Here is a 57,671-nt window from a genome sequence, read left to right as displayed (position 1 = left end):
CTCACGGCCGCTCACCGTGAGGCCGTACCCCTCCAGGCCGGCCCGCTTGGCCGGGTTGTTGGTCAGCAGCCGCATCGAGCGGACGCCGAGGTCGTAGAGGATCTGCGCGCCGGTGCCGTAGTCGCGGGCGTCGGCGGGCAGGCCCAGGTCGAGGTTCGCGTCCACGGTGTCCCGGCCCTGGTCCTGGAGCTGGTACGCCTGGAGCTTGTGCAGCAGGCCGATGCCGCGCCCCTCGTGCCCGCGCACGTAGAGCACCACGCCCCGCCCCTCCTGGCCGACCCGGGCCAGGGCGGCCTGCAGCTGCGGGCCGCAGTCGCAGCGCAGCGAGCCGAACACGTCCCCGGTGAGGCACTCGGAGTGCACCCGCACCAGCACGTCCCGCCCGTCGCCGAGGTCGCCCATGACCAGCGCCACGTGCTCGGCGGAGTCGAAGTCGCTGCGGTAGCCCAGCGCCCGGAACACCCCGTACGGGGTGGGCATCCGGGCGTCGGCGACCTGCTCCACCTGCTTTTCGGTGCGCCGCCGGTGGGCGATCAGGTCGGCGATGGTGACCAGGGTCAGCCCGTGCTCGGCGCAGAACTTCTCCAGGTCCGGCAGGCGCATCATGGTGCCGTCGTCGTTGACCAGCTCGCAGAGCACCCCGGCGGGGCGCAGCCCGGCCAGCCGGGTCAGGTCCACGGCCGCCTCGGTGTGCCCGGGCCGGCGCAGCACCCCGCCCTCGCGGGCGCGCAGCGGCACCACGTGCCCCGGGCGGGCCAGGTCGGTCGGATCGGTGCCGGCGTCGGCGAGCAGCCGGATGGTGTGCGAGCGGTCGGCCGCCGAGATGCCGGTGCTGATCCCCTCCCGGGCGTCCACGGTCACCGTGTAGGCGGTGCCGCGCCGGTCCTGGTTGGTGTGGTGCATGGGCGGCAGGTCCAGCCGATCGCACTCGCTCTCGGTGAGCGGCACGCAGATGTAGCCCGAGGTGTACCGGACCATGAACGCGACCAGCTCCGGGGTGGCCAGCTCGGCCGCGAAGATCAGGTCGCCCTCGTTCTCCCGGTCCTCGTCGTCCACCACGACGACGGGCCGGCCGGCGGCGATGTCCGCCACCGCCTGCTCGATGGAGCCAAAGGTGCTCATGCCACGGCCTCCGAGTACGTCGGCGGGATCGGGGTGCGGGTGGGCGGGGTGGCCCGGGAGGTGCGCCACCAGGCGGCGAGGCCGGCCAGGCAGAGCCCGCCGTAGACCAGGTACATGGCGGCCGACGGGTAGAACCCGCCCCGCAGCAGCAGCGGCACGCCGACCGCGTCCACGGCGATCCAGATCAGCCAGAACTCCACCCAGCCGCGGGCCATGCCGTAGGTGGCGAGCAGGCTGCCGACCAGGATCCAGGCGTCCGGCAGCGGCCCCCAGGAGCCGAGCGCGGCCAGCACCGGGTACGCGGCGGCGGTGCCGGCCGCCGCGGCGGCGAGCAGGCCGAGCCGTTCCGGCCAGGTGGCCCAGCGCGGGGTGACCGCCGGCTGCTCCCCGCCACCGGCCCGGCGGTTGCGCGACCAGCGCCACCAGCCGTACACGCTGACCGCGAAGAAGAAGACCTGCCGGCCGGCCTGGCCGTAGAGGTCGTGCGCCTGCGGGGTGGCGAACACCCCGCCGAGGAAGACGGTGAACAGCAGCGCGTTGCCGATCATGCCGACCGGCCAGGCCCAGACCAGCCGGCGCAGCCCGAGCAGCGCGGAGGCGAGGCCGAAGACGTTGCCGACGATCTCCCGGACCAGCACCGGCGAGCCGGCGACGTGGACCTGGGCGTCGAGCAGCCAGCCGAGCGGCCCCGTCACCGGGCACCTCCCCCGAGCCGGTCGCCGAGCAGCCGCTCGACGTACTTGGCCAGCACGTCCACCTCGAGGTTGACCGGGTCGCCGGCGCTCCGGGCGCCGAGGGTGGTGAGCTTGAGGGTGGTGGGGATCAGCCCGACGGCGAACCAGTCGTCGCCGACCTCGGCGACGGTCAGCGAGACGCCGTCGACGGTGATCGAGCCCTTCTCCACCACGTACCGGGCCAGCCCGGCGGGCAGCCGGAAGCGGACCGTCTCCCACTGCGCGGCGGGCTCCCGGGAGATGACCTCGCCGACCCCGTCCACGTGGCCTTGGACGAGGTGCCCGCCGAGCCGGCTGTTCAGCGCGGCGGCGCGTTCCAGGTTGACCGGGTCACCCGGGCGCAGCGCGCCGAGCGCGGTGCGGCGCAGGGTCTCCCCCATCACGTCGGCGGTGAAGACGCCGCCGTCGACGTCGACCACGGTCAGGCAGACCCCGTTGACCGCGATGGAGTCGCCGTGCCGGGCGTCCGAGGTGACCAGCGGGCCGCGGATGGCGACCAGCGCGGAGTCGCCTCCGGTCTCGGTGGTCCGGACGACCTCGCCCAGCTCCTCGACGATGCCGGTGAACATGTCAGGCCTCCCTCTTTCGGGGCAGCGCGGTGATCCGCAGGTCGGGGCCGACCTGCGTAACGTCGGTGATCTCGAGGTCGATGGCGTCGGCGATGGTCGTCACGCCCGCGTCGAGCAGGGCGGTGGGGCCGGCGCCGAGCAGCTTCGGCGCGACGTACCCGACGACCTTGTCGACCAGGCCAGCGGCGAGGAACGCGCCGGCCAGCCGGGGGCCGCCCTCCAGCAGGGCGGCCCGGACGCCGCGGTGGTGCAGCTCGGCGAGCAGCGCCGGCAGGTCGACCCGGCCGTCCGGGCCGGCGCCGACCTCCGAAGCGGTGGCGACCCAGGTCCGGGCGGCACCGTCGCGGACCCGGGCGTCAGCCGGGGTACGCCCCGAGCTGTCCACCACCACGCGCAGCGGCTGCCGGATGGCCAGGGTGCCGTCGCGCAAATTGCGGGCGGTGAGCCGGGGGTCGTCGGCGAGCACGGTGCCCACCCCGGCGATCACCGCGTCGACGGTGCCGCGCAGGGCGTGCACGTCGATCCGGGCCGCCTCCGAGGTGATCCACATGCTGGTGCCGTCGGCGGCGGCGGAGCGCCCGTCGAGGGTGGCCGCGTACTTCCAGATGACGTACGGCCAGCCGCGGCGCATCGAGGTGAGCCAGGCGATGTTGCCGGCCTCGGCCTCCTCGGCGCGTACCCCCATCTCGACCTCGATCCCGGCGGCGCGCAGGGTGGCCGCGCCGCCGGAGGCGACCGGGTTGGGGTCCGGGACGGCGACCACGACGCGGGCGACGCCGGCGGCGATGAGCGCGTGGCTGCACGGGCCGGTGCGGCCGATGTGGTCGCAGGGTTCCAGGGTGACCACGGCGGTGCCGCCGCGGGCGCGCTTGCCGGCCTGGGCGAGCGCGACGATCTCGGCGTGCGGTCCGCCCGCGTACGCGTGGAAGCCCTCCCCGACGACCTCGCCGTCCGGATCGAGCAGCACGCAGCCGACGACCGGGTTGGGGCTGGTGGTGCCGAGGCCGCGGGCGGCCAGCGCGATCGCACGACGCATCGCCTCGTCGACGGAGACGCTCGCCATCGCCTGCCCCTGCCCTCTCGCTCGCCGGTCGCGCGCGGGCGGGGCGGGAAATGACGGCACGGGTGCCGCGGACAGGCGGCGGCGGAGATCCCGGGGACGGCACAGCCGACCCCGGGGAGCCCGGACGGCGGCCGACAACGCGGCGGCCGGCAGAGGCCTCCCCGTCCCGCGCGCTGTCTCCCATCCGGACTGTCTGGAGGGCGGACGAACCGCTCCCCAACCGTCGGCCCCGGATTCTCACCAGGTCCACCGTCCGGCCGAAGCCGTCCGGGTCGCGGGCTTACCACGGTCGGACCGTGGATCACCGCCGGTTCGGAATTTCACCGAGCCCCGCCAGCGCGTGGTGGGTACACGGGAAGTCTTACACGTCCGGGTGGGGGTGGCGCCACAGAGGCGAGGTACCTCACAGGAAGAACAGGGGTGTCACGGTACGCCCCTACGCCGGTCGACCGCGACGTACGACCCGGGTTGGCTCTTGGCGACCGTTTTCATCTCCGACGCCACCGCGATCGCCTCCAGGGGGTCGGTGAACCGCTTGTCGGCGTCGGAGAGGGAGACCCCGATGGAGAGGGTGACCAGGGCGGCCCGCCGGATGTTGCCGCGCCGGTCCTTCAGCTCGACGAAGCCGCGCTCCCGGTCCGTCGGGTCGTAGAGGGCGTCGGCGGCCTTCTCGAAGTCGACCACGGCCCGGCTGGTCAGCGGCCGGATCTGGGCAGGCGTGCAGACGATGACGAAGTCGTCGCCGCCGACGTGACCGAGGAAGGCCGGCGGCAGCCCGATCGAGACCACCGCCCGGTGCAGGCTGCGGGCCAGGGCGGAGATGAACTCGTCGCCGCGGACGAAGCCGTACCGGTCGTTGACGCTCTTGAACCGGTCGATGTCGATGTACCCGACCGCGTAGTCGACGCCGCTGCGGACCCGATCGCTGATCTCCCGCCGGATCCGGCTGTTGCCGGGCAGCCCGGTCAGCGGGGAGACCTCCCGGAACTCCTTGTTGCGCCGCAGCGTGGAGCTGACCCGGGCGACCAGTTCGGCGGTGTCGAAGGGCTTGACCAGGTAGTCGTCGGCGCCGGCGGCGAGGCCGTTGACCTTGTCGACGGTCATCCCCTTGGCAGTCAGCATGATCACCGGAAGGGCCGAGGTCATCGGGTCGGCGCGCAGCCGGCGGGTCAGCTCCAGGCCGTCGATCCGGGGCATCATCAGGTCCACCACGGCCAGGTCCGGCCGTTGCCGCTCGATGACCTCCAGGGCCTCCTGGCCGTCGCTGGCGTGCAGCACCTCGAAGCCGTGCAGCCGCAGGTTGAACTCGACGAACCGGGCGATGTCCGCGTCGTCGTCGACGACCAGGATGACGTCGGGTCGGTCGCCGGCCGGGTCCACGTCAGGCCCCGGTCATCGCGCGTTCCGCCAGGCCCCGCAGCCGGCGTACCGCCTCGGCCGGGTCGTCGGCGCCGTAGACCGCGGTGCCGGCCACGAAGGCGTCGGCGCCCGCGGCGGCGGCCTGTTCGATGGTGTCGGCGGCGATCCCGCCGTCGACCTCGATCCGCAGCTCCAGGTGGCCGGCGGCGACGTGCCGCCGGGCGGCGCGCACCTTGTCCAGCAGTTGCGGGATGAACCGCTGGCCGCCGAAGCCGGCCTTGATCGTCATGATCAGCAGCGTGTCGAAGCTGGGCAGCAGCTCCAGGTACGGCTCGATCCGGGTGTCCCGGTCGATCGCCAGCCCCGCCTTGGCGCCGGCCGAGCGCAGATCCTTGGCCAGCGCCACCGGGTCGTCGCAGGCCTCGGCGTGGAACGTGACGTTGTACGCCCCGGCGTCGGCGTAGCCGGGGGCCCAGCGGCGCGGGTCCTCGATCATCAGGTGCACGTCGAAGGGGAGCTCGGTGGCCGCGCGCAGGCTCTGCACCACCGGCAGCCCGATGGTCAGGTTCGGCACGAAGTGGTTGTCCATGACATCCACGTGCAACCAGTCGGCGGCGTGCTCGACGGCACGGACCTCGTCGGCGAGGCGGGCGAAGTCGGCGGCCAGGATGCTGGGGGCGATGATCGGCGGCGGTACGGTCACGGGGCCAGTGTACGAACGTGGTCATCCGCCGCCCGCAGCGCGGCACCGCCGGAGACTCGCGGTGAGCCAGACGTGACCCTCGGTGCAGAATGCGTCCGTCCGGAGAAGAATTCGGAACGAGAAGCGAGCGCGACTGGCCGATCGTCGGAAAGACGGAGAAACTCCAACAGGGACGGTCACATATGCTGCACGCCCGGTGGCGGAGGACGCCGCACGGGCTGCGGCGACCGGCTGTCATCTCCCGGAAAGGGCGGACGATGCGACGGTGGCTCCTGGCGCTGGCGCTGGCCGGCACGGCGACGGTGGTCCTGGGTGGCTGCGTCCAGACGCACCGGGCCGACGGCGACCTGACCGACGACTGGCCCGCGATGCCGGCGCCCCGGTCGTTCGTCCCGGCCACCGATGCCTGCCTCCCCCGGATCACGGCTGTGGTGCAGGCCGGCACGTACGAGACGGTGGACTGCGGCCGCAGCCACCTCGCCGAGGTGGTGCACGTCGGCACCTTCGTCGGGGCCGCCGCGACCGGCGCCCGTCCCGAGCCCGGCTCCACCGCGTTGCGGGTCGCCCGGGCCGAGTGCGACCAGCGGGCCCGGCAGGTCATCGGCGGGGACTGGCACGCCGCCCGGCTCACCATGAACATCGCGCTGCCCTCGGTGACCGGCTGGTTGTCCGGGGCCCGCTGGTACCGCTGCGACCTGGCCGAGACCGACAGCATCGACAACACCCGGCCGGTGAACCGGGTGGGCAGCCTGCGCGGCGCCATGGTCGGCGACAACCCGCTCGTGCACCGCTGCTTCGACCCGAAGCTGATCGGCGACAACCTCAACTACATGGCCCCGGTGCTGTGCACCGAGCCGCACCGGGCCGAGTTCGTCGGCATCTACGAGGAACGGGACATGAGCTGGGACCGGTTCACCCGGTCCGCGGCGCAGGTGCACCGCCGCTGCATGGCGCTCATCGCGGTCTTCGCCAACGTGCCGAACAACAGCGAGCTGCCGTACCGGGCCGGTTCGATCTTCTACCCGCCGTCGCAGCGCGAGTGGGCGGAGGGCGACCGCGGGGTGCGCTGTTTCCTGTGGAGCGACGACCGGAAGCTGGCCCGCTCGATGCGTGGGGTGGGTCCGGAGGGACTACCCGTGATCTGAGCCCCGGTGCCGTATGCTGCTGCGCCGTGGCCTACGCGCCGGTCGGCGCGAGCACGACGACGGGGAGGTCGGTGCGATGCGGCGTTGGTGGACGGCGGCCGCCGTGGGCATGACGGCGGTGCTGGCGCTCGCCGGGTGCGGGGCGCCGGGCGGGGTGGACCGGGACCTGGCCGACGACTGGCCGGCGCTGCCGGCCGCCAAGGCGTTCGTGCCGGAGGCCGGGGCCTGCCACGCCATCCTCCAGGACGTCGGCTATCTCAGCGGCTACAACCCGGTCGACTGCGCCACCGCGCACCGGGCCGAGACCCTGCACGTGGGCACCCTGACCGGCCCGGACGCCGACCGGTCCACGCCGCCGCGCGCCGGGTCGGACGGGGTGCGCACCGCCCGTGCGGAGTGCGACCAGCAGGTCAACAAGGCGGTCGGGGCGGACTGGCGCGGCGGCCGACTGCTGCTCTCCGTGGTCTTCCCCTCGGCGCAGGCCTGGACCGGCGGGGCCCGCTGGTTCCGCTGCGACGTCTCCGAGGTGGCCAGCCTCGACGACGGCAGCGTCACCCTGCACAGCGGCAGCCTGCGGGGCGCGCTGAAGCCGGGCTCCCCGCTGACCTTCGGCTGTTTCAACCCCAAGCTGGTCAAGGACGACATCGAGGAGATGCGGCCGGTCGCCTGCACGGCGAAGCACCACGCCGAGTTCGTCGGGGTCTACCAGTTCCCGGAGGTCTCCTACGCGCAGTTCCAGCGTTCCTCGGTGCGGACGCACAAGGCCTGCCGGAGCCTGATCGCGAAGTACGCGAAGGTGCCGGACAACAGCGACATGCAGTACCGCGCCGGCACGATCATCTACCACCCCCTGGAAGACGAGTGGAAGAGCGGCAACCGGGGCGTGCAGTGCTTCCTGTGGCTGTCGGACCGGACGCTGACCCGCTCGGTCAAGGGCGGGGGCAGCAAGACGCTGCCGCTCCGGTGAACAGGGCGGGACGGACCCACCGGCCCGACCCGCCCCGGGGAACCGACTAGCCGACCTGCAGCGTCACGTCGTCGATGACGAAGCTGGTCTGCAGGGACGCGTCCTCCACGCCGGTCCACTTCAGCGTGACCGTCTGGCCGGCGTACCCGGCCAGGTTGAAGGTGCGCTGGGTGTAGCCGCTCGCCGCGTTGAGGTTCGAGTACGTCGCCAGCGTGGCGCTGCCGACCTGCACGGTCAGCTTGTCGTACGCCGTCGAACCGGTGGTCTCGGCCGTGTCGATGTGCAGCCAGAAGGCCAGGGTGTAGCTGCTGCACCCGGCCGGGAGGGTCACCGACTGGGACAGGGTGTCGGTGTGCGAGCTGCCGTACCCGTCCAGCCACGCCTTGTACGACCCGGTCCGGGCCGCCTGGCTCGAGTCGTTGGTGATCACGCCGGAGGTGGCGGTCCACGGTGCGGTGCCCGACTCGAAGCTGCTGTTGCCGATGAGCTGGCCGCCCGTGCACCCGCCGCCCGTGCCGGTCACGGTGAGGCTGTAGCTGGCGGTGTGGGTGACCGAGCCGGTGCCGGTGATCGTGATGGTGTACGTGCCGGTGGCGGCCGTGGACGCGGCGCTGACCGTCATGGTGGCCGAGCCGCCGGAGGTCACCGAGGACGGGCTGAAGCTCACCGTCACCCCGCTCGGCGCGCCCGCGGCGGACAGGTTCACCGTCTGGGCGCTGCCGCTGGTGGTGGCCGTGCTGACCGTCGCGGTGGTGGCGCCGCCCTGGGCGACGCTGCCCGAGGTCGGGCTCACCGCGACGGAGAAGTCGTTGGTCGGGGTGCCGGTGCCGACGGCGAGCTGCCAGATCGTGTACGCCACCCCGTCGGCGCTGCGGTTGAGGATGGTCGCGTTGATGTTGCCGGTGGTGTCGCAGGACTTGTGGTAGCAGGAGTCGTACGCCGCTCCGGCGGTGCCGCCCCACTTGCTGGCCTGGGCGGACGTCTTGGTGTAGCTGGCGCCGGCGGCGTACCCGGAGGTCTGGATGCCGGCGTTGGCGAACGAGTAGTCATCGGAGCGGCCCGCGCCCTCGGTGTTCTCCTCCGGCTGGAGGTTGAACGAGTCCCAGTACGCCTTCAGCGGCGCCGCCGTGGTCGAGGTGATCCGGTTGATGAAGTAGCCGCCGTTGGGCGAGGCCACCATGTCGAAGTTGTAGTACGCCTTGAGGTAGCTCTTCTGCGTCGAGCTGAGCTGGCTGACGTAGTACTTCGAGCCCTGCAGGCCCTGCTCCTCGCCGTTCCACCAGGCGAACCGGACCCGCTTGGTCATGGACGGGTTCTGCTGCGCCAGCACCAGGGCGTTCTCCAGCAGCGTGGCCGAGCCGGAGCCGTTGTCGTTGATGCCCGGGCCGGCGGAGACGCTGTCCAGGTGGGCGCCGAACATGATCACCTGATCCGCGGGGCCCTGCGGCCACTCGGCGATCAGGTTGCTCGCCGGGTAGGTGCAGGTGGTGCAGTTCTGCTCGGTGACGGTGTAGCCGGCCGCCTGGAGCTTCTGCTTCACGTACGCCACCGAGGCGGTGTAGCCGGCCGAGCCGGCCCGCCGGGTGCCGCCGTTGTTGCTGGCGATGGTGTTGAGCTGGGTCAGGTGGGCCTGGACGTTGGTCACCGAGATATCCGGCGCCGCGGCGGCGACCAGTTGCGGCGCGGCGGCCACCGGGGCGGCGGAGGGTCCGGCCAGGATCGCCGTCATGGCGGCGAAGAGGGCGAGCGCGAGGCCGGCGCTCGGGGTGCGACGTCTCATGGAGACTCCTCGTGGGGGTCGGCGGGGAAGGACGGCCGGGGTGGGCGCGACCCGTGGGCTCCGGTGGGAGCCTCGGCATCGACGGACCGGTGATCGGAACAGTTACATGCGTCGATGTATTAGTCAACGGGGGTGTCACATGGTGCGCAGGACGGGACGCCCGGGCGTGACGCGGGGTGCTGGCGGGAGGTCGGCCTACTGCGGGCTTCGCCGATCGCTCGCCACGTTCACGCCCGGGCCATGAGACGTTCACATCCGCCGCATCCCCGGTCAACGAGGACGTGGCGATCCCGCACCGGCCGTCACAATCCGGCACATCGGCCCGGCCGACATCACCGCCAGTGATCAGTAGACCGCCGCGCGCAGCCGCTCGTCCAGCTCCCGCACCTCCGCCAGGTCGCCCCACCCGCGCCCCAGCCGCGCCCACAGCCCGCGCAGCTCCCGGGCGATGATGGCCCGGCCGGTGACCGCGGCCTCCTCGGCGACCGGCGTCACCACCGCGACCGCGGCGTCCGGTTCGCCCGCGCAGGCGTACGCGTCCGCCAACCGGACGGTGAGCAGCAGGTACGAGGGCCGCATCCGGGCCGGCAGGTGGGCCAGCGAGCGGCCGGTGGCGTGCACCGCCCGCCGGGCCATCGCCCGGTCACCGGTGGTCGCGGCGAGGTCGCGCAGCGCGCCGCCGATGAAGGACTCGGTGCGGACCACGCCCGCCTCCCCGGTGAGCCACGGCGCCTCCGCCAGGTCCCGGGCGTCCAGCAGGTCCAGCCGGCGGCGGGCCAGCAGCACCTGCCGCCGGCACTCGCCGGTGTCCCCGGCCAGGCCGTACGCGCGGGCCTGGTAGGAGTGCGACAGGGTGGCCATCCAGCCCCGCCGAGGGTCGACCGCGCCGAGCGCCTGCGCGTACGCCAGTGACGAGGCGGCGTCCCGGTCCAGCCGGGTCAGCAGGCAGAAGTCGCTGAGCAGGGTGGCCCGGGCGACGGCGTCCGCCCCGGCGCCCGCCCAGCGCAACCCGTGGGACACCCAGGCCATCCCGACCACGCTCTGCCCCCGCTGCATGCGCAGCCGGGCGGCGAGTTGCGCGTACTGGGCGGCGAGGCGGAACAGCGCCAGCGGCGACCGGCCGGCCCGATCCACCACCTCGGCCCAGCCCACCAGCAGGTGCAACACGCGCTCGATCGAGCTCACCACGTCGGTCGACACCTGCTCGACCGCGGCCCGGGTGTAGCCGGGCAGCAGCGCCGTCAGGCCGTGGACCAGGTCCGGCACCGCCCGTTCGGGCAGCGCCGCCGGGCCGCCCCGGAGCAGCCGGGCGAGCGCGGGCAGCACGTCGTGCGGGCCGGGGACCGGGCAGCCGGCATCGCCGTGCAGCGGGCAGGCGAAGCCGGCGTACGGCAGGACGGTCGGCCAGACCGGCCCAGCGGGCGCGGCCAGCGTCTCGGTGCCGTCCACGGCGGGCAGCACCGGGAAGAGCGTCGGGTCGGACGGTCCGCCGGGCACCCGCCGCCGGCTGGCCGGCTCGGCGAGTGCGGTCAGCGCCCCGTCCGAGCCGAGCAGCACGTCCAACCGTGCGGGCAGCCCCATCGGCGGCTCACGCAGCCCGCTCTCCAGCTTGCTGATCACGCTGTAGTGGTAGCCGACGCGCAGGCCGAGCTGCCCCTGGGTCAGTCCCGCCCGCCGGCGCCACACCCGCAGCTCGTGGCCGAACTCGCGCCACGGCCGCGCTCCGTCCCCGGCATCCATCCGCCCCTCCCACCAGACCCGGCCCCCGGTCGTGCGCCGGGTCGGGTGGTGCAGGCATACCCCAGCCGTCCGAACTGGTCAATCGGCTACGTCGGCAGTGGTCAGCCCTTGCGCAGCACAGCCAGGAACATCGCGTCGGTGCCGTGCCGCTGCGGCCAGAGCTGCACCGTCGGCCCGTCCCCGAGCCCCGGCATGCCGGCCGGCAGCAGCGGCCGGGCATCCACGAAGTCCACCGGGAACCCGCAGCGGCGGGACGCCTCGGTCACCGTCACGTGGGTCTCCACCGTGTGCGGCGAGCAGGTCACGTACGCGACCAGGCCACCCGGCCGCGCCGCGCGCAGCGCGGCGGTGAGCAGTTCCCGCTGCAACCGGGTCAGCGGCGGCAGGTCGGCCGGTTGGCGGCGCCAGCGGGACTCCGGCCGGCGGCGCAGCGAGCCCAGCCCGGTGCACGGCGCGTCGACCAGCACCCGGTCGAAGTGCCCCTCCGGCAGCTTCGGGTCGGCGCCGACGGTGCGCCCGTCGGTGTTCAGCACGTTCACCGGCAGCCCGCGGGTGGCCTGGGCGACCAGCCGGGCCCGATGCTCGGCCACCTCGACGGCGGTGAGCCGGACGCCGCGCTGCGCGGCCAGGGCGCCGAGCAGGCCGGCCTTACCGCCCGGGCCGGCGCAGAGGTCCAGCCACCGGCCGTCCGGGCCGTCCAGCGGCGCGCCGGCCAGCGCGTTCGCCACCAGCTGGGAGCCCTCGTCCTGGACGTGGGCGCGCCCCTGCGCCACCGCCGACAGCTCACCCGGCGCGCCGCCGGACAGATAGACCGCGTACGGCGAGAAGGCGCCGGGCGCACCGCCGACCTCGTCGGCCAACTCGACCGGATCGGCCAGGCCCGGCCGGGCGCACAGGTGCACCGGGGGCCGTTCGTTGTCCTCGATCAGCAGCCGGGCGGTCTCGCCCAGATCGCCGCCGAGCGCCTCGGCGAAGGCCCGCACGATCCACTGCGGATGGCTGTACGCCAGCGCCAGGTGCCCGATCGGGTCGGTCTCGGCCGACGGGGCGAGCTTGTCCACCCAGCCGTCGGCGTCCCGGCCGGCCACCTCGCGCAGCACCGCGTTGGCGAAGCCGGTGGCCCCCGGGCCGACGGCCCGGACCAGGTCCACGGTCGAGGAGACCGCCGCGTGCGCCGGCACCCGGGTGTGCAGCAGCTGGTACGCCCCGAGCCGCAGGGCGTCCCGTACCGGCGGGTCGATCCGCTGCACGTCCCGCCCGGCCGCGTCGGTGATGATCGCGTCCAGGGTGCCGGTGTGGCGCAGCGTGCCGTAGGTCAGCTCGGTGGCGAAGGCCGCGTCCCGACCGGTCAGCCCCTCGTCGCGCAGCATCGCCGGCAGCACCAGGTTGGCGTACGCGTCGTCCCGGTGCACCGCGGCGATCGCCTGGTACGCCACATGCCGGGGCAGGTCGACGGCGGGTCGCCCCGGTCGGCGGCCGCCGCCGAAGCGCCCCTCGCGGGCGCCGTCACCCCGGCCGGGGCGCTCGCCGCGCTGCCCGCCCGCCCGCGACCGGTCACCGCCGGCGAACCGGCCGCCCTCCCCGGGCCGCCCGCCACCGGCGTACCGCCGGCTCCGCTCGCCCCCGGCGGACCGCTCGGCGCCCGGACGGCCGCCGCGGTCGCCGGACGGGCCGGCGGGTGACCCGCCCCGCGGGCCGTCGGCGGGGAAACGCTCGGGCTCGGCGGGCCCGGTCACGCGAGCACCTCGCCGGCCGTGACCCGGGCGCCGCGCGCCCAGTCGCTCGCCGACATGGCCCTCTTGCCGGCCGCCCGCACCTCGCCCAGCTGCACCGGCACGGTCGCCGTGCCGGCGAGGACGCGGGACTTCTCGACCAGCAGCTCGCCCGGCTTCAGCTCCGGGCCGTTGGCCACCGGGGTGACCGGGCCGAGCTTGACCCGGTCGCCGCGGAAGGTGGTCCACGGGCCGGGGGCCGGCGTGCCGGCGCGGATCCGCCGGTCGACCGCGAACGCCGGGTCGGTCCAGCGGACCCGGGCGTCCTCGACGGTCAGCTTCGGCGCGAGGGACACCCCGTCGGCGGGCTGCGGCTCGGCCCGGGCGGTGCCCGCCTCGAGCGCGTCGAGCACGGCCACCAGCAGGCCGGCGCCGGAGTGGGCGAGCCGCTCCAGCAGGTCGCCGGAGGTGTCGGTGGGGCGGACCTCGTCGGTCACCGTGCCGTACACCGGGCCGGTGTCCAGCCCCTCCTCCAGCTGGAAGACGCTGGCGCCGGTGAGCTCGTCACCGTGCAGGACGGCGTGCTGCACGGGCGCCGCGCCCCGCCACGCGGGCAGCAGCGAGAAGTGCAGGTTGATCCAGCCGTGCCGGGGAATCGCCAGCGCCACCGGCGGCACCAGCGCCCCGTACGCGACCACCGGCACGCAGTCCGGGGCCAGCTCGCGGAGCCGGTCCAGGAACTCCGGCTCGCGCGGCTTCGCCGGGGTCAGCACCTCCACGCCGTGCGCGTCGGCCCAGGCGCCGACGGGTGAGCGGACCAGGCTCCGGCCCCGCCCGGCGGGCGCGTCGGGCCGGGTGACCACGGCCAGCAGCTCGTGGCCGGACGCGGCGATGGCGTCCAGGGCGGGGACGGCGACGGCCGGCGTGCCGGCGAAGACCAGGCGCATCCGGGTCACCGCCCCAGGCCGAACGGGTTGCCGGCGGCGTGCGGGCTGAGCTTGACCGTCGGCGGGGCGCCCGGGTCGTACCACTCGGCCTGGCGGATCGCCTTCATGGCCGCCTTGCGGCCGGCCGGGTCGAGCCGGTCGACGAAGAGCACCCCGTCGAGGTGGTCGGTCTCGTGCTGGACGCACCGGGCCATCAGGCCGGTGCCGACGATCTGCAGCGGGTCCCCGTAACCGTTGAAGCCCTTGGCGATGACGTTCTGCCGGCGCTTGGTGTCGAAGTAGAGCCCGGGAATGGACAGGCACCCCTCCGGGCCGTCCTGCTCCTCCTCGTCCGGGAACTCCAGCACCGGGTTGACCAGATGGCCCAGGACGTCGTCGACGTCGAAGGTGAACACCCGCAGGCCCACCCCGAGCTGCGGCGCGGCCAGGCCGGCCCCGCTCTGCTCGCGCATCGTGTCGGTCAGGTCGGCGATCAGCTTGCGCAGCTCGGCGTCGAAGTCGACGACCCGGTCGGCCGGCGTGCGCAGCACCGGATCCCCGAACAGACGGATGGGCTGGACGGTCACGCGGGGTGGCTCCTTCAACTGGGACGAGTGGTGCCGTACCAGTCTACGGAGTCGCCCCCGCCGTCCCGGCCGGCGTACCGCGATCGGTGACCGGCGACGCCTCGTCACCCACGGTGACCGGCAGGGTGGCGTACCCCCGCAGGGTGAGCCGGACGCGGCGCTCGGGCGGCCCGGCCAGCGCGAGCCCCGGCAGCCGGCGCAGCAGCAGCGGGAAGGCCACCTGCGCCTCCAGCCGGGCCAGCGCGGCGCCCAGGCAGTAGTGCGGGCCGGCGCCGAAGGAGAGCGGGTGGACCTGCGGGCGCCACGGGTCGAAGCGGCCCGGCTCCGGGTAGCGGCGGGGGTCCCGGTTCGCCGCGCCGAGCAGCACGATGGTCCAGCTCCCGGCGGGCAGGTCGACGTCGCCGTGCCGGGCCGGAGCGGTGCTCATCCGGGAGGTGAGCTGCACCGGGGAGTCGTACCGGAGCAGCTCCTCGACGTACCCGGGGGCGAACTCGGGGTGGTCGCGCAGCGTGGCCGCCGCGCGGGGATGGTCGAGCAGCGCCACCAGGCCGTTGCCGAGCAGGTTGGTGGTGGTCTCGAAGCCGGCCACCAGCAGCACGACCAGGTTGGCCAGCAGCTCGTCGCCGGAGAGCCCGCCGTCGGCGTCGTGCGCCTGGACCAGCGCGGTGGTCAGGTCGTCGGCCGGGGCTCGGCGGCGGGCCGCGACCAGCTCCGTGAAGTAGTCCCGCAGCTCGCTGGCACCCCGGTCGGCCACCGCCAACTCCTCCGGGGTGATCTCCGGCTCCAGGATCCCGGTGAGGTCGGTGGCCCAGCGCCGGAAGAGCGGCCGGTCGGCCGCCGGCACCCCGAGCAGGGCGCAGATCACCCCCACCGGCAGCGGGTACGCGAACTCGGCCTGGAAGTCGACCGGCGCACCGTCCCGGCCCCGGGCGAGCATCCCGTCGATCAGCTCGTCGGCCTGGGCGGCGACCACATGGCGGCGATCCGGCGCGGGTTGAAGGCGCCGGCCGCCAGCCGGCGCATCCGGCTGTGGTCGGGCGGGTTGGTCCGCAGCATCGACCGGGAGATGGACAGCGCGGCCGGGCTCTCCCGCCAGCCGGGCATGAACTGGTCGCGCAGCTCGTCGTCCATCACCCCGAACCGGGCGTCGCGGAGGATCGCGTCGGCCTCGGCGTAGCCGGTGACCAGGTAGAAGACCGGTCCGGCCGAGACGATCGGCCCGTGCGCGCGCAACTGCTCGTACGTCGGGTACGGGTCGACCCGGCCCGCCGGGGACATCAGCAGCGCGAGGGCGTCGGCAGGATCCACGGTCGGCCTCCCCAGGGGTCGGAGGCCTTCATCATGCTCCGGTACGCCCGATCCGGCGATCCCCGCACGCCGCCCGGTCGGCGCTCAGACGCCGCTGCCCGGCTCCCCCGCCAGCACCGCGTCCCCGCCGAGCAGGGCGTGCTCGGGCAGCGGGAGCCGGGTGCCGTGCGCGGCCTCCCAGTCGTGGATCAGGCTGGGGCGGACCTGGGCGGCGAAGTAGTCGACCGCGCTCATCCCGCCGACCACCGGCTCCTCCACCTCGGCGACCAGCCGGGCCGGGACCAGCGGGAAGCCGCTCTGCAGGGCCGCGCTGAGCCGGCGGTGCCCGTCGACCACGAAGAAGTACTCGCCGGTGTAACCGATGTTCAGCGGTTCCAGCGCCTCGTCCCCGGCCCCGGCCACGCCGCCGACGAACTCCGAGTCCCACAGGCCGCGCAGGGCGGCGACGTCCTCGGTCGGGTAGACCCGGCCGGGGTCGAGCAGCAGCAGCGGCTGCCCGTCGCGCAGCACGTCCGCGCCGAGCCGGCCCTCGTAGACGTCGATGACGTGCGCGATCACCTGCTCCGGGGCGGCCCGGGTGGTGTCGCAGATCAGGTCGTAGTTGCGCAGCCGGGCCTTGTCGACGCCGTACCGCACGATGAACCGGCCGCGCTCGCTCTCGCTGCGCTCCTTGAGCTTGGCCTTCGCCTCCTCGATCGAGGCGTAGCTCTCGGCGGGGCCGGACGGCCGGGCCAGCACCCGGCGGGCCGCCTCGGTCGGCTCGGTGATCATGTGCACCTTGAGCGCGTCGGTGAAGAAGTGCCAGGCCAGCCGGGAGTCCATCACCAGGCGCTCGCCGGAGGCGGCGATGTTCCGCTGGAGCTGGTCGACGTAGCCGTCGACGGCCTGGTCCAGCTCGGCGTGCAGGTTCAGCTGGAGGGCGGTCATCTGCCGCTCCTCGGCCATCTGCCGGTAGAGGTCACCGACGCTGACCCGGCGCAGGTTGAGCCGCTTGGCGATCTCGACGGAGACGGTGCTCTTGCCGCTACCGAGGTCACCGTTGAAGACGATCGACTGACGAACGGTCACGACTGGTCCACCCCTGCTCACCGGCTGACTGACATCATCGATTTGGCCTCGGCTCCCCGCGCTGCCGTCGGTGCGCGCGACCCTCCGACAAACTCCAGCTCGGCGCGTCTGACGCCGCGTCGCGACCTGGAGCCGTCGTTCGCCCGGGCATGACGGGAAAGGTTATCACGCACTGTTTACCGATTTGCCGCACGAGGTGTGCGACAAACCCCTGGTCACGACCGTACGCGACCGGCCGGGTGCGGCACGTCAGGGCGTGCGGAATCAGACGTGGGGGATTAGAACAGCGCGAGGGGATCGACCTGGAGCCGGACCGGGTCGGCCGCCTTGCGGGCGCTGCGCTGCCCGGCGGCGACGTGCAGCGCCTGGGCGAGGGCCGCCGCCCGGGCCCGGGGCACCCGGACCAGCATCCGTTCCCGCCCCTCGTCCGCGGGCACCGGGCCGAGCACCTCGGCGCCGTCGGGCAGCCGGACCTCGGCGAGCAGGTCGGCCACCGCCTCCGCCGCGCCGGTGACGCTGGCCATCCGGACCGCCGGGGGGAACCCCAGCTCGCGCCGCTCCGCCAGCTCCCGGGCGGCGAACCAGGGCGCGTCCCAGCGCAGCAGCGCCTGCACCGGGGCCAGGCCGCCGTCGGCCACCACCACGACCCGGCCGCCGGCCGAACCGGGCCGGGCCAGCGCGGCGGCGGCCAGCCAGCGGCGCAGCGCCTCCTCCCCCGCCCGCAGGTCGGCCCGGGTGAGCAGCGCCCACGAGTCGAGCAACAGCACCGCCCCGTACCCGCCCTCCGCGACCGGTTCCGCCCCGGGGGTGACGACCACCAGGCCGGCCCCGCCGGGCACGGCGGCGAGCACCTCCTCCCGGCCGGAGGTGCGCACCGGCACGCCGGGGAAGGCCCGACCGAGTTCCTCGGCGGTCCGCCGGGCGCCGGTGACCGCGGCCCGCAGCCGCCGTCCCCCGCACTCCGGACAGGCGTACGCGGCGGCGACCCGGCCGCACCAGCGGCAGGCCGGCGCCCCGTCGGCCGAGGGCAGGGCGAGCGGCCCGGCGCAGTGCGGGCAGCGGGCCGGGGTACGACAGTCGGCGCAGGCCACCGAGGGCAGGTAGCCCCGGCGGGGCACCTGGACCAGCACCGGCAGGTCGGCGCGGAGCGCGTCCCGCGCGGTGGTCCAGGCCAGGCTGGGCAGCCGGGCGGAGGCGGCACCGGGGTCGCGGGCCAGCTGCGGGTCGTCCCCGGTCGGTGCGATGGCCGGCACCCGGGCCCGCAGGGTGGCCCGGTCGGCGGCCACCTCCCGGGCCCAGCCGGTCTCCACCAGCAGCTGCGCCTCGGCGGTACGGGCGTACCCGCCGACCAGCGCGGCCGCCCCGCCGAGCTGGGCCCGGGTGAGCAGCACCTCCCGGGCGTGCGGGTACGGCGCCCGGGGCTCGGCGTGCAGGTCGTCGCCGTCGTCCCAGATCGCCACGAGACCGAGCCGCTCGACCGGGGCGAACATGGCCGCGCGGGTGCCGACCACCACCGGCACGTCACCGCGCAGGGCGGCGAGGAAGGCCCGGTAGCGGCGGGCCGGCCCCAGCGCGGCGGAGAGGCAGACGTGCCGCCCCGGCCCGAGCGCGTCGGTGAGCGCGGCGTCGAGGCGGTCGAGGTCGCGGGCGTCGGCCACCACGACCACCGCGCCCCGGCCACCGGCCACGGTGGCGGCGACGGCGTCGGCGTACCGGGCCGCCCAGTCCTCGCCGGGCAGCGCGGACCAGACCGCCCGGGGCGCCCGCCCGTCGGTGAGCGCGCGCAGGAGGGCCGGCCCGGCCGGGTAGTCCCGCCAGCCGCGCGGGTCCACGGCGTCGGCGGTCGGGGCGCCGGGCGGTGCGGGTCCGGTGGTCGGGCCGTCGGGGTCGGCCGTGGCGGCGATGACGTCCTTCTCGGCGCGGGCGTGCCGGGGCGGGACGGCGAGCCGGAGCACGTCGGCGAGGCTGCCGGCGTACCGGTCGGCGACCGCGCGGGCCAGCCGGGCGATCTCCGGGGCCAGCACCGGCACCGGGGAGACCACCTTCTCCAGGTACGCCAGCCGGGGGTGGTCGGACTCCTCGACCCGCGCCAGCAGCCAACCGTCGACGAGCTGGCCGGCGAAGCGCACCTTCACGCGTACGCCCGGCTGCGCCGCGGCGTCCAGCTCGGCCGGGACCAGGTAGTCGAACGGGCGGTCGAGGTGGGCCAGGGGCAGGTCCACGCAGACGCGAGCGACCGGCGACCCTTCGGCGGGTCGCCGGTCGCTGCGCCTGGTGCCGGTCAGGCTCCCGCGGCCGACTTGAGGTCGGCGGCCCGGTCGGTGCTCTCCCAGGTCAGATCCGGCAGCTCGCGACCGAAGTGGCCGTACGCGGCGGTCTGCTGGTAGATCGGGCGGAGCAGGTTGAGGTCCCGGATGATGGCGGCCGGGCGCAGGTCGAAGACCTCGGCGACGGCCTTCTCGATCGAGGCGACCGGCACGGTCTCGGTGCCGAAGGTCTCGATGAACAGGCTGACCGGGTGCGCCTTGCCGATCGCGTACGCGACCTGCGCCTCGCAGCGCTCGGCGAGGCCGGCGGCGACCACGTTCTTGGCGACCCAGCGCATCGCGTACGCGGCGGAGCGGTCCACCTTGGACGGGTCCTTGCCGGAGAAGGCGCCGCCGCCGTGGCGGGCGTAGCCGCCGTAGGTGTCGACGATGATCTTCCGGCCGGTGAGGCCGGCGTCGCCCATCGGGCCGCCGATCTCGAACCGCCCGGTCGGGTTGACCAGCAGCCGGTAGCCCTCGGTGTCCAGGCCGAGGCCCTCCAGCTCGGGCGTGATGACGTGCTCCCGGACGTCCGGGGTGAGCAGCGATTCGAGCGAGATGTCGGCGGCGTGCTGGCTGGAGACGACGACCGTGTCGAGGCGGACCGGCCGCAGGCCGTCGTACTCGATGGTCACCTGGGTCTTGCCGTCCGGCCGCAGGTACGGGACGGTGCCGTCCTTGCGCACCGCGGCCAGGCGGCGGGCCAGCCGGTGGGCCAGCGCGATCGGCAGCGGCATCAGCTCGGGGGTCTCCGAACAGGCGAAGCCGAACATCATGCCCTGGTCGCCGGCGCCCTGCGCGTCCAGCGCGCTCTCCGACCCGCCGGTACGCAGCTCGAACGCGTTGTCCACGCCCTGCGCGATGTCCGGGGACTGGGCGCCGATCGAGACGCTGACGCCGCAGGAGGCGCCGTCGAAGCCCTTCTTCGACGAGTCGTACCCGATCTCCAGGATCGTCTCGCGGACGATGGTCGGGATGTCGGCGTACGCCTTGGTGGTGACCTCGCCGGCGACGTGGACCTGACCCGTGGTGATCAGGGTCTCGACCGCGACCCGGCTGTGCGGGTCCTTGGCCAGCAGCGCGTCGAGAATGCCGTCACTGATCTGGTCGGCGATCTTGTCCGGGTGGCCTTCCGTGACCGATTCGGACGTGAAGAGACGTGTCACGGCACTCCTAAGCATGTGAAATCTTTTGAAAGGTCACTCGGCGGCAGTTTAGTCACCGTGATCCAGGGTGACCCGACGAACGCTGAGGTGACCAGTCGTCAGGACAATTCGGTCAGTCTCGCCGCCACGAGGTCCCAGACGGCGTCGGCCAGGTCCTCCTTCGGCTGCTCGGGCAGCCGGTGCACGGCCCCGTCCGCCCCGATCACCGTGGCGGCGTTGGTCTCGGCGCCGAAGACCTTGTCCACGCCCACCTCGTTGATCACGATCAGGTCCGCCCGCTTGCGGGCGAGCTTGGCCCGCCCGTTCGCCTCGGCGTCCCCGGTCTCGGCGGCGAAGACCACCAGCACCTGCTCCGGCCGGCGACATCGGCCCAGCTCGGCGGCGATGTCGGGGTTGGTGACCAGCTCGATGGTGGGCGCGCTGCCGTCGTCCGACTTCTTGATCTTACCCGGCGCGTACGTGGCCGGGCGGAAGTCGGCGGGGGCGGCGGCCATCACCACGGCGTCCGCGTCCGCGGCCGCCTCCAGGGTCGCCTTGCGCAGCTCCTCGGTGGTGCCGACCCGGACCAGGTCCACGCCCGCCGGGTCGGCGAGCGCGACGTTGGCCGAGATCAGCGTGACCCGGGCGCCGCGGGCGACGGCGGCGCGGGCGAACGCGTACCCCTGCTTGCCGGAGGACCGGTTGCCGAGGAAACGGACCGGGTCGAGCGGCTCGCGGGTGCCGCCCGCGGTGACCACGAGGTGCCGGCCGGCCAGGTCGGCCGGGGCGGCGACGCCCCGGGCGAGGGCACGGCGGGCGATCGCGAAGATCTCCGCCGGGTCGGGCAGCCGGCCCTTGCCGGTGTCGGCGCCGGTGAGCCGGCCGACGGCCGGCTCGATCACCCGGACGCCCCGGGCGCGCAGCGTCGCCACGTTGGCGACGGTGGCCGGGTGCTCCCACATCTCGGTGTGCATCGCCGGCGCGAGCACGACCGGGCAGCGGGCGGTCAGCAGGGTGTTGGTGAGCAGGTCGTCGGCGAGCCCGTGGGCGGCCTTGGCGAGCAGGTCGGCGGTCGCCGGGGCCACCACCACGAGGTCGGCGTGCTGGCCGAGCCGGACGTGCGGAACCTCGTGCACGTCGGACCAGACGTCGTCGGCGACCGGCTGGCCGGAGAGCGCGGCCCAGGTCGGCGCCCCGACGAAGCGGAGCGCCGACGCGGTCGGCACGACCCGGACCCGGTGGCCCGACTCGGTGAAGAGCCGGAGCAGCTCACACGCCTTGTAGGCGGCGATGCCGCCACCGACCCCGAGGACGATCTCGGCGGTCATCGGCGCGGGTGAGACTTACGGCTGGTCGGTCGGCTCGGCGGTGAGCAGACCGGCGTTGATCTCGCGCATAGCGATGGAGAGCGGCTTCTCCTGCGGAGTGGTCTCCACGAGCGGGCCGACGTACTCCAGCAGGCCCTCGCCGAGCTGGCTGTAGTAGGCGTTGACCTGGCGCGCGCGCTTCGCGGCGAAGATCACCAGCGCGTACTTCGAGGTCGTCTTCTCGAGGAGCTCGTCGATCGGCGGGTTGGTGATGCCCTCGGGGTTGGTGGCGATGGATCCCACGGATAAACCTCTGCGTCGTGTGCGCCGCCCGCAAGCGGTGGCTCTCAACCGCTCAGGTGCGGTTGGGCCGGAGCCAGAAAGGAAGAACCGAGCAAGCCTACCAGCTCGCCGGCCGCGCGCTCGGTCCGGTCGTGCCGCACGGCGTGTGCGAAGGCCGCCGCCACGGCCGGGTCCGGCCGGTACGCCGCCGGGGTGAGGAGCACCAGCTGCGCGTCGGGCACGGCGGCCCGGACGGCGAGCGCGCCGGGCAGGTCCAGCGGGAGCAGCACGGGCCGACCCTCGGCGAGCCGGGCGCGCACCCCCTCGCGGGGCACCCCGCGCCGGTACGGCCCGACCCGGCTCCACTCCAGCAGCTCGTCGGCCGCGATCATCCGGTCGAACGCGGCCGGGTCGAGGAAGAGCCGGTCGACCCCGGGCACCTCGCCGGGACACCGGGGCCGGGTGGTCGCGGGCACGGGCCGCCACACCGACGGAAGGCGCGCCCGGATCAGCTCGACGACACTCTCCCGGCCGTCCCCCGAAGGTCCGGCCAGGACAGTGAGCCGAGCCGCCGGGCGCGCCTCGTCATCCGTGCTCACCGCTTGTTTCTACACGCCTGGGGCGCTCAGTTGGCGGCGAACTCTCCAAGCAGAGCCTTGCGCTGCTGCTCGCCCAGGCCGCGCAGGCGACGGCTGTCGGCGATCTTGAGCTTCTCCATGATCTGGGTGGCCCGGATCTTGCCGATGCCCGGCATCGCCTGCAGCACGGCCGACACCTTGAGCTTGCCGACGACGTCGTCGGACTCGGCCTGCTCAAGCACGGTGGCGAGGCTGGTCTTGCCCTGCTTGAGGTCCTCCTTCAGCTTGGCACGGGCCTTGCGGATCTCCGCGGCCTTCTCCAGCGCGGCAGCGCGCTGCTCGGGGGTCAGTGACGGGAGCGGCACCAGTTCTCCTCAGGTCCCTCATGCGGCGGGCGGGGCGCACCACCGCTGCTGTGAAACGTGGTGTCGCTGGCAACCAAAGGGGTCCGTGGTTCCCAGCGCGGGGAAAACTAGCGGTCAACGGAGTTTTCGGCAACGTGGACGCGCGAAGATCAACGTAAAGTGACCGAGCCGTCAGTCAGTCACGCACCGGCCAGGGCGGCCCGGCAGTCGGCCAGCACCCGGTCGGCGGCGGCCCGCAGGGCGGCCGCGTCGGGGCCGGCGTTGAGCACCTCGCGGGAGTAGGACGGCAGCACCGAGGGCAGGCTGGAGCCGAAGACGGTCCGCAGGTCGGCCGCCGTGGCGCCCTGCGCGCCCAGCCCGGGAGCGAGCAGCGGACCGTGCACGGCGGAGAGGTCGTGACCGGTGTCACCGATCGTCGCGCCGACCACCAGACCGAAGCTGCCGAGCGGCTCGGCACCCCGGTTGAGCTGGGAAATCTCGTCGATGACGGTCTGCGCGACGGTGCGCCCGTCGGCCGTGACGGCACGCTGCACGGCGGCGCCCTCCGGGTTGGAGGTGAGCGCCAGGACGAAGACCCCGCCCCCGTGCGCGGCGGCCAGCTCGAACATCGGCGCGAGCGAACCTACTCCGAGGTAGGGACTCGCCGTGACCGCGTCGACATACAGCGGGCTGGATGGATCGAGGTACGCCGAGGCGTACGCGCTGACCGTCGAGCCGATGTCGCCGCGCTTGACGTCGAGGAGAACGAGCGCGCCACAATTTCGCAACTGTCGGATAGTTGACTCAAGGATTCCGACGCCCCGCGAACCGAACCGCTCGAAGAACGCCGACTGGGGCTTGACCACCGCGACCCGGTCGCCGAGCGCCTCCACCACCGTCCTGCTGAACCGCTCCAGGCCCTCGACGTCGTCGGACAGCCCCCAGCGGGCCAGCAGCCCGGGGTGCGGGTCGATGCCCACGCAGAGCGGCCCCCGCTCGGCCACAGCCCGGTGCAGGCGGGCGCCGAAGCTCTCCATCGCGACTCTTCCTCTCCTTCGCGCGGCATCGCGCCGCGGTCTGCGACGGGTACGCCGTCGCCCGTGTCGTCCGGCCCGCGGCCGGCTCGTCGGCCCGGAGCGGGCCGTACGCGGGCTCAGCCCGCCTTGACCGCCGCCTCGATGCCGGCCGCGATCCGCGCCACGTCGGCCTCGTCGGTGACGTACGGCGGCATGGTGTAGACCAGGTCGCGGAACGGCCGCAGCCAGACGCCCTGGGCGACCGCGGCTGCGGTGGCCCGGGGCAGGTCCACGTCGTGGTCGAGCTGGACCACGCCGATCGCGCCGAGCACCCGCACGTCGACCACCCCGGGCGCGCCGCGCAGCGGCTCCAGACCGGCCCGCAGGCCGGCGGAGATCCTCCCGACCTGCCCGGCCCAGTCCCCGGCCGCCAGCAGGCCCAGGGAGGCGTTGGCGACCGCGCAGGCGAGCGGGTTGCCCATGAAGGTGGGCCCGTGCGCGAGCACCCCGTCCGCGGAGATCCCCCGGGCCACCTCGGCGGTGCACAGGGCGGCGGCCAGGGTGAGGTAGCCGCCGGTGAGCGCCTTGCCGACGCAGAGCACGTCCGGGGCGACCCCGGCGTGCTCGGCGGCGAACATCGTCCCGGTGCGGCCGAACCCGGTGGCGATCTCGTCGAAGACCAGCAGGATGCCGTGCGCCCGGGTCACCTCGCGCAGCACCCGCAGGTAGTGCGGGTGGTGGAAGCGCATGCCGCCGGCCCCCTGGACCACCGGTTCGACGATCACCGCGGCCAGCTCGTCGGCGTGCCGCTCCACCGCGTCCACCAGGGCCGCCTCGTACGCCGGGTCCGGCGGGGTGTCGAACCCGCCGGGCGGCACCGGCGCGAAGACCTGCCGGGGCAGCACGTCGCCCCAGAGGTGGTGCATGCCGCCCTCCGGGTCGCAGACGCTCATCGGGTGGAAGGTGTCGCCGTGATAGCCGCCCCGCCAGGTGCCCAGCCGGCGCCGCTCCGGCCGCCCGGTGGCCCGCTGCCACTGCAGGCACATCTTCACCGCCACCTCGACGCTGACCGAGCCGGAGTCGGCGAGGAAGACGTGCTCCAGCCCGTCCGGAGCCAGCTCCACCAGGGTGCGGGCCAGGCGTACCGCGGGCTCGTGGGTGAGCCCGCCGAACATCACGTGACTCATCCGGCCGAGCTGCGCGGTGACGGCGGCGTCCAGCACCGGGTGCCGGTAGCCGTGGATCGCCGCCCACCAGGACGACATCCCGTCGACCAGCTCCCGGCCGTCGGCCAGCCGCAGCCGTACGCCCTCGGCGCTGTCCACGACGTACGGCGGGCTGGCCGGCGGCAGCGCCGCGTACGGGTGCCAGACGTGCCGGCGGTCGGCGGCGAGGATCTCCTCGGGCGTCACGGCTTCTCCTTCGTGGTGGGGCCGGCGCCGGACGGCGTGGTGAGGTCGGCGCCGGACGGCGTGGTGAGGTCGGCGCCGGACGGCGTGGTCGGTCAGCGTCGGACGGCCGCCCGCGCCGCCGACCGGACCAGGGCCGGGCCGCGGTAGATGAACCCGGTGTAGAGCTGGACCAGGCTGGCCCCGGCGTCGAACATCCGGGCCGCGTCGTCCGGGTCGAGAATGCCGCCGACCCCGATCACCGGCAGCCGGCCGCCGGTCTCCCGGTGCACGAAGGCGACCACCTCACGGGCGCGCCCGGCCAGCGGCCGCCCGGAGAGGCCGCCGGTCTCCGCGCCGCGCGCCCGGTCGGCCGGGGCGAGCCCGTCCCGGGCCAGCGTGGTGTTGGTGGCGATCACCCCGGCCGCCCCGCGGTCGAGGCAGACCTCCAGCAGCTCGGCAATGGCCGGCCCGGTGAGGTCCGGGGCGATCTTCACCAGCACCGGTTTCTCGCCGGCCAGCGCCGCCAGCAGCGCGTCCAGGTGGGACCGGTCCTGAAGGGACCGCAGGCCCGGTGTGTTCGGTGAGGACACGTTGACCGCGAAGTAGTCGCCGTGCTCCTTCAGCGCCCGGTAGGACGCCAGGTAGTCCTCGACCGCCTCGTCCAGCGGGGTCACCTTGGACTTGCCGAGCGAGATGCCCAGCGGTACGCCGATCGGGCGCGACAGCGCCGCCAGCCGGGCCGCCAGGGCCTCCGCGCCGGCGTTGTTGAAGCCCATCCGGTTGACCACGGCCTCGCTGTCGCGCAGCCGGAACAGCCGGGGCCGGGGATTGCCCGGCTGGGCGTGCGCGGTGACCGTGCCGACCTCGACGAAACCGAAGCCGAGCGCCGGCCAGGCCGGCAGTGCGACGCCGTTCTTGTCCATCCCGGCCGCCAGCCCCACCGGGTTCGGAAAGTCCACCCCGAACACCGTGCGCGGCGCGGACCGGAAGTACCGCGCCCGCAGCGCCCCCAGCACCGCCGGCCGCCGCGACACCGCGGCCAGCCGCTCCAACGTCCACTCGTGCGCCCGCTCGGCGTCCGCGCCCCCGATTCGGAACAGCCCCGGCCGCACCACCCTCTCGAAGATCACGCCCCGCCTCCCCGACCGGCCCGGCCGATCATGGAGTTGACGGCGAAGTCGATCTCCTCGACCGCCGCCAACCTCATGATCGACGGATCACGGGCGGTCACTCGCCGGCTCGCAGGGCGGCGTGGAGGTCCTGGAGGGGGCGGACCTGGAGGTCGCCGCGGATGCGCGCCTCGATGCCCATCACCGCCGCCGCCGCGCCGGGCACCGTGGTGATGCAGGGGATGTCGGCGGTGACGGCGGCGCTGCGGATCTCGTAGCCGTCGGAGCGGGCGCTCGCGCCGGAGCCCTGCGGGGTGTTCACCACCAGGGCCACGTCGCCGCCGAGGATCAGCGACACAGCGTCCTCGCCCTGGCCCGACTCGTAGTGCTTGCGGATCTGCTCGCAGGCGATACCGTGCCGGCGCAGCACCTCGGCCGTGCCGGTGGTGGCGACGATCTCGAAGCCCAGGTCGGCCAGGCGCTTGATCGGGAAGATCATGCCGCGCTTGTCCCGGTTGGCGACCGAGACGAAGATCTTGCCGGCGGTCGGCAGCGACCCGTACGCGGCGGCCTGCGACTTGGCGAAGGCCTGGCCGAAGCCGGTGTCGATGCCCATCACCTCGCCGGTGGACTTCATCTCCGGGCCGAGCAGCACGTCGATGCCCTTGCCCGACGGGGTGCGGAACCGCTTGAACGGCAGCACCGCCTCCTTGACCGCGATCGGGGCGTCGGCCGGCATGGTGCCGCCGTCCCCGGTGGGCGGCAGCATCCCCTCGCCGCGCAGCTCGGCGATGGTGGCGCCGAGCGCGATCCGGGCCGCCGCCTTGGCCAGCGGCACCGCGGTGGCCTTGGAGACGAACGGCACGGTCCGGGAGGCGCGCGGGTTCGCCTCCAGCACGTAGAGCATGTCGCCCTGGAGCGCGTACTGGACGTTGAGCAGGCCCTTCACCCCGACCCCGCGGGCGATCGCCTCGGTGTAGCGGCGCACCTGGACCAGGTGCGAGCCGGCCAGGGTGATCGGCGGCAGCGCGCAGGACGAGTCGCCGGAGTGGATGCCGGCCTCCTCGATGTGCTCCATCACCCCGCCGAGGTAGACGTCGCCGTCGGCGTCGACCAGCGCGTCCACGTCGATCTCGATGGCGTCGTCGAGGAACCGGTCCACCAGCACCGGGTGGTCGGGCGAGATGTCGGTGGCCCGGCCGATGTAGTCCCGCAGCGTGGCGTCGTCGTAGACGATCTCCATGCCCCGGCCGCCGAGCACGTACGACGGGCGGACCAGCACCGGGTAGCCGATCTCGTCGGCGATCGCCTTCGCCTCGTCGTACGAGATGGCCATGCCGTGCGCCGGGGCGCGCAGCCCGGCCCGGGCCAGCACGGCGCCGAACGCGCCACGCTCCTCGGCCAGGTGGATCGACTCCGGCGAGGTGCCGACCACCGGCACGCCGGCGTTCTTCAGCCGCTGGGCCAGGCCGAGCGGGGTCTGCCCGCCGAGCTGCACGATCACCCCGATCACGCCGGGACCGCCGGCCGCCCTGCCGGAGGAGTCCTCGGCGTGCCACACCTCGAGGACGTCCTCGAAGGTCAGCGGCTCGAAGTAGAGCCGATCGGCGGTGTCGTAGTCGGTGGAGACGGTCTCCGGGTTGCAGTTGACCATGACGGTCTCGTAGCCCACCTCCCGCAGCGCCATGACCGCGTGCACGCAGGAGTAGTCGAACTCGATGCCCTGGCCGATCCGGTTCGGCCCGGAACCCAGGATGATCACCTTGGGCCGGTCCGAGGGCGCGACCTCGGTCTCCTGGTCGTACGTCGAGTAGTGGTAGGGCGTGGTGGCCTCGAACTCGGCGGCGCAGGTGTCCACGGTCTTGTAGACCGGGCGCACGCCGAGCCGGTGGCGCAGGGTGCGGACGCCGTCCTCGGCGGCCAGCTCCGGGCGGAGCGCGGCGAGCTGCCGGTCGGAGAGGCCGGCCCGCTTGGCCCGGCGCAACAGGTCGGCGTCGAGCACCGGGGCGTCGGCGATCTCGGCGCGCAGCTCCACCAGCGCGGCGATCTGGTCCAGGAACCACGGGTCCATGCCGCCGGACGCCTCGGCCACCTCGGCGATCGACGCGCCCAGGCGCAGCGCCCGCTCGACGGTGTAGAGCCGGCCGTCGTGCGGCATGCGCAGCGCGGCGAGGGTGTTCTCCTTCGTCGCGCCGGCCGGGTCGGGCTGGGTCCAGAACCCACCGCGCTTGGTTTCCATCGAGCGCATCGCCTTGTTCAGCGCCTCGGTGAAGTTCCGGCCGAGGCTCATCGCCTCGCCGACCGACTTCATGGTGGTGGTCAGCTCCGGGTCCGCGCCGGGAAACTTCTCGAACGCGAACCGGGGGATCTTCACCACCACGTAGTCCAGGGTCGGCTCGAACGCCGCCGGGGTCTTCAGGGTGATGTCGTTGGGGATCTCGTCCAGGGTGTAGCCGATGGCCAGCTTCGCGGCGATCTTGGCGATCGGGAAGCCGGTGGCCTTCGACGCCAGGGCCGAGGAACGGGACACCCGGGGGTTCATCTCGATCACGACGATCCGGCCGTCGGCCGGGTTGACCGCGAACTGGATGTTGCAGCCGCCGGTGTCCACCCCGACCTCGCGCAGCACCGCGATACCGAGGTCGCGCAGCCGCTGGTACTCCCGGTCGGTGAGGGTCATCGCCGGTGCCACGGTGACGCTGTCGCCGGTGTGCACACCCATCGGGTCGACGTTCTCGATCGAGCAGACCACCACCACGTTGTCGTGGCGGTCGCGCATGAGTTCGAGCTCGTACTCCTTCCAGCCGAGCACGCTCTCCTCGATGAGCACCTCGTGCACCGGGCTGGCGGCCAGGCCGGCGCCGGCGATCCGCGTCAGGTCCTCGTCGGTGTGCGCCATGCCGGAGCCGAGGCCGCCCATGGTGAACGACGGCCGGATCACCACCGGCAGGCCCAGCTCGCCGACGGTCCCGCGGACCTCGTCCATCGAGTGGCAGACCCGCGAGCGGGGCACCAGCGAGGACGGGTCGTCCAGGCCCAGGCGTACGCCGGCCTTGGCCACGATGTCCTTGAACAGCTGCCGGTCCTCGCCCCGGTTGATCGCCTCGATGTTGGCGCCGATCAGCTCGACACCGTACTTCTCCAGGACGCCGGCCTCGTGCAGGGCGACCGCGGTGTTCAGCGCGGTCTGCCCGCCCAGGGTGGGCAGCAGCGCGTCGGGGCGCTCCTTGGCGATGACCAGCTCGACGAACTCCGGGGTGATCGGCTCGACGTACGTGGCGTCGGCGAACTCCGGGTCCGTCATGATGGTCGCCGGGTTGGAGTTGACCAGGCTGACCCGGATCCCCTCGCTGCGCAGCACCCGGCAGGCCTGGGTGCCGGAGTAGTCGAACTCGCAGGCCTGCCCGATCACGATCGGCCCGGAGCCGATCACCAGGACGTGCTTGAGGTCGGTCCGCTTAGGCATTCTTGCCGCCTTCGATGAGCTCGGCGAAACGGTCGAACAGGTAGTCCGCGTCGTGCGGGCCGGCTGCCGCCTCCGGGTGGTACTGGACGGTGAAGGCGGGCACGTCCTTCGCCCGCAGCCCCTCGACCACGTTGTCATTGAGGCAGACGTGCGACACCTGGACGGCGCCGAACTCGGTGTCGATCACCTGGTCGGGGACGACCGCCCCGTGCGCCGCGCCGGGCACCTCGACGGCGAAGCCGTGGTTGTGGCTGGTCACCTCGACCTTGCCGGTGACCCGGTCGAGCACCGGCTGGTTGATGCCGCGGTGGCCGTACCCCAGCTTGTAGGTGCCGAAGCCGAGCGCCCGGCCGAGGATCTGGCTGCCGAAGCAGATGCCGAACAGCGGGATCCGCCGGCCGAGCACCTCGCGGGCCAGCGCTACCGGGCCGTCGGCGGTCGCCGGGTCGCCCGGGCCGGGCGAGAAGAAGACCGCGTCCGCCCCGGTGGCGAGCAGGTCCTCGATGGTGGAGCCGGCGGGCAGCACGTGGGTGGTGACGCCGCGGGCGGCGAGCCGGCGCGGCACGTTGCGCTTGATACCCAGGTCCAGCGCGGCGACCGTGAACCGGTGCGCGCCCTGCGCCTCGACGACGTACGGCTTGGCGGTGGTCACCTCGGCGGAGAGGTCGGCGCCGACCATCTGCGGCGACCGGCGGACCCGCTCCAGCAGGGCGCGCGGGTCGTCGTCGACGCTGGAGATGCCGACCCGCATGGCGCCGCGCTCGCGCAGGTGGCGGGTGAGCGCCCGGGTGTCGACGCCGCTGATGCCGACCACGCCCTCGGCGGCGAGCCGGTCCTCCAGGCCGCCGGTGGACCGCCAGTTGGAGCCGATCCGGGCCGGGTCCCGGACCACGTACCCGGCGACCCAGATCCGGCCGGACTCGTCGTCCTCGGCGTTCACGCCGGTGTTGCCGATGTGCGGGGCGGTCTGCACCACCACCTGCCGGTGGTACGAGGGGTCGGTGAGGGTCTCCTGGTAACCGGTCATGCCGGTGTTGAAGACCGCCTCACCGAAGGTCTCCCCGACGCTGCCGTACGCCTCGCCGTGGAAGGTGCGCCCGTCCTCGAGGACGAGAATCGCGCTTCTGCGCTTCGCCATTTACTTGACAGCCTTTCCGTCCAGGACCGTCGGCTCGCCGCGCAGGAAGGTCGCCACGATGCGACCCGGCAGCGCCATGCGGGCGTACGGGGTGTTGCGACTACGACTGGCCAGCTCCGCCGGCTCGATGACGCGACGGGCGGCCGGGTCGACCAGGGTCAGGTTGGCCGGCACCCCCGGGGCGGGGTCGACGCCGTGCCCGTCCAGGCCGGCGATCCGGGCCGGGGCGCGGGACATCCGCTCGGCGATCAGGTCCCACTGCGGGCCGAGCACGTCCAGCGCGATGGAGAGCGCGGTCTCCAGTCCGAGCATGCCCGGCCGGGCGTACGCCCACTCGCACTCCTTGTCCTCCACGGCGTGCGGGGCGTGGTCGGTGGCGACGATGTCGATCACGCCCTCGGCCAGGGCCGCCCGGAGCGCGGCCACGTCGCTCGCGGTCCGCAGCGGCGGATTGACCTTGTAGACCGGGTCGTAGGTGGTCGCCTTCTCATCGGTCAGCAGCAGGTGGTGCGGGGTGACCTCGGCGGTGACCTTGACCCCGCGCGCCTTGGCGTGCCGGAGCACCTCGACACTGCCCGCGGTGGAGACGTGGCAGATGTGCAGCCGGCTGCCGACGTGCTCGGCCAGCAGCACGTCCCGGGCGATGATCGCCTCCTCGGCGACCGCCGGCCAGCCGGTCAGCCCGAGCCGGGTGGAGACCTCGCCCTCGTGCATCTGCGCGCCCTCGGTGAGCCGGGGCTCCTCGGCGTGCTGGGCGATCACCCCGTCGAACGCCTTGACGTACTCCAGGGCGCGGCGCATCAGCTTCGGGTCGGCGACGCAGTGCCCGTCGTCGGAGAAGATCCGCACCCGGGCCGCCGAGTCGGCCATCGCGCCCAGCTCGGCCAGGCGCTCGCCGGCCAGCCCGACGGTGACCGCGCCGATCGGCTGCACGTCGACCAGCCCGGCCTCCCGGCCGAGCCGCCAGACCTGCTCGACCACGCCGGCGGTGTCGGCCACCGGGGAGGTGTTCGCCATCGCGCAGACCGCGGTGTAGCCGCCCAGCGCGGCCGCCCGGGAGCCGGACTCGACCGTCTCGGCGTCCTCCCGGCCCGGCTCGCGCAGGTGGGTGTGCAGGTCGACCAGGCCGGGCAGGGCCACCAGGCCGGTGGCGTCGAGCACGGTGGCGTCGGGCGCGGTCAGCCCCGCGCCGGTCTGCGCCACCACGCCGTCGCGGATCAGCAGGTCGGTCGGCTCGGCGCCGACCACGCTGACGTTCTTGATCAGGTACGCGGTCACCGGTTGTTCCCTCCGAGCAGCAGGTAGAGGACGGCCATCCGCACGGAGACCCCGTTGGCGACCTGTTCGACGATGGTGGAGCGGGGTGAGTCGGCCACCTCGGGCGTGATCTCCATGCCCCGGTTCATCGGGCCGGGGTGCATGACGATCGCGTGCTCGGGCAGCCGGCGCATGCGCGGCCCGTCCAGCCCGTAGCGGCGGGCGTACTCGCGGGCCGAGGGGAAGTAGGAGTCGTTCATCCGCTCCCGTTGCACCCGCAGCATCATCACCACGTCCACACCGGGAAGAACGGCGTCGAGGTCGTAGGAGACGTCGGTGCCCGGCGCGAGGGCGGCGGCGATATCCACCGGGATCAGGGTCGGCGGGCCGACGAGGGTGACCTTGGCGCCGAGGGTGGACAGCAGCAGCACGTTGGAGCGGGCCACCCGGGAGTGCAGCACGTCGCCGACGATCGCCACGTGCAGGCCGGCGAGCCGGCCCAGCCGGGAGCGCATCGTGTACGCGTCGAGCAGCGCCTGGGTGGGGTGCTCGTGGGTGCCGTCGCCGGCGTTGACCACCGACCCGTCCACCCAGTTGGCCAGCCGGTGCGGGGCGCCGGAGGCGGGGTGTCGGACGACCACCGCGTCGGCCCCCATGGCCTGGAGGGTGAGCGCGGTGTCCTTCAGGCTCTCGCCCTTGGCCACGCTGGAGCCCTTGGCGGAGAAGTTGATCACGTCGGCGCTGAGCCGCTTGGCGGCCGCCTCGAAGGAGATCCGGGTCCGGGTCGAGTCCTCGTAGAAGAGGTTGACCACGGTCCGGCCGCGCAGGGCGGGCAGCTTCTTCACCTCGCGGCCGGCGACGGTGGCCATCTCGGCGGTGGTGTCCAGGATCTGGGTGGCGGTGGCCGCGTCCAGGTCGGCGCCGGAGAGCAGGTGGCGGATCATGAGGGGGTCCCCCCGTACAGCTTGACCTCGTCGGCGCCGTCGGTCTCGGCGAGGGTGACCTTGACGCTCTCGGCGAGCGCGGTCGGGATGTTCTTGCCGACGTAGTCGGCGCGGATGGGCAGCTGACGGTGGCCGCGGTCGACCAGGACGGCGAGCTGCACGGAGGCCGGGCGGCCGACGTCGCTGAGCGCGTCGAGCGCGGCCCGCACGGTGCGGCCGGAGAAGAGCACGTCGTCGACGAGGATCACCCGCTTGCCGTCGATCCCGCCGGACGGCAGGTCGGTCGGGCCGACCGCGCGGGTGGCGTGCCGGCGCAGGTCGTCGCGGTAGAGGGTGATGTCGAGCACGCCGACCGGGACGGTCACGTCCTCGAAGGTGGTGATCCGGGCGGCGAGCCGCCTCGCCAGGGGCACGCCCCGGGTGGGGATGCCGAGCAGCACGGTGTCGGCGGCGCCCTGGGTCTTCTCCAGGATCTGGTGGGCGATGCGGTCGACCACCCGCGACACGTCGGCGGCGGCGAGGATCACCTTCACCGAGGGTTGTCGCGGCGGCGACGACTGGGCAGCCGGTGGGTAGGCCACGGCGGACCTCCTTCCCCGCCTCACGGGACGGGTCGTTAAAGGACGTCTGGATGACCGGGCGGGCCCCGCGGGGCCCGGACCGGGGCTTCACGCCACGTTACCAGCGGTCACCGGGCCGACCGCCGCCGGTACTGACCCCCGAGCCAGGGTGGAGAAATGCGGACAACCTTCGCGTGCTCCCACTCCCGGCCCTCTCGAACACTTGACCGCGTGTCGCAATCCCCGTACCGTCACGCTCCGTAGCGATAGCTGGGAGAACCCCGAGCAGCACTGGGAGTGTCCGAATGCCCTCTGAATACGCCAAGTCGCTGGGCGCCCGCCTGCGCTCCATCCGCCAGCAGCAGGGCCTGTCCCTGCAGGGTGTGGAGGAGAAGTCGAACGGGCGGTGGAAGGCCGTGGTGGTCGGCTCGTACGAGCGTGGCGACCGGGCCGTCACCGTGTCCCGCCTGGCGGAGCTGGCCGACTTCTACCGCGTTCCCGTCTCGGAGCTGCTGCCCGACGGCAGTGGGGTGCGCCACGAGCCCACCAGCAAGATCGTCCTGGACCTGGAGCGGCTCTACGACGAGGCCTCCGAGGACCTCGCCTACGTGGCCCGGTACGCCCGCGCCATCCAGCAGCAGCGTGGCGACTACAACGGCCGGGTGCTCTCCATCCGCGCCGACGACCTGCGCGCCCTGGCCATCGTCTACGACGCCTCGCCGTCGGGCCTGATCGAGCGGCTCACCGAGCACGGTGTGCTGGTCGCCGACCCCCGCGCGTTCTTCGCGTCCTGACCGACCGCTGTCGCACACAGAGGGCCCGTGCCGTCCGGCACGGGCCCTCTGTGTCTGTCGTTGCTGTGTGGAATGCCTCAGCGGGTGGCGTACTCGGCGATCCGGCCGAGCAGGCCGTTGAGGAAGCGCGGCGAGTCGTCGGTCGACATCTGCCGGGCCAGCTCGACCGCCTCGCTGATCGCCACCGCGTCGTCGATCTCGTCGACGTAGAGCAGCTCGTACACGGCGATCCGGGCGAGGTTGCGGTCGACGACCGGCATCCGGTCCAGCGTCCAACCCTCGGCGTAGCTGGCGATCACCTCGTCGATCCGGTCGAGGTGCGCCGCGACGCCCTCGACCAGGCCCACCGCGTAGCCCAGGTGCTCCGGGCGGGGCTTCTCGATCCGCTCGACGTAGCCGGCGAGCACCTCCACCGGCGGCCGGTCCCGCAGGTCGGCCTCGAAGAGCACGTCCAGCGCCCGCTTGCGCGCCTTGCGGCGCGCCGGCATCTGCTGCTTGGAACCCTCGGCCATCAGGCTCGGCCGAGGTAACGGCCGTCGCGGGTGTCGACCTTGATCTTCTCGCCGGTGGTGATGAAGAGCGGCACCTGCACAGTCGCGCCGGTCTCGACGGTGGCCGGCTTGTTGCCGCCGGTCGACCGGTCGCCCTGCAGGCCCGGCTCGGTGTACGTGATCTCGAGCACCACGGAGGTCGGCAGCTCGATGTAGAGCGGCACGCCCTCGTGGGTGGCGACGGTCGCCTCGGCCTCGGGGAGGAGGTAGTTGGCCGCCTCGCCCACGGTGCCGTCGGGAACGGTGATCTGGTCGAACGTCTCCAGGTCCATGAAGACGTAGTCCTCGCCGTCGGCGTAGAGGTACTGCATGGTGCGCTTGTCGACGGTCGCGGTGTCGACCTTGGTGCCCGCGTTGAAGGTCTTGTCGACCACCTTGCCGGACAGCACGTTCTTCAGCGTGGTACGCACGAACGCGCCACCCTTACCGGGCTTGACGTGCTGGAACTCGACGACGGCCCACAGCTCGCCGTCGAGGTTGAGTACCAGGCCGTTCTTGAGGTCGTTGGTGGTGGCCATTTCCTGCCTTGATCATCAATTGGCGGACAGACCCAAGAAGTCTACTAGCTGTGTCGAACCGGGTCCGCCGCGCTGCACGCCGCCGCAGCCCGGCCGCCCCCGCCCCGCCCGACCGACGTGCCGAACATCACTCAATGTAACCACACCCGCCACCCCCGGCCCCACCCTCTCGCCGCCTTTGCTCTGCTTCAACGGACGCAACAGGCACCCGCCGTGATCGGCCCTCGGCCACAGCCCGAGCGCTGCCGGCCAGGTCACCGCAGCTCAAGGCGGCGTTGCGTGGATTGAAGCAGAGCAAAGGCGGCGAGGGAGGCTTGCCGGTGTCGCCAGACCGACCACGGCAAGTAATGAGGCGACCAACACCGAGCGCAACCGCCGGCAGAACGCGAGCGAGGCCGGATGGGCCGGGCAGGTCAGGCGCCGGCGGCGAGGCGGGTCGCCAGGTGGTGCAGGGCCAGCCGGTAGCCGTCCACGCCGAGCCCGCAGATCACCCCGGTGGCCACCGCCGACACCACCGAGTGGTGCCGGAACTCCTCCCGGGCGTGGATGTTGGAGATGTGCACCTCGACCAGCGGGCCGCGGAGCATCGCGCAGGCGTCCCGGACGGCGATCGAGTAGTGCGACCAGGCGGCCGGGTTGAGGACCACCGCCCCACCCTCGTCGGCCGCCTCGTGCAGCCAGCCGAGCAGCTCGTGCTCGGCGTCGGTCTGCCGGACCACCACGTCCAGTCCCAGCTCCCGGCCGGCGTCCACGCACATCTTCACCAGGTCGGCGTAGCTGGTCACGCCGTACACGTCGACCTGGCGGGTGCCGAGCCGGCCCAGGTTCGGCCCGTTGAGCACGTAGACCCTCATGCGCTGATCTCCTGGTACGCCTCGTGCAGCAGCTCGTCCGATGGGCCCTCCAGGATCGCCGGCCGGGCCAGCCCGTCCAGCACCACGAACCGCAGGGTGTTCCCCCGGGCCTTCTTGTCCACCCGCATGGTGGCGAGCAGCTCCGGCCAGGCGTCCGCCCGGTAGCCGGTGGGCAGGCCGAGCGCGGCGACCACCGCCCGGTGCCGCTCGGCGGTGGCCGCGTCCAGCCGGCCGGCGAGCCGGGCCAGGGTGGCCGCGTAGACCAGGCCCACCGCGACCGCGTGGCCGTGCCGCCAGCGGTAGCCCTCCACCTTCTCGATCGCGTGGGCCAGGGTGTGCCCGTAGTTGAGCACCTCGCGTACCCCGGACTCGCGCAGGTCCCCGGAGACCACGTCCGCCTTGACCCGCACCGCCCGCTCGATCAGCTCCCGGGCCACCGGCCCGGTCGGGTCCAGCGCGGCGGCCGGGTCCCGCTCGACCAGGTCGAGGATCACCGGGTCGGTGATGAACCCGCACTTGACCACCTCGGCCATGCCGGCGGCCAGGTCGGCCGGGGGCAGGCTGTCCAGGGTCGCCAGGTCGCAGATCACCCCCGCGGGCGGGTGGAAGGCGCCGACCAGGTTCTTGCCGGCCGCCGTGTTGATCCCGGTCTTGCCGCCGACGGCCGCGTCGACCATGCCCAGCAGCGAGGTCGCCACCGGCACCCAGCGCACCCCGCGCAGCCAGCAGGCCGCGACGAAGCCGGCCAGGTCGGTGACCGCGCCGCCGCCCACCCCGACCACGGCGTCGTTACGGGTGAAGCCCGCCTCGCCGAGCCGGTCCCAGCAGGCCGCGGCCACGTCGATGTGCTTGCCCGACTCGGCGTCCGGCACCTCGATCAGCAGCGGCGTCACCCCGGCCGCGCGGACCCGCTCGGCGAGCCTCTCGGCCAGGGCCTTGATCGGGGGCGCGTGCAGGAACGCCACCCGCTCGGCGCCCGGCAGCAGCCGGGGCGGCGGGTCGAGCAGGTCGCGTCCCACCAGCACGTCGTACGGCCGTTCGCCGCCGACCGGGATCCGGGTCACCTCGTCCATGTCCACTCCGTGGCGCGTCAGGGCTTGAGCAGGGCGGCGATCTCGGCGGCGATCTCCTCCGGGGTGCGCCCGTCGGTGACCACGGTCGCGGTCGCCACCTCGGCGTAGAGCGGGCGGCGCTGGTCCATCAGCTGCTTCAGGGTGGCCCGCGGATTGAACGCCAGCAGCGGGCGCCCGGCGCCCAGGCCGACCCGCTTGACCGCGTCGGGCAACTCCACCGACAGGTGCACGACGGTGTGGCCGATCAGCGCGGCGCGGTTGTCCTCGGCGAGCACCGCGCCGCCGCCGAGAGCGAGCACCCCCGCGTGCGAGGCCAGCGCCGCCGCCACCGCGGCCCGTTCGAGGGTACGGAAATGCTCCTCCCCCTCGTCCACGAAGATCTCCGGGATCGGCTTGCCGGCCAGCCCCTCGATGTCGGCGTCGGTGTCCCGGAACGCGACGCCGAGCGCCGCGGCTAGCGCCTCGCCGACCGTGGTCTTGCCGGAGCCGGGCGCCCCGACCAGCACGCAGACCGGCCGGGTGCTCATCTGATCACCAGGGAGTCGAGGTAACCGGCGAGGTTGCGGCGCATCTCGGCGACCGAGTCGCCGCCGAACTTCTCCACCGCCGCCTCGGCCAGCACCAGGGCCACCATCGCCTCGGCGACCACCGCCGCGGCCGGCACCGCGCAGACGTCCGACCGCTGGTTGATCGCGGTGGCCGGCTCGCCGGTGGTGACGTCGACGGTGGACAGCGCCCGGTTGAGTGAGGAGATCGGCTTCATCGCGGCCTTCACCCGCAGCGGCTCGCCGGTGGTGATGCCACCCTCGAGGCCGCCGGCCCGGTCGGTCACCCGGCGTACCCCGGTCGCGGTCGGGATGATCTCGTCGTGCGCGGCGGAGCCCCGGGAGCGGGCCTGCTGCCAGCCGTCGCCGATCTCCACCCCCTTGATCGCCTGGATCGACATGAGTGCGGTGGCCAGCCGGGCGTCGAGCTTGCGGTCCCACTGCACGTGGCTGCCCAGGCCCGGCGGCACCCCGTACGCGAGCACCTCGACCACGCCGCCCAGGGTGTCGGCGGCCTTCTTCGCGGCGTCGACCTCGGCGACCATCCGGGCGCTGGCCTCCGGGTCGAGGCAGCGCAGCGGGTCGGCGTCGATCCGAACGGCGTCCTCCGGCGTCGGCCGCAGACCCGGCTTCACGGCCACCGGGCCCAGCTCCACCACGTGCGAGACGATCTCGATGCCGAGGGCCTGCTTGACCAGCGACTTGGCCACGGTGCCGACGGCGACCCGGGCGGCGGTCTCCCGGGCGCTGGCCCGCTCCAGGATCGGCCGGGCGTCGGTGTGGCCGTACTTCTGCATGCCGGCCAGGTCGGCGTGGCCCGGCCGGGGCCGGGTGAGCGGGGCGTTGCGGGCCTGCCGGGCCAGCTCGTCCGGGTCGACCGGGTCGGCGGACATGACGGTCTGCCACTTGGGCCACTCGGAGTTGCCCACCCGGATCGCCACCGGGCTGCCGATCGTCACGCCGTGCCGGAGCCCGCCGATGATCTCGACCTCGTCCTGCTCGAACGACATCCGGGCGCCCCGGCCGTAGCCGAGCCGGCGCCGGGCCAGCTCACCGGCGATCTCCCCGGTGGTCAGCTCGATGCCGGCGGGCACCCCCTCGAGCAGCGCGACGAGGGCGGGTCCGTGCGATTCACCTGCGGTCAACCAGCGCAACACAGCGGTCAGTCTGTCACGCCCGGTGGTTGCCCCGATGCGCCGCCCGTCCCGTCCCGCCCTGCGGACACGGGCGTCCGCAGGGCGAGGCGGCGGGCGGGTCAGGCCGTCCGGACCGCGATGATCGACTTGGTCAGGCCGAGCATCCGCTCCGCCTGGATCGTGGAGTCCGGGAAGAGGTAGCGCAGCTCCGCCCGACCGATCAGCTCGGTGGTCAGCACCTGCCTCATCGCCGCCTCCCAGGACTTGCCCGGGGTGTACGCCAGCGGCCACTTCCGGGCCACCGCCACCCGGGCCGGCACCGGCAGGAACTGCATGCCGGGCGCCACCCAGTGCGGCTCGACCGGGAAGTACCGGTACGGGGTCTGCACCCAGTGCCGCGGGGCCAACTCGCGGATCGCCTCGGCCATCCGGCGGCGCCGCTCGTGGCCGCCGACGTGCTCCAGCACGCTGTTGCTGAACACCAGGTCGTAGCGGCGGCGCAGGATGGCCGGCGGCAGCTCGCAGGCGTCGGCGTGGTCGGCCTCCGCCCAGTCGGGCAGCTCCGCGGGCAGCGGCTCCAGGTTGACCACGTGCACGTGTCTCGGCCGAACCGGCACCTTCGTCCAGCTGCCCAACCGGCCGCCCAGGTCCAGCACGGACATCTCGGCCAGGTCGGGGAAGGTCTCCGAGAGCCAGCGCGCCCGCTTCGCCCGGCGCTTCGCGCCGTACGAGTCGGGGGAGTCGACCAGGCGGAACCGGAGCGCGTGCAGGGATCCCCGGCGGGCACGGGGGGGTCGCGGTGTTCTGGTCGGTCGTGCGGGTGCCGCTGGCCACGGTCAGCTCCCCCAGTCGAAGGTCATGCCCAGCCGGTCGGCGAGGGCCTGGTTGTACGGCGCGTAGTACCGGGTCAGCTCGTCCCGGACGGCCGGGTCCATGGCGCTGCTGCGCCGATCGTTGAACACCTCGTACCGGTCCAGCCGGTAGGGCGGCAGGTCGAGGAACTCCAGCACCCGCGCGTACGTGGCGGCGGGCTCCCGGTACAGCGTCTCGCTGGGCAGGAGCAGCACCTGCGCCCGGTCGAACCGGTCCAGCCAGGGCTCCAGGTGCTCCAGGTAGCGGCCCCGGGCCCGATAGCTGTACCAGTCGAAGGCGGTGCTGACGTACGTCGGGTCGGCGAGCAGCTTCTCCCGCTCCCCCGCCGTCCGCTCCTCCTCCGCGGCCAGGGCCTCGGCGAAGCCGAGCGGCTCCACCCCCTCGGTCCGCCGCTCCTTCCAATGCGAGTACGCCCGCTCCACCGGGTCGCGCAGCAGCACGATCAGCTTCACCGCCGGGATCAGGTCGGCGACCCGCCCCGGCGCGAGGGGATGGAACATGTACAGCGGCGCCGCCTCCCCCACCCGGGTCGGCCCGCCGTGCCGGCGTTCCAGCGCCTCCCGCTGCCGTCGGGTCGGGAAGTGCGAGCGGTACCACGCCTCGCCCCGGGCGAAGGTGTCCTCGAAGTAGTGCGAGGTCTTGGTGTTCCAGGCCGGGAAGAGCCGGGGCACCAGCGGGTGCTCCAGCAGGTAGCGCCAGAGCGAGGTGGTGCCGCCGCGCTTGGTGCCAATGACGAGGAAGTCCGGCAACGGGCGGCGGTCGCTGGTGCGTTCCCCGTACCGGACCAGGGACTCGCGTACCCCGGTGAGCACCTGGGCCGGCACCAGCCCCTTGACCCGGTCCCGCAGCGTCGTCATCGCGTCCTCCTCGTCATCGCGGTCCCCGTCCCGGCAGGGTGGGCACGACGGCGCGCGCCCGTCGGCGTACCCCGGGGTGCAGCAGCAGCGCGACGGCGAGCAGCGCCGCGACCCCGAGGGTGAGGAACAGTCCGGCCACGTCGCGGCCGGCCACCGCCGCGCCCGCGACGGCCAGCACGGCGGTGCCGGCGGCCGCCAGCACCGCGGCCCGCAGCACGCTCCGGGTGACCAGCGGCTCGCCCACCACCCGGCGGGCGGCGGCGGTGGCGATGACGTTCTCCGCCACGATGCCGACGGTCCAGGCCACGGCGGCGCCGAGCGCCCCGTGCGGCGGGATCAGCACCAGGGCCAGCCCGACGTTGAGCAGCAGTCCGGTGGCGGCGGCCAGCAGGTGCCGGCCGCTGCTGCCGCTCATCAGCAGCATGGTCTGCACGATCCCGGTGCCGGAGTTGACCAGCATGGCCCCGGCGAGGACCGCCATGGCGGCGCTTCCGGCGGTGAACTCCGCCCCGAACAGCCGCAGGAAGCCCGGCGCGAAGACGGCCAGCAGCAGGTACCCGGGCCAGGAGAGCGCGATGATCACGGCGGTGATCCGCCGGTAGACCGCCGCCGCCTCGGCGGTGCGGCCCTGCCCGAGCAGCCGGGACAGCTGCGGCGCGACGGACACCCGCAGGCCCTGCATGACCAGCAGGCCGGCCAGGGCGTACCGGCCGACCGCGCCGATCACGCCGGCCTCGGCCTGGCCGGCGAGGGCGGCGGTGAGCAGCACGGTCAGCCACATGCTGCTGGCGTCGATGGTCGCCGACGCGGCCCGGGGCAGGGCGAAGCCCCAAAAGGCGCGCCAGTCGGCCGGAGCCGGGCGCAGCGTCGCCCCGGCCGCCAGGCCGAGCGGGCCCACCAGCAGCGCCACGCAGGCCAGCACCGCCAGGACCACCGGGGTGAGCCAGCCGGCGAACGCGACGGTCACCCCGGCACCGGCGGCCAGCGCGGCGCCGACCAGCGCCGGGCGGGCGGCCGGCACCAGGACGTACTGGACGGCCACCAGCGCGGCGACCGGGCGGACCGCGCGGACGGCGGCGAGCAGCACGGTCATCGCCACCACGAACGGCAGCCCGGCGAAGGCCAGCCGGAGCAGGTCGTCGCCGTCGGTGGTGCCGGGGTCGAACAAGACCGGGGCGAGCGGCTCGGCGAGCGCGACGCCGGTCGCCGCCACGGCGACGGTGAGCAGCAGCGCCGGCGCCAGGGCCACCGGCAGCAGCCGGGCCGCGTCGCCGTCCCGCCCCGGGGTACGCCGGGGCAGCGCCCACACCAGCGCGGTGTCCGCCCCCGCGCAGCAGAGCACGCCCACGATGGCCACCACGCCGATCGCGGTGAACATGGCGCCGGAGCCGGCCGGCCCGAGCCCCCGGACGATCACCACGGTCAGCACGAAGCCGAGCAGGCCGTTGACCGCCGCCCCGGCCAGCCCGACCAGCCCGCTGCGGGTGCTGCGGCGCACCTCCCGCTCGCCGCCGGTGGCGGTGGCCAGGGCCGGCGTACCCGATGCGGTCATGTCGTCCCCTCCTCCGACGCTGTCCCGGCCGACGGCGGCGGCGGCGGGGCGGGCGGGTGGTCCACGGTGGCGGTGCGCAGCGGGACGGCGGCGATCCCGGTCGCCGACGCGGCCGAGAGCGGGCGGTCCGGGACGGCGGCCCGGCCGAAGCCGCGGATCCGCCACGGGGTCAGCGGCGCCGGCTGGGCCATGCTGGACGGGCCGAGCGCCGCCCGGTTCACCGGTCCGGCGACCGCCGCCAGGCCGGCGCCCACCGCGAAGAAGATCAGCGACAGGTTCGGGTCGATGTAGGCGTAGACCGGGATGACCACCAGCGCGATCACCGGTACGGTGCTCAGCCAGTGCCCGGCCGGCGAGACCGCGGCGGCCAGCCGCCGGGCGACCAGCACCAGCCAGGTCACGAAGACCAGCAGCGCCGGGATGCCGTGGCTGTAGAGGATCTGCCAGATCAGCCCCTGGGTGCCCAGCGGCTCCTCGGCGAGGGTGGTGTCCACGGCCTTCGGCGCGCCGTAGCCGAGCAGCGGCGAGCGTTCCACCGCCTGCCAGGTCCGCACGTACAGGTCCATCCGGTCGATGTTGGTGTCGGTGCTGCTGACCCGGGCATTGATCATCTCCTGTACCGGGACGACCAGGCTGACGATCCAGACCAGCACGACCAGCCCGCCGATCGACACGATCAGCCGCGCGTTGCCCCGGACCAGGGCGCGCAGCGCCAGGTAGAGCAGGCCGGCGCCGAGGCCGAGGAACATGCCCCGGTTGAGGGTCAGGAACGCCGGCACCACCGACAGCGGCAGCGACACCCACAACGCCGCCCGGAACCGCCCGGTCCGCACCGAGGTCAGGTACGCGAGCACGCAGGGCACCAGCAGCGCGTACGCGGTGCCCCAGTTGTTGGTGTACGGGTACGGCGCGGCGGTGCGGTAGATCGGGGTCCGGGACAGCGGGTTGAACTCGTTGGCGTGGACGTGGGTCAGCGCCTGGATGTACCGCTGGCCGGCCACCCCGCCCGGCAGGGCCACCTCCACCGGCGTGGTCAGCGCGAGGGTGGGCACCAGCACGGCCAGCCAGCCCAGCGCCACGATGCCCAGCCAGTACCAGCCGAGCGGGCGCAGCACCCGGTCCCAGGAGGTGCCCTCGCGGACCAGGGTGTACACGTACACGCAGACCGCCAGGGCGGTCACCAGGAAGCCGTAGCGCAGCCCGAAGGTCAGGTAGGCGGTGGCCCGGTCCAGCCGGGTGGCGCTGAGCAGCACCAGCACGAGGAAGAGCAGCCAGCAGGCGGTGCCGGCGGGCAGCGGCACCCGGCCGCGGGTCACCAGCAGGGTGAGCAGGACGACGCCGAAGGCCGACCAGCCGAGGTAGAACGCGCCGAGCGCCCACCAGAGCGGCACCAGCGCGAACATGAGGGTGAGCGGCCAGACCGGCAGCGGCGGCGGTGCACCGGGCGCGGGCCGCGCGGTCACCGGCCGCGGGGTGGTCCCGGTCGCCCGGTCAGACACCCCGCCCCGTCCGCTGGGCCAGCCGGAGCACCCGCTCGCCGGAGAGCAGACCGAGCACCACCGGCACGGTCACCAGGACGCGCTTCTCCCGCGGGTTGAGCCGGAGCACCCGGCCCAGCTCCCGCACCGCCTCCCGGCGCCGCCGTCCGGCGGCGAGGGCGAAGGCGATCTGCCCGTGCAGCCGAGCCAGCCCGGTCCGGCTGCGGGCCAGTTCCGGGTGCTTGTCGATCAGGTACCGGGTGGCCTCGACGATCATCGCCCAGCGGCCGAAGAAGAACGAGCCGCCGTGCCAGTCCACCACCACCAGCACCTCCGGCACGATGACCACCGGTCCGTGCGCGGCGATCCGCAGCAGCCACTCGTAGTCCTCGCCGTAGCCGCCGGGCAGCTCCTCGTCGACCGGGCCGACCGCGTCCCAGGTGGACCGGGGCAGCAGGATGGTGCTGGAGTGCACCTCCATGATCCGGTCCTCGACGAAGTCGGCGAGGGTAACCTCGGCGGTGTCGAGCTGCCGCTCCTTGGCGATGTCCGGGCCCGCCAGGCGGATGCCGCAGCTGACCGCGGCGGCGTCCGGCCGGGCGGCGAGCAACTCCACCTGGCGGCGCAGCTTGCCGGGCAGCCAGTGGTCGTCGTCGTCGCAGAAGGCCAGCAGGTCGTGGGAGGCCTCGGCGGCACCGGTGTTGCGACCGCCCGGCAGGCCCCGGGAGTGGCTGTTGTGGACGTAGCGCAGCGCCCGGCCGGCCGGCACCGGCAGGTCCAGCGGCCGGATGTCGGTGTGGTCGTAGACGACCACACACTCCACCGGGCCGGGGTAGTCCTGGTCGAGCACCGCGCCGACGGCCCGTTCCAGCAGCCCCGGGCGGTCGCGGGTGGCCACCACCACGGTCACCGGCGGGTACGCCTCCCCCACCGTCCCGTCCGGCCGCTCCTGGTCAGTCACGGCGGCCCCCGGTCAGCACGAATCCGAACGGCTCCACGCCGACCGAGCGCAGCCGCTCCACCACGCGGGTCAGCTGGGGCAGCCGGGTCCGGTCACGGGCGGCGACCAGCACCGCCCGGCCCTCCCGGGCGGCCCGTACGCCCCGCTCGTCGTGCAGCGCGGGCGGCGCGTCGAGCAGGGTGAGGCCGCCCGCCGCCGGTGGGGCGTCGAGCGGGACGAGCCGGACGGCGCCCGGGCCGATCCGCAGCTCCTGGCCGTCGGTGCGGGTGGGGGCGCCGGTCGCGGCGGCGGTCGGGATGACCTGGGTCTTGTCCTCGGTGGTGGTGGACCGGTAGACCGCGCCGTTCCTCGCGTCGGCGTCGGGGAACGGGCGCGGCTTGCGCACGGCCGGGATCACCGCGGTCTCCTCCGGGTCGCCGGCGCCGGCCGGGGCGACGGGGCCGCCGGCGCCGGCCGGAGCGGCCGCCGGGGCGGGCCGCTGCCGGTTCAACTTGGCCGGCGCCGGCTCCACCGGCGGGTTGCGGCGCTGGGCGTCCAGCATCAGCGGGCGGATCCGGTCCAGGCTCTCCGGGGTGACCCCGAGCCGCACCTCGTGCCCGCCACCGGCGAGCACCGCGGCGAGCCCCGCGGTCACCTGCTCGCGCCCCTCGTCGGCGGCGGAGGAGAGCACCACCAGCGGGCCGCGCTGCGGGCCGTCCACCCAACGGGCCAGGGCCAGCGCCAGGTAGCGCAGGTCGGCCTCGTCGGGCTGGCCGTTCCGGGCGCGGCGGACGGTGCCGAGCAGTGGCGCGCCGATCGCCGACATCGCCTCGGCGATGGTGCGCAGCCGCCGGTCCAGGGACTCCCGGACGAAGGCCACCAGCCCGCCGAGCAGCAGGCCGCCGAGCACGCCGCCGACGAGCAGCAGCGGGGCACCGTCCCGGCTGGACGGTACGGGTGCCCGGGCCGCGCTGGTGATCGAGCCGGGGCTGAGGTCCGCCGAGGCGATCTTGGAGCGTTGCTCGGCCAGCGTGGCGAGCTGGTCGTTGAGCGCCCGCAACTGGTCCAGCAGGGCGCTGGTCCGCGGCGACGGGTTCTCCGCCGACTGGTTTCCGGGCAGCGACTTCTGGGTGGTGGTGCGCTGGGCGGTCACCACCGCGATGGTGTCGTCGTACGACTTCAGCACCGCCGCGCGCTGGTTCTCGTAGATGCCCCGCCGCAGGTCCAGGTACGCCTGGGCCGCCCCGTTCGCGCCGTCGACGGCCTCCCGCTCGCTGTGCGCCGCGTACTCGAAGCGCATCACCTGGCCGCCGACCGGGGTCTCCACCTGGAGCGCGTCGGCCACCTCCTCGGGATCGCGCCCGGTGATGGCGGCGACCTTGTCGATGACCTCGTTGCTGGTCGCGATGCCGCTCTCGGCCGTCATGTTCACCGCCCGGTCGGCGCCGCCGGAGGGCACCGAGAACGGGTCGGTCACCACCGGACGGACCACCACCGCGGTGGTCGCGGTGTAGCTGGCCGGCAGCACGAACAGGTAGACCAGCACCGCCACCAGCACCGACGCCGCCGCGGCGAGCACGGTCCGCCACCGTCGCAATGGGATGCGCACCAGCTCGGCGAGGCCGACCGGGTGTTGCCGGGCGGTGGCGACGTCGGTCACGTCCATGTGTCAGGTCCTTGCGGGCTGAGGTTTGGGTGTCGGGCCCGGGCGGCGCCGGTCTCATTGTCGCCGACCGCGCACCGCGGCGGGGGTACGTCCCGGGGCCGGTTACCGGACGGTCCGCCGGCGTCCCGGAGGACGCCGGCGGACCGCCGGTGGGTCGGACCGTCAGGAGGTGGCGAAGAAGAGCGTCCGACTCGACCAGTTCACCGCGCCGCCGCCCGGTGCGAGCTGGACCGCGGCGGCACCGTCCACGGCCGACCCGTTGAACGGCACGGTTCGCAGCGAGCCGTCCGTCCAGCCGTACACGATGTTGCCGTTGACCCAGGCCATGCCCCGCACGCTGCCCCAGGCCAAGCCGGTGCTGGGCAGGGTGAACTCGGTGCAGCCGACGATGTAGCCGTCCGGCTCCAGGTACCGGTAGAACAGGCTGTTCGTGCCGGACTTCGTGTAGTACATCCTGCCGTCGAGGTAGAAGGCGCCGGTCATCGTCGCGGGCTTGAACCAGTTGTTGTAGCCGCTGCTGATCCACGGCGCGCCGACCGAGCCGCCGGAGAAGATCGACACGTCGAGGTAGCTGCCGTTCGGCGCGCTCGCGTCGGTCTTCGACCAGTAGAGCTTGTTGCCGACCGAGAACGACGCCCCGGCGGCGGTGAGGTTCGGCTGGCTGGTGCTCACCGGGGTGCCGAGGGTGGTCCCGTTGAACGGCACCTTGGTCGCCTGTCCGTCGGCGGCGGAGACGTAGAGGTAGCCGGAGGCGGCGGACGGCGCGTTGGTCGCCGCGACCGTACGCCCACCGGAGAGCGGGAAGAGGCCCATCCGGCCGTGGTACTCGTTGCCCAGGCCGTCCGAGTCGAAGCCGGCGTACAGGCCGGTGCTGCCGCGCCACAGCTCCCACATGATCGGGCCCCAGTCGGTGGTCCCCGACGGCGCGCCCGAGCGGCCCGGGTTCCAGACCAGCGGCAGGCCGTTGATCGGGTCGAGCGCGCCCAGGCCGAACCGGTTGATCGCGCCGGCGCCGGCCGAGTCGTTGCCGTTGGCGTTGTTCAACCAGCGGAAGTGGCCGCCGACGTAGACCACGTTGTCGGCGGCCTCGACCGAGGTCACCGAGTCGGTGCCGGTGTAGTTGACCCAGGTGCCGTCGATGCCGGCGCCCCGGTCGGCGGTCTCGAACCGGGCGATCGCGTCGCAGTACGCGCCGTCGCCCCGGCCACCGTCGGCGATGATCACGAAGTACTTGCCGTCATCGGAGAAGTCGACGTCGCGGGCGTAGAACGGGAACGTCCAGTTGTAGCAGGGCGCCACGTAGCGCTGGGTGCTCCAGTTCGCCACCGCCGGGGTGCCGGCCAGGTCGACCACCACGACCTGGTTGCGGGCCTGGCCGTTGACCTGCGTGAAGTTGCCGACCGCGACGAGAGTCCTGTTGTCCGGCGAGACCGCGAGGCCCCAGACCAGCTCGCTGCTGGCCCGGGCGACGCTGGCGTCGATCTGGAAGCTCGGGTCGATCGCGCCGGTGCCGGCGTCCAGCCGGGCGAGCAGGGAGTGCTGGGTGCCGTTGACCCAGTGGAACGCGCCGGCGATGTAGAGCTGGTTGCCGACCACGATGGTGCGTCGCACCAGGCCGCCGTCGCTGCGCCCGACCCAGCTGGTCACGGTGGCGCCGGTCGTCGGGTCCAGCTCGACCAGGTTCTTGCGGCTGACCCCGTTCACGGTGACGAAGGCGCCGCCGACGATGAGCTTGCCGTCCGGGCTGACCGCGAGGGCGTGCACCGCGCCGTCCAGCGCCGGGGTGAAGTCCGCCTTCAGCGCCCCGGTCGAGCGGTCGTACGCGAACAGGTAGTTGCGGGTGGTCCAGCTCGCGTCGGCCGCCGCCTTCACCGAGGTGAACGACCCGCCGACGTAGACGGTGCCGCCGATCTCGGCGAACGCCTTGGTGTCGCCGTTCTGCGCGTGCGGGATGTTGTCCGCCGGGTTCGCCGAGGTGAGCGTGCTGGTGACCGGCGTGAGGTCCGCCGCCCGGGCTGGCGCCGCGAGCAGCCCGACGGCGAGCACCGGTGCGGCGAGCGCGGCGCACCACCGCCGCCACCCCGGTCGAGACGATCTGTGAAGCACTGGTCCCCCCAAAGAGGTAGTGAGATCACGGGTAGCTTGCTCGGAACGGACATTCGGCACCATCAACCGACCGGTCCGCTCGGTCACCGGCTCGGTCCGGTCCGGCCGTACGGGTCGCGGCCCGGGTCCCCGGTGCGGACGGGGCGGCGGTGTCGACCGGCGGGGCCGGCTGCCGGACCGTCTGCCCCGGACGGTCCTCACGCGGCCGCCGCCCACTGGAACGGCGCCACCGATCCGGTCGCCACCACCGTCCAGGCGGCCGCCTCCGCCAGGTCCTCGGCCGTCACGGCGTCCGCCTCCCGGGCCAGGACCAGCCCCCGGCGGTCCAACTGCCGGGCCAGTTCGACCTGATGGTCGTCGACGTGCTCGGCGTGCCGGCGGCGGCGCGGCACGTAGACGGCCCGGTGACCGACGCGGAGGGCGGCCAGCGCCGAGCCCACGCCGGCGTGGGTCACCACCACGTCCGCCTCCCGCATCGCCTGCTGCATCTCCGCGTACGGGACCTGGGCGCGGGCGCCGGCCGGCATCCGGGGGAGCCGGGTCGACCCGACCTGCCAGAGCACCTCCGCCTCGGGCGGCAGCACCTCGACCAGCCGGGTCAGCAGCCGCGGGAAGCCGAACCGCCCGTGGGTGCCGAGGGCGACGACCACCCGGGACAGCGGTCGCGGGCGAGCCAGCCGGACGGCCTGGTAGCCGTCGAAGACCGTGCCGCCGTAGCGCCATCGCGCGTCGGCCCAGCCCGGGTACTGGGTGTAGAGCCGGGTCCGGGGCACCCGGGCGACCAGCCGGCCGGTGAGCGACGGCCCCCCGGTGCGGGTGGCGCTCTCGATGTAGTGGCAGTCCAGGCCCCGGCGGGCGGCCGGGACGAAGAACGACATGGCCACGCTGGCACCGGTGCTGACCACCCGGGTGAACCGGCCGCCGCGCAGCACCCGGCGCGCGGCGAGCAGGTCGCGGACCGCGCCGACGGCGTCCCGGGTGGTCGCGGGCGGCACGTGGATGACCTCCTGACCGTCCAGCAGGGACCGGCTCTGCGGCGAGTCGAAGGTCGCCCAGACGCAGTCGCCGGGCAGGCCCAGCCGGGGGTGCAGGTCGTACAGCTCGGCGAGGTGTCCACCGGTGGAGGCGACGAGAAGTGTCGTCACGTCGTGGCCCGACTTCCGTTCGAGGGATGGCAGAGGGCGGTCTTCCGGGGTGGCGCGGGTCGTGGGTGTCAGGTGCCGACGGTCATCCGTTCCGGCGGGGCGGGGGCGGCGTCGCCCGCCGGGGGCCGGACCCGGCCCACGGCGACCAGGACGGTGAGCACCATGACGCCGGTGAGCAGGGTGCCGAAGATCCAGCCCCCGATCACGTCGGTGAACCAGTGCTTCTCGGCGTAGATGCGGGTGTAGCCCTCGACCGAGACCAGCACGGCCAGCGCGCTGACCAGTCCGATCCGGACCCGGCGGGGAATCCGCCAGGTGAGCGCGACGAGGACCAGGACGGTGCCGAAGGTCATCGCCACCCGGGCACAGCCACCGGACGGGTAGGTGCCCAGGTCCGTCGGCGGATGGCCGCGGTCGACCACCCGCGCGAGGATCTGCTGGGTGTACTGCTCGACGACGAACTGCAGCGGCAGGGCGACCAGCGGCAGCCACCAGCGCCGGCGCCGCCAGGCCACCGCGAGCGCCAGGGCGGCGACCACGGTGACCCACTTGAGCGGGTACCGGTCGCCGATCGCGGTGACGAAGGAGTTGATCCCGGCCCACGGCTCGACCCGCCGGGCGTGCACGTAGTCGAAGACCGGGTGGTCCACGTGGGGTTCCAGCCGGGACAGCGCCTCGCCGAGGGGCCAGCAGACGGCGACCACCGCGGCGGAGCCGGCGAGCAGCACGGCCACGGCGGCGCCGAGCCGGCCGAACGCGGCGGTGAGTCCGGCGACGGCGACCCGCAGCCGGTCGGCGGTCCGGCCCGCCGCCGCGGCCGGCGCCCAGCGGGCGGCCAGCCAGGGCACGAGGAGCGCCGGCACGAGCACGGCGAGGGCGCCGCAGGCGTAGATGAGGGTCATCGCCGTCCACCGCCCGCCCCGGACAGCGTCACGCGCGCGGACCGCATCGGGTCCCCTGCCACACCAGCCACCGGCCGGACCTCCCCGCACCATGGGGCCCCGGGCGACGCCCCCACGCATCCCGGGCCGGATCGAACCCGTCGCCACCGACGGGTGGTGATCGAGTGGTGACACCCTAGTGGAGCATTCCTCGCTGCGGGTAGCGGGAACGGGACTGTGCGGCATTTTCCCGCATTTGCCAGTCGCCTCTCCGACAGCCGGCCGCCTCACCCCCGGAGGCGACCCCGACCGGTCGGCTCACTCCCGGGGCGACACCAGCCGGTCGGCGAGCAGGTGCGGCAGCGCGGGGTGCAGCCGGTCGCTCCAACCGCCCCCGCCAGCGGCGAGTTCGGCGGTCCGCAGCCACAGCTCGACCAGGTAGGCGTCGGCGATCAGCCGCCGGCGGGCCGGGTCGAGGCCGAGGGCGTCGCCGTGCCGGGCCAGCGCCCCGCCCAGCTCGGCGGCGGCCTCCGGCACCGGCCGCCCGCGCAGCGACAGGGCACTCTGGAACGCCTGGTGGGCGAGGTCGAAGCCGACCGGCCGGCCGGGGCCGCTGTTCTCCCAGTCCCAGGCGAACAGCCGCCCTCGGTGGGTGCCGAGGTTCCACGGCACCCAGTCGCCGTGCCAGTGGCCGAACTCCAGGGTGGTCGCGCCGTCCCGTGCGGCCAGGGCGGCCAGGGCGGCGCCGACCGGCCCGCCAGCCCGCTCGGCGCGGGCGGTGAGGTCGGCCAGGAACGGCGAGCCGGCGAGCGGGCGGGGCGGGGCCGGCGGGCCACCGCGCCGGGCGACGGCGAGCATCGCCGCCACCTCCGGCCGGTCCGGCCGGAGCAACCGGCGCACCCCGGCGGGCATCGGCTCGACCAGGGTCACCGCCAGGTCGCCCCAGCCCAGCTCGCGCAGCAGGCGGGGCACCGCGGGCAGGTCGCCCACGTCGCGGGGCAGGTCGCGCAGCGCGTCGGCCTCCGCGCGGACCATCGCCCGGGTCGCATCGTTCCAGCCGACCTTCGCGTACGCCCACGCGGCGCCCCGCTCGTCGAAGAGCTGCAGCGTCGGCTTGTGGTGCGGGTCGGGCGGGCGGATGCCGATCGCGGCGTGCAACGGCCGGCCGGCGGTCCGGGCCAGGTGGGCGGTGAGCAGCAGCTCGGCGGGATCGGCGCCCGCCGGGGCCGCGACGGTGAGCACCGGCATCCGGGCCAGCCGGGTGGCCCCGAGCCCGGCCAGCACGCCGACCGCGAGCCGGTTGGCCCGCACCCGGGGCGGCCGCAGCGCGTTGTACGCCAGCGTCGACGCCGCCCCGACCCGGCGGGACGCCAGCGGCAGCAGGAACTTCGCCCGGTCCACCGAGGGCACCACCGCGTACCGGGCGAGGGTCCGCTGACCGGGCGGCGGCGCGGCGACCCCGAGCCACAGCCGCTCGTTCCCGAAGATCGCCCGGGTCACCCAGCCGATGCCGTCCCGGCGGTCCCGTGGGTCCTCCGCCACGTCCTGCCCTCCCCTGTCCCGTCGCACCCCGTGGCGGCCACGACAGGGGCCGCCGGCGCCACGATAGGGCCCGCCGGCCACCTGCCGACGCCCCGTCAGCGCTGCCAGACGCGGACGTGGTCGACCCGGAAGTCGGCGGGGAACGCGGTGGCCGCGTCCGGCGGGCCCAACCAGCCCCCGACCTGGAAGTTCAGCCGCAGGTTGTACGGCTTGTCGAAGACCTCGCCGAACCACGGGGTGGTGCTCCGGTCGCGCTGCCAGATCAGCCGGCCGTCGACGTACCAGCGGATCACGCCCGGCTCCCACTCGGTGGTGTACGTGTGGAAGCCGTCGCCCGGGTACCCGGCCGGGAACTCCCAGCGCTGGTCCTGCTTGACCGGGCGGTAGTCGTAGAAGACGGCCTGGGTGGCGGCCCGGTGGTAAGCCGCCCCGCCGGGCAGCTCGACGACGTCGATCTCGCCCTTGCCCCCGTCGTCCGGCCGCAGCCAGAACGCCGGCCACAGGCCCTGCGAGTCGGTCGGTCCGTTGGGCGACTCGGCCCGGATCTCGAACCGGCCGTAGCGGAACGAGGCCTTGCCGATCGTGTCCAGGTAGCCCTCGGTGTACTGCCGCGGCTGCCCGGCGCACACGGTGGTCCGCCGCTGCGCCCGCAGGGTGAGCACCCCACCGGCGACGATCACATTCTCCGGATCGTCCACGTTGCAGCCGAGGTCGACGTCGCGCGGCTCACCGTCGCGCACGTTCCACTTCGACCGGTCGAGGGTCGTGCCGTCGAACTCGTCCGACCAGACCAGCCGCCAGCCCGGCACCCGGGCGCCGGGGCGGTCGGCCGGCGGCGGGGCGGGCGGGGCCACGGGGCCGGCCTGCGGCGGTCGGGCGGTGGCGGGCGTCCGCGCCGGGGACCCCGGCTCGCGGCGGTAGGTCACCACCAGCCCGGGTCGCAACGCGGGGCGGACGTTCTCGCGGGAGGCCCAGTAGATCCGCCGGTGCCAGTCCTCCTGGGTCAGGGCGAGGGTCACCCGGCCGTTGCCGGTGACGGCGGCGGAGACGTCCCACTCGTTGAAGCCCTGCTCGACCCGGTCCCGGGTGGCCAGCACCGGGCCGAGCACCGGGCGCTGCGCCCAGGCGCCGGCGTTGGCGGCCGAGCCCTGGGCGACGTGGGCCCGTACCCGGGAGGCGAACGGCTGCCAGGCGTAGACGCGCAGCGCGGCGCGCACGTCCACCGCGTCCGGGGGCAACCCGCGGACGGTGAACTCCAGCACCGCGTCGCGCTGCCCGTCCGGGTTGCCCTCGCAGAACCGGGGGCAGCTCGCGAGGGCGGTCTTCACCCCGTTGTCCCCGTCCTGCGGCACCCGGGTGACGGTGGTGTCCGCGGTGGCGGCCACCACGAGCGGCGGCACCTCCGCGACGACCCGGGGCAGCACCACGGCCGTGCCGGCGGCCAGCGTCACGGCCGCCAGGCCGAGCAGCACGCGTCGGCGACGACGCCCGGCGACCGGCCGGGCGGGCGGGGAGGGCGGCGGCGCGGTCACGGAACCCCCTGGGTCGGCGACGAGTTCCCTCAGCAGCGTATCGACCGGGAGCAGCCACCGGCCCTAGGCGCGGGCGGCCGCCAGCGCCGTGCGCATCGCGTCGACCGGGGCGGGCACCCCGGTGAACTGCGTGAACTGGCCGACCGCCTGGGCCAGCAGCAGGTCCAGCCCGGAGATCACCCGGCAGCCGGCGGCGAGCGCCGAGGCCGCGAGCGGGGTGGGCCAGGGATCGTAGAGGGCGTCGAAGAAGACCGACCCCGGCCGCCAGTCGAAGTTGTCCGCGAGCGGATCGGCGACCCCCTTCGGCACGGTCGAGATCACCAGGTCCGCGCGGGCGTGCGCCGGAGCGCCGTCCCAGTCGGCCCCTGCCAGCGGCACCCCGGCCGCGGCGGCCACGGGGCGCAGCTCGTCGACCGCCTCGGGCCGGCGGGCCACCACGGTCACCTCGGCCGCGCCGATCCGGGCCGCCGCCGCGATCGCCGCCCGGGCGGTGCCGCCCGCGCCGAGCACGGTCACCACGGCGCCCGCCGCGCAGCCGGCGGCGGCGAGCACGTCGACCATGCCGGTGACGTCGGTGTTGTCGGCGTACCAGGTGCCGTCGGGCCGGCGTACCAGCGTGTTGGCGGCGCCGACGGCGGCGGCGACCGGCGAGACCTGGTCGGCCAGCGCGAGCGCCGCCTCCTTGCCCGGCATGGTCACCGACAGGCCGGCCCACTCCGGGCCCAGGCCCGCGACCAGGCCGGCCAGCTCGTCGGCCGCGCACTCGATCCGGGTGTACGACCAGCCGGTCAGCCCGGCCGCCGCGTACCCGGCCTGGTGGATGACCGGGGAGAGCGAGTGGGCGATCGGCTTGCCCACGACGGCGGCCCTCACCCGCAGTTCGTCCCGCTCAGCACGCCGTTGTCGCACATCTGCTTCTGCAGCTTCCGGTAGTCGGCGTCGTTGGAGCCGTAGCCCATCGTGCCCTTCTTGTCGATGGTCATGAAGTAGATCCAGTTACCGTCCGGCGGGTCCATCGCGCCCTTGAGCGCCTCCTCGCCCGGGTTGCTGATCGGCGTGATCATCAGGCCGTCCACGTCGTGCGTGTTGTACGGGTTCTTCAGGTCGTGGATCTCGGACTGCTTGAGGACGTCGGAGTCCTTCGGGTTCTTGCCCTGCAGCCGCAGCCAGTAGTTGATCGCGCTGTCGATCTCCAGGCACTTGCAGTGGTACTTGTCGGTGTAGACCCGGTTGTAGATGACCCGGGCCACCTTCGGCATGTCCACGTGGTTGACCGACTCGGCCTGGGCGACGGAGGCCGTGATCAGCGCCTCGTACGGGGAGATCCCCCGCTCCTTCTGCACCGTGTCGACGAACTTCATGTCGCCGGTGACCTCGAGGAACTTGTCCACCATCATCGACAGGATCTGCTCGGCGGTGGCCTTCGGCGGGATCTCGTAGGTCGCCGGATAGAGAAAGCCCTCGATGCTCTTCGGGCCCTTCTTGCCGTCGGTCCGGTTGAACCAGAACGCCGGCACGCCCAGCTTGACCGGGTCCTTGGCGGCCGCCTTGAACTCGGTGACCGGGATCTTGGTCTGCTTGGCGAGCAGGTCGTAGATCGTGAGGCTGATCGTGCCCTCCGGGATGGTCAGCCCGTTGACCACCCGGCTCTTCGGGTCCAGCAGCAGGTTCACCGCGTCGGCGGCCTTCATCTGCTTGCGGACCTTGTACCGGCCGACCTGGATGTTCTTGCTGCGGGAGTTGGCGTCGGCGGCCTCGATGAACGCCTTGGTGCTCTTCACCACGCCGGCGTCGTAGAGGGAGTTCCCGATGTCGGTGAGGGTGTCGCCCGCCTTGACCTCCACCAGCGCCTCGCCGGCGCCGGGGCCGTCGTAGTCGGGGGTGACGAAGTGGTTGCGGATCCGGTCGAAACCGATGTACGCGCCGCCGCCGATACCGCCCAGCAGCACGAGCGCCATGAGCAGGGCGAAGATGGTCTTACCCCGGCCACCGCCGGACCTGCCCTGCCGCTTGCGCACGGCGCCGCGCCGGTGCCGGCCCTTCTCCCCCCTCTCCGCGTCTTCGAACCCCAGGTCAAGATCGTCGATCATTGCGTCCGCCTCCGCTGTGCGTCCAGCCAGCTCTGCAGAATCTCCACCGCGGCGGCCTGGTCGACCACCGCCCGTTGGCGCTTTCCCCGGACGCCCCGTTCGGCCAGCCTACGACTCGCGACCACGGTCGACATCCTCTCGTCGGTGAGCGTCACCGGGATCGGCCCCATTACATCGGCCAAACGGGCAGCGTACGCCGATACGTTCGCCGCCGCCGGGCCATGCTTTCCGGCGAGGTTGACCGGCAGGCCGACGACGATCTCGACCGCCTCGTGCTCGGCGGCCAGCCGGACCAGCTCGGCCATGTCGGTGGGCACAACGTCCGGAGCCGCGGTCAGGTCGCGGGCCAGGGTAACCAGCGGAGTGGCCAGGATGCCGTGCGGATCCGACCGGGCCACCCCGACCCGGACCTGCCCGACATCGACCCCGAGACGCACCCCACGGGACGGTTCAGCCATCTACCGGACACTTCCCCTCCGGTACGGGCCAGGGCGGACCGTCCGGTCCGCCCTGGCGTCGATCGGTTACGGCCATCACGCCTCGGCGATGGCCCTCTCCACGGTCAGCAGCAGGTTCGGCGCCTCCGCGGCGGGCAGGCCGCCGCCCTGGGCCAGGTCGTCGCTGCCGCCGCCCCGGCCGGAGAACGCGGCCTTCACCAGGTCCTTGGCGGTCAGCCCACGACCGCGGGCCGCCGGGTTGACCGCCACCACGAGGGAGGCCTTGCCGTTCGCCCGGGCGGCCACCGCGACCACCGCCGGGCGGGCCGGGTCGATCCGGCCCCGAATCTCCTGGGCCAGAGTCCGCACGTCGTTGCCGGCCGCACCCTCGGGCGCCTCGGTGCCGACGTACGCCACCCCGCGCACGTCCTTCGCCCCCGCCGCGAGGCTCGCGGCGCCGCCCAGCACCAGCTGGGCACGGAGCTTCTCCAGCTCCTTCTCCGCGTCGCGGAGCTGGGTCACGGTCTGCTCCACCCGGTCCGCGACCTGCTCGCCGGGAACCCGGAACAGCTCGGCCAGCCGGGACACCAGCAGGTGCTCGCGGGCCAGGAAGCCGAACGCGTCCATGCCGACCAGAGCCTCGATCCGGCGCACGCCGGAGCCGACCGAGGCCTCCGAGAGGATCTTCACCAGGCCGAGCTGGGCCGAGCGGGCCACGTGCGTGCCACCGCACAGCTCGCGGGCGTAGTCGCCGACCTCGACGACCCGGACCCGCTCGCCGTACTTCTCGCCGAACAGCGCCATCGCGCCGATCCGCCGGGCCTCCTCCTGGCTGGTGATGAAGGCGTGCACCTCCAGGTCGGCCAGGAGCACCTCGTTGACCTGCTGCTCCACGTCGTGCAGCACGCTCGGCGCCACCCCGGTCGGGGTGTTGAAGTCGAACCGCAGCCGGCCCGGCGCGTTCAGCGAACCCGCCTGGGTCGCCGACTCGCCGAGGAAGTTGCGCATGGTCTGGTGCACCAGGTGGGTGGCGGTGTGCGACCGGGAGATCGCCCGCCGCCGGGACACGTCGATCTCGGCGTACCCGGTCTCCCCGGCGCGCACCTCGCCCCGGACCACCTTGGCCCGGTGCACGATCAGACCCGGCACCGGCTGCTGCACGTCGAAGACCTCGAGCTGGCCGCCGCCGACCGTGATCAGGCCCTGGTCGGGCTGCTGCCCGCCGCCCTCGGCGTAGAACGGGGTGGTGTCGAGCACCAGCTCGACGGTGTCCCCCTCGACCGCCGCGTCGATCGAGGCCCCGCCGGCGAGCAGCGCCCGCACCCGGGACTCCCGGTTCAGCTCGGTGTAGCCGGTGAACTCCACCGGCCCGCCGCCGTCGAGCACCGACCGGTACGCCGACACGTCAGTGTGGCCCGTCTTGCGCGCCTGCGCGTCCGCCTTGGCCCGGCTGCGCTGGTCGGCCATCAGCCGGC

Annotated in this window: 50 protein-coding genes, 1 pseudogene and 1 riboswitch (2 of these 52 only partly in view); of the genes and pseudogenes, 3 read left to right on the top strand and 48 right to left on the bottom strand. The window is 74.0% G+C overall.

Features of this window, described 5'->3' with window-relative positions:
- The 6 genes from ACZ6S5_RS16130 to rpe form a co-directional block, all read right to left on the bottom strand.
- Positions 1–1,122: the 5' portion of a bifunctional 3,4-dihydroxy-2-butanone-4-phosphate synthase/GTP cyclohydrolase II gene (locus ACZ6S5_RS16130; RefSeq protein WP_466001006.1), read on the bottom strand. Its footprint begins 144 nt before the window's first position; 1,122 of the gene's 1,266 nt are visible here — the first part of the coding sequence; it begins with the start codon at positions 1,120–1,122; its stop codon lies off the left edge, out of view.
- On the bottom strand, positions 1,119–1,817 hold the full coding sequence (pnuC, locus tag ACZ6S5_RS16125) for a nicotinamide riboside transporter PnuC (RefSeq protein ID WP_466001004.1): 699 nt from the start codon (positions 1,815–1,817) through the stop codon (positions 1,119–1,121). The genes ACZ6S5_RS16130 and pnuC overlap by 4 nt, the downstream gene beginning before the upstream one ends.
- Positions 1,814–2,425: a riboflavin synthase gene (locus tag ACZ6S5_RS16120; RefSeq protein WP_466001002.1), complete on the bottom strand. Its 612-nt coding sequence runs from the start codon at positions 2,423–2,425 to the stop codon at positions 1,814–1,816. The genes pnuC and ACZ6S5_RS16120 overlap by 4 nt, the downstream gene beginning before the upstream one ends.
- Position 2,426: 1 nt before the next feature.
- On the bottom strand, positions 2,427–3,488 hold the full coding sequence (gene ribD, locus ACZ6S5_RS16115; protein ID WP_466001000.1) for a bifunctional diaminohydroxyphosphoribosylaminopyrimidine deaminase/5-amino-6-(5-phosphoribosylamino)uracil reductase RibD: 1,062 nt from the start codon (positions 3,486–3,488) through the stop codon (positions 2,427–2,429).
- Between the two features lie 168 nt (positions 3,489–3,656).
- A riboswitch (FMN riboswitch) is annotated at positions 3,657–3,830 on the bottom strand.
- An 81-nt stretch (positions 3,831–3,911) separates the two neighbouring features.
- Positions 3,912–4,868, bottom strand: a complete 957-nt coding sequence (locus ACZ6S5_RS16110) for a GGDEF domain-containing response regulator (protein ID WP_466000998.1) — start codon at positions 4,866–4,868, stop codon at positions 3,912–3,914.
- A 1-nt stretch (position 4,869) separates the two neighbouring features.
- The gene (gene rpe, locus ACZ6S5_RS16105; protein ID WP_466000996.1) at positions 4,870–5,550 is read right to left on the bottom strand and encodes a ribulose-phosphate 3-epimerase; all 681 of its coding nucleotides are present in this window, start codon (positions 5,548–5,550) and stop codon (positions 4,870–4,872) included.
- A gap of 257 nt (positions 5,551–5,807) precedes the next feature.
- Between rpe and ACZ6S5_RS16100 the strand changes: the two genes are divergently transcribed.
- Together ACZ6S5_RS16100 and ACZ6S5_RS16095 are read left to right on the top strand one after the other, a co-directional pair.
- The gene (locus ACZ6S5_RS16100; RefSeq protein ID WP_466000994.1) at positions 5,808–6,695 is read left to right on the top strand and encodes a septum formation family protein; all 888 of its coding nucleotides are present in this window, start codon (positions 5,808–5,810) and stop codon (positions 6,693–6,695) included.
- A gap of 76 nt (positions 6,696–6,771) precedes the next feature.
- A complete protein-coding gene (locus ACZ6S5_RS16095) occupies positions 6,772–7,662 on the top strand; it encodes a septum formation family protein (RefSeq protein WP_466001074.1) in 891 nt (296 codons plus the stop codon).
- Positions 7,663–7,708: 46 nt separating this feature from the next.
- On the opposite strand, the gene ACZ6S5_RS16090 is transcribed toward ACZ6S5_RS16095, so the two are convergent.
- The 21 genes and pseudogenes from ACZ6S5_RS16090 to pyrR form a co-directional block, all read right to left on the bottom strand.
- The gene (locus ACZ6S5_RS16090; protein WP_466000992.1) at positions 7,709–9,442 is read right to left on the bottom strand and encodes a M28 family peptidase; all 1,734 of its coding nucleotides are present in this window, start codon (positions 9,440–9,442) and stop codon (positions 7,709–7,711) included.
- 345 nt (positions 9,443–9,787) lie between these two features.
- Positions 9,788–11,182, bottom strand: coding sequence for a helix-turn-helix transcriptional regulator (locus tag ACZ6S5_RS16085; protein ID WP_466000990.1), 1,395 nt, complete (start codon positions 11,180–11,182; stop codon positions 9,788–9,790).
- A 101-nt stretch (positions 11,183–11,283) separates the two neighbouring features.
- Positions 11,284–12,918 carry an RsmB/NOP family class I SAM-dependent RNA methyltransferase gene (locus ACZ6S5_RS16080; protein ID WP_466000988.1) on the bottom strand — a complete coding sequence of 545 codons (1,635 nt, stop codon included), beginning with the start codon at positions 12,916–12,918 and terminating at the stop codon, positions 11,284–11,286.
- Positions 12,915–13,841, bottom strand: a complete 927-nt coding sequence (gene fmt, locus ACZ6S5_RS16075; RefSeq protein WP_466001072.1) for a methionyl-tRNA formyltransferase — start codon at positions 13,839–13,841, stop codon at positions 12,915–12,917. The genes ACZ6S5_RS16080 and fmt overlap by 4 nt, the downstream gene beginning before the upstream one ends.
- Before the next feature lie 5 nt (positions 13,842–13,846).
- Positions 13,847–14,407, bottom strand: coding sequence for a peptide deformylase (gene def / locus ACZ6S5_RS16070; protein ID WP_466000986.1), 561 nt, complete (start codon positions 14,405–14,407; stop codon positions 13,847–13,849).
- A gap of 43 nt (positions 14,408–14,450) precedes the next feature.
- Positions 14,451–15,685 (bottom strand): annotated as a pseudogene (locus ACZ6S5_RS16065) (cytochrome P450).
- A gap of 114 nt (positions 15,686–15,799) precedes the next feature.
- A complete protein-coding gene (locus ACZ6S5_RS16060) occupies positions 15,800–16,783 on the bottom strand; it encodes an AAA family ATPase (protein WP_466000984.1) in 984 nt (327 codons plus the stop codon).
- Positions 16,784–17,061: 278 nt separating this feature from the next.
- A complete protein-coding gene (locus tag ACZ6S5_RS16055) occupies positions 17,062–19,005 on the bottom strand; it encodes a primosomal protein N' (protein ID WP_466000982.1) in 1,944 nt (647 codons plus the stop codon).
- 59 nt (positions 19,006–19,064) lie between these two features.
- Positions 19,065–20,270 (bottom strand): methionine adenosyltransferase, encoded by a 1,206-nt coding sequence (gene metK / locus ACZ6S5_RS16050; protein ID WP_452310714.1) that lies wholly within the window; start codon positions 20,268–20,270, stop codon positions 19,065–19,067.
- Positions 20,271–20,353: 83 nt separating this feature from the next.
- Complete coding sequence (gene coaBC / locus ACZ6S5_RS16045) at positions 20,354–21,562, bottom strand: bifunctional phosphopantothenoylcysteine decarboxylase/phosphopantothenate--cysteine ligase CoaBC (protein WP_466000980.1); 1,209 nt, start codon at positions 21,560–21,562, stop codon at positions 20,354–20,356.
- A 15-nt stretch (positions 21,563–21,577) separates the two neighbouring features.
- On the bottom strand, positions 21,578–21,844 hold the full coding sequence (gene rpoZ / locus ACZ6S5_RS16040) for a DNA-directed RNA polymerase subunit omega (protein WP_013285517.1): 267 nt from the start codon (positions 21,842–21,844) through the stop codon (positions 21,578–21,580).
- 44 nt (positions 21,845–21,888) lie between these two features.
- A complete protein-coding gene (locus ACZ6S5_RS16035) occupies positions 21,889–22,422 on the bottom strand; it encodes a nucleoside/nucleotide kinase family protein (protein WP_466000978.1) in 534 nt (177 codons plus the stop codon).
- Positions 22,423–22,448: 26 nt separating this feature from the next.
- The gene (gene mihF, locus ACZ6S5_RS16030; protein WP_046564635.1) at positions 22,449–22,766 is read right to left on the bottom strand and encodes an integration host factor, actinobacterial type; all 318 of its coding nucleotides are present in this window, start codon (positions 22,764–22,766) and stop codon (positions 22,449–22,451) included.
- A gap of 179 nt (positions 22,767–22,945) precedes the next feature.
- On the bottom strand, positions 22,946–23,782 hold the full coding sequence (pyrF, locus tag ACZ6S5_RS16025) for an orotidine-5'-phosphate decarboxylase (protein ID WP_466000976.1): 837 nt from the start codon (positions 23,780–23,782) through the stop codon (positions 22,946–22,948).
- A 116-nt stretch (positions 23,783–23,898) separates the two neighbouring features.
- A complete protein-coding gene (locus ACZ6S5_RS16020) occupies positions 23,899–25,173 on the bottom strand; it encodes an adenosylmethionine--8-amino-7-oxononanoate transaminase (protein WP_466000974.1) in 1,275 nt (424 codons plus the stop codon).
- A 92-nt stretch (positions 25,174–25,265) separates the two neighbouring features.
- A complete protein-coding gene (locus ACZ6S5_RS16015) occupies positions 25,266–26,282 on the bottom strand; it encodes a quinone-dependent dihydroorotate dehydrogenase (RefSeq protein ID WP_466000972.1) in 1,017 nt (338 codons plus the stop codon).
- 97 nt (positions 26,283–26,379) lie between these two features.
- On the bottom strand, positions 26,380–29,727 hold the full coding sequence (gene carB / locus ACZ6S5_RS16010) for a carbamoyl-phosphate synthase large subunit (protein WP_466000970.1): 3,348 nt from the start codon (positions 29,725–29,727) through the stop codon (positions 26,380–26,382).
- Entirely contained in the window at positions 29,720–30,865 is a 1,146-nt protein-coding gene (carA, locus tag ACZ6S5_RS16005; RefSeq protein ID WP_466000968.1) for a glutamine-hydrolyzing carbamoyl-phosphate synthase small subunit, read from the bottom strand. The genes carB and carA overlap by 8 nt, the downstream gene beginning before the upstream one ends.
- Positions 30,866–32,143 (bottom strand): dihydroorotase, encoded by a 1,278-nt coding sequence (locus tag ACZ6S5_RS16000; RefSeq protein WP_466000966.1) that lies wholly within the window; start codon positions 32,141–32,143, stop codon positions 30,866–30,868.
- Entirely contained in the window at positions 32,140–33,066 is a 927-nt protein-coding gene (locus ACZ6S5_RS15995) for an aspartate carbamoyltransferase catalytic subunit (protein WP_393182704.1), read from the bottom strand. The genes ACZ6S5_RS16000 and ACZ6S5_RS15995 overlap by 4 nt, the downstream gene beginning before the upstream one ends.
- A complete protein-coding gene (pyrR, locus tag ACZ6S5_RS15990) occupies positions 33,063–33,647 on the bottom strand; it encodes a bifunctional pyr operon transcriptional regulator/uracil phosphoribosyltransferase PyrR (RefSeq protein WP_466000964.1) in 585 nt (194 codons plus the stop codon). The genes ACZ6S5_RS15995 and pyrR overlap by 4 nt, the downstream gene beginning before the upstream one ends.
- Positions 33,648–33,931: 284 nt before the next feature.
- Between pyrR and bldD the strand changes: the two genes are divergently transcribed.
- Positions 33,932–34,420, top strand: coding sequence for a transcriptional regulator BldD (bldD, locus tag ACZ6S5_RS15985; protein WP_013285505.1), 489 nt, complete (start codon positions 33,932–33,934; stop codon positions 34,418–34,420).
- Positions 34,421–34,497: 77 nt separating this feature from the next.
- Here the strand turns inward: bldD and nusB are convergent, their stop codons facing one another.
- From nusB to alaS, 21 genes are all read right to left on the bottom strand, one after another.
- Positions 34,498–34,908, bottom strand: coding sequence for a transcription antitermination factor NusB (gene nusB / locus ACZ6S5_RS15980; protein ID WP_466001070.1), 411 nt, complete (start codon positions 34,906–34,908; stop codon positions 34,498–34,500).
- Positions 34,909–34,931: 23 nt separating this feature from the next.
- Entirely contained in the window at positions 34,932–35,489 is a 558-nt protein-coding gene (efp, locus tag ACZ6S5_RS15975; protein WP_466000962.1) for an elongation factor P, read from the bottom strand.
- 413 nt (positions 35,490–35,902) lie between these two features.
- The gene (gene aroQ, locus ACZ6S5_RS15970; RefSeq protein ID WP_466000960.1) at positions 35,903–36,343 is read right to left on the bottom strand and encodes a type II 3-dehydroquinate dehydratase; all 441 of its coding nucleotides are present in this window, start codon (positions 36,341–36,343) and stop codon (positions 35,903–35,905) included.
- Positions 36,340–37,416: a 3-dehydroquinate synthase gene (gene aroB, locus ACZ6S5_RS15965; protein ID WP_466000958.1), complete on the bottom strand. Its 1,077-nt coding sequence runs from the start codon at positions 37,414–37,416 to the stop codon at positions 36,340–36,342. Before aroB ends, aroQ begins: the two co-directional genes overlap by 4 nt.
- 17 nt (positions 37,417–37,433) lie before the next feature.
- On the bottom strand, positions 37,434–37,943 hold the full coding sequence (locus ACZ6S5_RS15960; RefSeq protein ID WP_466000956.1) for a shikimate kinase: 510 nt from the start codon (positions 37,941–37,943) through the stop codon (positions 37,434–37,436).
- Positions 37,940–39,118, bottom strand: a complete 1,179-nt coding sequence (gene aroC / locus ACZ6S5_RS15955) for a chorismate synthase (RefSeq protein WP_466000954.1) — start codon at positions 39,116–39,118, stop codon at positions 37,940–37,942. The genes ACZ6S5_RS15960 and aroC overlap by 4 nt, the downstream gene beginning before the upstream one ends.
- Before the next feature lie 98 nt (positions 39,119–39,216).
- A complete protein-coding gene (locus ACZ6S5_RS15950; protein ID WP_466001069.1) occupies positions 39,217–39,867 on the bottom strand; it encodes a methyltransferase domain-containing protein in 651 nt (216 codons plus the stop codon).
- Positions 39,868–39,933: 66 nt separating this feature from the next.
- Positions 39,934–40,827, bottom strand: coding sequence for a sulfotransferase domain-containing protein (locus ACZ6S5_RS15945; protein ID WP_466000952.1), 894 nt, complete (start codon positions 40,825–40,827; stop codon positions 39,934–39,936).
- A 13-nt stretch (positions 40,828–40,840) separates the two neighbouring features.
- Entirely contained in the window at positions 40,841–42,379 is a 1,539-nt protein-coding gene (locus tag ACZ6S5_RS15940) for a lipopolysaccharide biosynthesis protein (protein ID WP_466000950.1), read from the bottom strand.
- Positions 42,376–43,842 carry an O-antigen ligase family protein gene (locus ACZ6S5_RS15935; protein WP_466000948.1) on the bottom strand — a complete coding sequence of 489 codons (1,467 nt, stop codon included), beginning with the start codon at positions 43,840–43,842 and terminating at the stop codon, positions 42,376–42,378. Before ACZ6S5_RS15935 ends, ACZ6S5_RS15940 begins: the two co-directional genes overlap by 4 nt.
- Positions 43,843–43,870: 28 nt before the next feature.
- Positions 43,871–44,818, bottom strand: coding sequence for a glycosyltransferase family 2 protein (locus ACZ6S5_RS15930; RefSeq protein WP_466000946.1), 948 nt, complete (start codon positions 44,816–44,818; stop codon positions 43,871–43,873).
- Positions 44,811–46,463, bottom strand: coding sequence for a Wzz/FepE/Etk N-terminal domain-containing protein (locus ACZ6S5_RS15925; protein WP_466000944.1), 1,653 nt, complete (start codon positions 46,461–46,463; stop codon positions 44,811–44,813). The genes ACZ6S5_RS15930 and ACZ6S5_RS15925 overlap by 8 nt, the downstream gene beginning before the upstream one ends.
- A gap of 162 nt (positions 46,464–46,625) precedes the next feature.
- A complete protein-coding gene (locus ACZ6S5_RS15920) occupies positions 46,626–48,632 on the bottom strand; it encodes a delta-60 repeat domain-containing protein (protein ID WP_466001067.1) in 2,007 nt (668 codons plus the stop codon).
- A gap of 134 nt (positions 48,633–48,766) precedes the next feature.
- On the bottom strand, positions 48,767–49,714 hold the full coding sequence (locus ACZ6S5_RS15915) for a glycosyltransferase (protein ID WP_466000942.1): 948 nt from the start codon (positions 49,712–49,714) through the stop codon (positions 48,767–48,769).
- A gap of 68 nt (positions 49,715–49,782) precedes the next feature.
- Positions 49,783–50,616, bottom strand: a complete 834-nt coding sequence (locus ACZ6S5_RS15910) for a phosphatase PAP2 family protein (RefSeq protein WP_466000940.1) — start codon at positions 50,614–50,616, stop codon at positions 49,783–49,785.
- A gap of 297 nt (positions 50,617–50,913) precedes the next feature.
- Entirely contained in the window at positions 50,914–52,137 is a 1,224-nt protein-coding gene (locus ACZ6S5_RS15905; RefSeq protein ID WP_466000938.1) for a hypothetical protein, read from the bottom strand.
- 95 nt (positions 52,138–52,232) lie between these two features.
- Positions 52,233–53,669, bottom strand: coding sequence for a glycoside hydrolase family 16 protein (locus tag ACZ6S5_RS15900; RefSeq protein WP_466000936.1), 1,437 nt, complete (start codon positions 53,667–53,669; stop codon positions 52,233–52,235).
- A 63-nt stretch (positions 53,670–53,732) separates the two neighbouring features.
- The gene (locus tag ACZ6S5_RS15895) at positions 53,733–54,542 is read right to left on the bottom strand and encodes a shikimate dehydrogenase (RefSeq protein WP_466000934.1); all 810 of its coding nucleotides are present in this window, start codon (positions 54,540–54,542) and stop codon (positions 53,733–53,735) included.
- Positions 54,539–55,759, bottom strand: a complete 1,221-nt coding sequence (gene mltG, locus ACZ6S5_RS15890; protein WP_466000932.1) for an endolytic transglycosylase MltG — start codon at positions 55,757–55,759, stop codon at positions 54,539–54,541. Before mltG ends, ACZ6S5_RS15895 begins: the two co-directional genes overlap by 4 nt.
- A complete protein-coding gene (gene ruvX, locus ACZ6S5_RS15885; protein ID WP_466000930.1) occupies positions 55,756–56,217 on the bottom strand; it encodes a Holliday junction resolvase RuvX in 462 nt (153 codons plus the stop codon). Before ruvX ends, mltG begins: the two co-directional genes overlap by 4 nt.
- 75 nt (positions 56,218–56,292) lie before the next feature.
- Positions 56,293–57,671, bottom strand: the 3' portion of a protein-coding gene (gene alaS, locus ACZ6S5_RS15880) for an alanine--tRNA ligase (RefSeq protein WP_466000928.1). 1,300 nt of this gene lie beyond the right edge of the window; 1,379 of the gene's 2,679 nt are visible here — the last part of the coding sequence; its start codon lies off the right edge, out of view; the stop codon is at positions 56,293–56,295.

It is taken from the genome of Micromonospora sp. NPDC051924 (assembly GCF_055586005.1).
Note: the sequence above shows the minus strand (reverse complement) of the source record. Positions and strands in the feature narration are given on the sequence as shown.

What these genes read in the sequence shown, in the direction of transcription:
- ACZ6S5_RS16120 (WP_466001002.1), bottom strand. Translation starts at nt 2,425, where the DNA reads ATGTTCACCGGCATCGTCGAGGAGCTGGGCGAGGTCGTCCGGACCACC.
- ribD (WP_466001000.1), bottom strand. Translation starts at nt 3,488, where the DNA reads ATGGCGAGCGTCTCCGTCGACGAGGCGATGCGTCGTGCGATCGCGCTG.
- ACZ6S5_RS16100 (WP_466000994.1), top strand. Translation starts at nt 5,808, where the DNA reads ATGCGACGGTGGCTCCTGGCGCTGGCGCTGGCCGGCACGGCGACGGTG.
- ACZ6S5_RS16095 (WP_466001074.1), top strand. Translation starts at nt 6,772, where the DNA reads ATGCGGCGTTGGTGGACGGCGGCCGCCGTGGGCATGACGGCGGTGCTG.
- ACZ6S5_RS16090 (WP_466000992.1), bottom strand. Translation starts at nt 9,442, where the DNA reads ATGAGACGTCGCACCCCGAGCGCCGGCCTCGCGCTCGCCCTCTTCGCC.
- ACZ6S5_RS16085 (WP_466000990.1), bottom strand. Translation starts at nt 11,182, where the DNA reads ATGGATGCCGGGGACGGAGCGCGGCCGTGGCGCGAGTTCGGCCACGAG.
- fmt (WP_466001072.1), bottom strand. Translation starts at nt 13,841, where the DNA reads ATGCGCCTGGTCTTCGCCGGCACGCCGGCCGTCGCCGTCCCCGCCCTG.
- metK (WP_452310714.1), bottom strand. Translation starts at nt 20,270, where the DNA reads ATGCTTAGGAGTGCCGTGACACGTCTCTTCACGTCCGAATCGGTCACG.
- coaBC (WP_466000980.1), bottom strand. Translation starts at nt 21,562, where the DNA reads ATGACCGCCGAGATCGTCCTCGGGGTCGGTGGCGGCATCGCCGCCTAC.
- pyrF (WP_466000976.1), bottom strand. Translation starts at nt 23,782, where the DNA reads ATGGAGAGCTTCGGCGCCCGCCTGCACCGGGCTGTGGCCGAGCGGGGG.
- carB (WP_466000970.1), bottom strand. Translation starts at nt 29,727, where the DNA reads ATGCCTAAGCGGACCGACCTCAAGCACGTCCTGGTGATCGGCTCCGGG.
- carA (WP_466000968.1), bottom strand. Translation starts at nt 30,865, where the DNA reads ATGGCGAAGCGCAGAAGCGCGATTCTCGTCCTCGAGGACGGGCGCACC.
- ACZ6S5_RS15995 (WP_393182704.1), bottom strand. Translation starts at nt 33,066, where the DNA reads ATGATCCGCCACCTGCTCTCCGGCGCCGACCTGGACGCGGCCACCGCC.
- bldD (WP_013285505.1), top strand. Translation starts at nt 33,932, where the DNA reads ATGCCCTCTGAATACGCCAAGTCGCTGGGCGCCCGCCTGCGCTCCATC.
- nusB (WP_466001070.1), bottom strand. Translation starts at nt 34,908, where the DNA reads ATGCCGGCGCGCCGCAAGGCGCGCAAGCGGGCGCTGGACGTGCTCTTC.
- efp (WP_466000962.1), bottom strand. Translation starts at nt 35,489, where the DNA reads ATGGCCACCACCAACGACCTCAAGAACGGCCTGGTACTCAACCTCGAC.
- aroQ (WP_466000960.1), bottom strand. Translation starts at nt 36,343, where the DNA reads ATGAGGGTCTACGTGCTCAACGGGCCGAACCTGGGCCGGCTCGGCACC.
- aroB (WP_466000958.1), bottom strand. Translation starts at nt 37,416, where the DNA reads ATGGACGAGGTGACCCGGATCCCGGTCGGCGGCGAACGGCCGTACGAC.
- ACZ6S5_RS15960 (WP_466000956.1), bottom strand. Translation starts at nt 37,943, where the DNA reads ATGAGCACCCGGCCGGTCTGCGTGCTGGTCGGGGCGCCCGGCTCCGGC.
- ACZ6S5_RS15945 (WP_466000952.1), bottom strand. Translation starts at nt 40,827, where the DNA reads ATGACGACGCTGCGGGACCGGGTCAAGGGGCTGGTGCCGGCCCAGGTG.
- ACZ6S5_RS15940 (WP_466000950.1), bottom strand. Translation starts at nt 42,379, where the DNA reads ATGACCGCATCGGGTACGCCGGCCCTGGCCACCGCCACCGGCGGCGAG.
- ACZ6S5_RS15925 (WP_466000944.1), bottom strand. Translation starts at nt 46,463, where the DNA reads ATGGACGTGACCGACGTCGCCACCGCCCGGCAACACCCGGTCGGCCTC.
- ACZ6S5_RS15920 (WP_466001067.1), bottom strand. Translation starts at nt 48,632, where the DNA reads ATGGTGCCGAATGTCCGTTCCGAGCAAGCTACCCGTGATCTCACTACC.
- ACZ6S5_RS15910 (WP_466000940.1), bottom strand. Translation starts at nt 50,616, where the DNA reads ATGACCCTCATCTACGCCTGCGGCGCCCTCGCCGTGCTCGTGCCGGCG.
- mltG (WP_466000932.1), bottom strand. Translation starts at nt 55,759, where the DNA reads ATGATCGACGATCTTGACCTGGGGTTCGAAGACGCGGAGAGGGGGGAG.
- ruvX (WP_466000930.1), bottom strand. Translation starts at nt 56,217, where the DNA reads ATGGCTGAACCGTCCCGTGGGGTGCGTCTCGGGGTCGATGTCGGGCAG.